The 55,135-nt window shown below is 69.6% G+C and carries 60 protein-coding genes, 1 tRNA gene and 2 pseudogenes (1 of these 63 cut by a window edge); 34 read left to right on the top strand and 29 right to left on the bottom strand.

The annotated features are described in order from the left end of the window. The 3 genes and pseudogenes from ACWD35_RS32525 to ACWD35_RS32535 all read right to left on the bottom strand — a co-directional run. Positions 1 to 492 (bottom strand): annotated as a pseudogene (locus ACWD35_RS32525) (hypothetical protein); the annotation flags it as partial. A gap of 289 nt (positions 493 to 781) precedes the next feature. Further along, positions 782 to 1,030: a DUF397 domain-containing protein gene (locus ACWD35_RS32530; RefSeq protein WP_451354922.1), complete on the bottom strand. Its 249-nt coding sequence runs from the start codon at positions 1,028 to 1,030 to the stop codon at positions 782 to 784. Further along, complete coding sequence (locus ACWD35_RS32535; RefSeq protein ID WP_451354923.1) at positions 1,027 to 1,845, bottom strand: helix-turn-helix domain-containing protein; 819 nt, start codon at positions 1,843 to 1,845, stop codon at positions 1,027 to 1,029. The genes ACWD35_RS32530 and ACWD35_RS32535 overlap by 4 nt, the downstream gene beginning before the upstream one ends. A 136-nt stretch (positions 1,846 to 1,981) precedes the next feature. On the opposite strand from ACWD35_RS32535, the gene ACWD35_RS32540 reads away from it, so the two are divergent. Together ACWD35_RS32540 and ACWD35_RS32545 are read left to right on the top strand one after the other, a co-directional pair. Further along, on the top strand, positions 1,982 to 2,608 hold the full coding sequence (locus ACWD35_RS32540; RefSeq protein ID WP_451354924.1) for an ATP-binding protein: 627 nt from the start codon (positions 1,982 to 1,984) through the stop codon (positions 2,606 to 2,608). Continuing rightward, positions 2,496 to 3,341, top strand: coding sequence for an MOSC domain-containing protein (locus tag ACWD35_RS32545; protein WP_451355035.1), 846 nt, complete (start codon positions 2,496 to 2,498; stop codon positions 3,339 to 3,341). The genes ACWD35_RS32540 and ACWD35_RS32545 overlap by 113 nt, the downstream gene beginning before the upstream one ends. A gap of 25 nt (positions 3,342 to 3,366) precedes the next feature. On the opposite strand, the gene ACWD35_RS32550 is transcribed toward ACWD35_RS32545, so the two are convergent. Further along, complete coding sequence (locus tag ACWD35_RS32550) at positions 3,367 to 4,581, bottom strand: esterase/lipase family protein (RefSeq protein WP_451354925.1); 1,215 nt, start codon at positions 4,579 to 4,581, stop codon at positions 3,367 to 3,369. Positions 4,582 to 4,803: 222 nt separating this feature from the next. Here ACWD35_RS32550 and ACWD35_RS32555 point away from each other — a divergent pair, with 222 nt between their 5' ends. After that, positions 4,804 to 5,262, top strand: coding sequence for a hypothetical protein (locus ACWD35_RS32555; protein WP_451354926.1), 459 nt, complete (start codon positions 4,804 to 4,806; stop codon positions 5,260 to 5,262). 132 nt (positions 5,263 to 5,394) lie between these two features. Beyond that, positions 5,395 to 5,583, top strand: coding sequence for a hypothetical protein (locus ACWD35_RS32560; protein ID WP_451354927.1), 189 nt, complete (start codon positions 5,395 to 5,397; stop codon positions 5,581 to 5,583). 25 nt (positions 5,584 to 5,608) lie between these two features. On the opposite strand, the gene ACWD35_RS32565 is transcribed toward ACWD35_RS32560, so the two are convergent. After that, on the bottom strand, positions 5,609 to 6,931 hold the full coding sequence (locus tag ACWD35_RS32565; RefSeq protein WP_451354928.1) for a hypothetical protein: 1,323 nt from the start codon (positions 6,929 to 6,931) through the stop codon (positions 5,609 to 5,611). 195 nt (positions 6,932 to 7,126) lie between these two features. Between ACWD35_RS32565 and ACWD35_RS32570 the strand changes: the two are divergent. Both ACWD35_RS32570 and ACWD35_RS32575 read left to right on the top strand, forming a co-directional pair. Next, positions 7,127 to 7,735, top strand: a pseudogene (locus ACWD35_RS32570) (PP2C family protein-serine/threonine phosphatase); the annotation flags it as partial. 158 nt (positions 7,736 to 7,893) lie between these two features. Beyond that, a complete protein-coding gene (locus tag ACWD35_RS32575; RefSeq protein ID WP_451354929.1) occupies positions 7,894 to 8,727 on the top strand; it encodes a tyrosinase family protein in 834 nt (277 codons plus the stop codon). Between the two features lie 63 nt (positions 8,728 to 8,790). Here the strand turns inward: ACWD35_RS32575 and ACWD35_RS32580 are convergent, their stop codons facing one another. Then, complete coding sequence (locus ACWD35_RS32580) at positions 8,791 to 9,612, bottom strand: hypothetical protein (RefSeq protein ID WP_451354930.1); 822 nt, start codon at positions 9,610 to 9,612, stop codon at positions 8,791 to 8,793. 96 nt (positions 9,613 to 9,708) lie between these two features. Continuing rightward, positions 9,709 to 10,338 (bottom strand): RNA polymerase sigma factor, encoded by a 630-nt coding sequence (locus tag ACWD35_RS32585; protein ID WP_451354931.1) that lies wholly within the window; start codon positions 10,336 to 10,338, stop codon positions 9,709 to 9,711. A gap of 475 nt (positions 10,339 to 10,813) precedes the next feature. Here ACWD35_RS32585 and ACWD35_RS32590 point away from each other — a divergent pair, with 475 nt between their 5' ends. The 6 genes from ACWD35_RS32590 (at position 10,814) to ACWD35_RS32615 (ending at position 16,862) form a co-directional block, all read left to right on the top strand. Then, the gene (locus tag ACWD35_RS32590) at positions 10,814 to 11,542 is read left to right on the top strand and encodes a hypothetical protein (protein WP_451354932.1); all 729 of its coding nucleotides are present in this window, start codon (positions 10,814 to 10,816) and stop codon (positions 11,540 to 11,542) included. A gap of 14 nt (positions 11,543 to 11,556) precedes the next feature. Then, entirely contained in the window at positions 11,557 to 13,743 is a 2,187-nt protein-coding gene (locus ACWD35_RS32595; RefSeq protein WP_451354933.1) for a bifunctional polysaccharide deacetylase/glycosyltransferase family 2 protein, read from the top strand. Positions 13,744 to 13,849: 106 nt separating this feature from the next. Beyond that, entirely contained in the window at positions 13,850 to 14,587 is a 738-nt protein-coding gene (locus tag ACWD35_RS32600; RefSeq protein ID WP_451354934.1) for a flavodoxin family protein, read from the top strand. Between the two features lie 61 nt (positions 14,588 to 14,648). After that, a complete protein-coding gene (locus ACWD35_RS32605; protein WP_451354935.1) occupies positions 14,649 to 15,296 on the top strand; it encodes an RNA polymerase sigma factor in 648 nt (215 codons plus the stop codon). Further along, complete coding sequence (locus ACWD35_RS32610; RefSeq protein WP_451354936.1) at positions 15,293 to 16,387, top strand: CU044_5270 family protein; 1,095 nt, start codon at positions 15,293 to 15,295, stop codon at positions 16,385 to 16,387. Before ACWD35_RS32605 ends, ACWD35_RS32610 begins: the two co-directional genes overlap by 4 nt. A 148-nt stretch (positions 16,388 to 16,535) precedes the next feature. After that, the gene (locus tag ACWD35_RS32615) at positions 16,536 to 16,862 is read left to right on the top strand and encodes a hypothetical protein (protein WP_451354937.1); all 327 of its coding nucleotides are present in this window, start codon (positions 16,536 to 16,538) and stop codon (positions 16,860 to 16,862) included. Between the two features lie 580 nt (positions 16,863 to 17,442). Here the strand turns inward: ACWD35_RS32615 and ACWD35_RS32620 are convergent. From ACWD35_RS32620 to ACWD35_RS32665, 10 genes are all read right to left on the bottom strand, one after another. After that, positions 17,443 to 17,730 carry an SCO5918 family protein gene (locus ACWD35_RS32620; RefSeq protein ID WP_451354938.1) on the bottom strand — a complete coding sequence of 96 codons (288 nt, stop codon included), beginning with the start codon at positions 17,728 to 17,730 and terminating at the stop codon, positions 17,443 to 17,445. Positions 17,731 to 17,797: 67 nt separating this feature from the next. Continuing rightward, entirely contained in the window at positions 17,798 to 18,205 is a 408-nt protein-coding gene (locus ACWD35_RS32625; RefSeq protein WP_451354939.1) for a CBS domain-containing protein, read from the bottom strand. 81 nt (positions 18,206 to 18,286) lie between these two features. Further along, complete coding sequence (locus tag ACWD35_RS32630) at positions 18,287 to 18,583, bottom strand: hypothetical protein (protein ID WP_451354940.1); 297 nt, start codon at positions 18,581 to 18,583, stop codon at positions 18,287 to 18,289. Positions 18,584 to 18,801: 218 nt separating this feature from the next. Further along, positions 18,802 to 19,005, bottom strand: coding sequence for a cold-shock protein (locus ACWD35_RS32635; protein ID WP_007383480.1), 204 nt, complete (start codon positions 19,003 to 19,005; stop codon positions 18,802 to 18,804). 230 nt (positions 19,006 to 19,235) lie between these two features. Continuing rightward, on the bottom strand, positions 19,236 to 19,574 hold the full coding sequence (locus ACWD35_RS32640; protein ID WP_451354941.1) for a helix-turn-helix domain-containing protein: 339 nt from the start codon (positions 19,572 to 19,574) through the stop codon (positions 19,236 to 19,238). A 117-nt stretch (positions 19,575 to 19,691) separates the two neighbouring features. Then, on the bottom strand, positions 19,692 to 20,108 hold the full coding sequence (locus tag ACWD35_RS32645) for a DUF5994 family protein (RefSeq protein WP_451354942.1): 417 nt from the start codon (positions 20,106 to 20,108) through the stop codon (positions 19,692 to 19,694). Further along, on the bottom strand, positions 20,105 to 20,656 hold the full coding sequence (locus ACWD35_RS32650) for an STAS domain-containing protein (RefSeq protein WP_451354943.1): 552 nt from the start codon (positions 20,654 to 20,656) through the stop codon (positions 20,105 to 20,107). The genes ACWD35_RS32645 and ACWD35_RS32650 overlap by 4 nt, the downstream gene beginning before the upstream one ends. A gap of 71 nt (positions 20,657 to 20,727) precedes the next feature. Continuing rightward, the gene (locus ACWD35_RS32655; protein WP_451354944.1) at positions 20,728 to 21,222 is read right to left on the bottom strand and encodes a DUF5994 family protein; all 495 of its coding nucleotides are present in this window, start codon (positions 21,220 to 21,222) and stop codon (positions 20,728 to 20,730) included. A gap of 182 nt (positions 21,223 to 21,404) precedes the next feature. Further along, complete coding sequence (locus ACWD35_RS32660) at positions 21,405 to 23,108, bottom strand: transglycosylase domain-containing protein (RefSeq protein WP_451354945.1); 1,704 nt, start codon at positions 23,106 to 23,108, stop codon at positions 21,405 to 21,407. A gap of 89 nt (positions 23,109 to 23,197) precedes the next feature. After that, positions 23,198 to 24,262 (bottom strand): sigma factor-like helix-turn-helix DNA-binding protein, encoded by a 1,065-nt coding sequence (locus ACWD35_RS32665; protein ID WP_451354946.1) that lies wholly within the window; start codon positions 24,260 to 24,262, stop codon positions 23,198 to 23,200. A 261-nt stretch (positions 24,263 to 24,523) separates the two neighbouring features. Here ACWD35_RS32665 and ACWD35_RS32670 point away from each other — a divergent pair, with 261 nt between their 5' ends. Together ACWD35_RS32670 and ACWD35_RS32675 are read left to right on the top strand one after the other, a co-directional pair. Beyond that, positions 24,524 to 25,039, top strand: a complete 516-nt coding sequence (locus ACWD35_RS32670; protein WP_451354947.1) for a SigE family RNA polymerase sigma factor — start codon at positions 24,524 to 24,526, stop codon at positions 25,037 to 25,039. Beyond that, positions 25,029 to 25,793, top strand: a complete 765-nt coding sequence (locus ACWD35_RS32675) for a L,D-transpeptidase (protein WP_451354948.1) — start codon at positions 25,029 to 25,031, stop codon at positions 25,791 to 25,793. The genes ACWD35_RS32670 and ACWD35_RS32675 overlap by 11 nt, the downstream gene beginning before the upstream one ends. 94 nt (positions 25,794 to 25,887) lie before the next feature. On the opposite strand, the gene ACWD35_RS32680 is transcribed toward ACWD35_RS32675, so the two are convergent. The 3 genes from ACWD35_RS32680 to ACWD35_RS32690 are packed head-to-tail and all read right to left on the bottom strand — an operon-like array spanning position 25,888 to position 29,926. Continuing rightward, positions 25,888 to 26,526: a response regulator gene (locus tag ACWD35_RS32680; RefSeq protein WP_451354949.1), complete on the bottom strand. Its 639-nt coding sequence runs from the start codon at positions 26,524 to 26,526 to the stop codon at positions 25,888 to 25,890. Next, the gene (locus ACWD35_RS32685; protein ID WP_451354950.1) at positions 26,523 to 27,722 is read right to left on the bottom strand and encodes a sensor histidine kinase; all 1,200 of its coding nucleotides are present in this window, start codon (positions 27,720 to 27,722) and stop codon (positions 26,523 to 26,525) included. Before ACWD35_RS32685 ends, ACWD35_RS32680 begins: the two co-directional genes overlap by 4 nt. A 5-nt stretch (positions 27,723 to 27,727) precedes the next feature. Then, positions 27,728 to 29,926, bottom strand: coding sequence for an MMPL family transporter (locus ACWD35_RS32690; RefSeq protein ID WP_451354951.1), 2,199 nt, complete (start codon positions 29,924 to 29,926; stop codon positions 27,728 to 27,730). Positions 29,927 to 30,306: 380 nt separating this feature from the next. Between ACWD35_RS32690 and ACWD35_RS32695 the strand changes: the two genes are divergently transcribed. Continuing rightward, complete coding sequence (locus tag ACWD35_RS32695; RefSeq protein WP_451354952.1) at positions 30,307 to 32,037, top strand: FG-GAP-like repeat-containing protein; 1,731 nt, start codon at positions 30,307 to 30,309, stop codon at positions 32,035 to 32,037. Positions 32,038 to 32,067: 30 nt separating this feature from the next. Further along, on the top strand, positions 32,068 to 32,610 hold the full coding sequence (locus ACWD35_RS32700; protein ID WP_451354953.1) for a hypothetical protein: 543 nt from the start codon (positions 32,068 to 32,070) through the stop codon (positions 32,608 to 32,610). 134 nt (positions 32,611 to 32,744) lie between these two features. Here ACWD35_RS32700 and ACWD35_RS32705 read toward each other — a convergent pair whose 3' ends face one another. Continuing rightward, positions 32,745 to 33,401, bottom strand: coding sequence for a TetR/AcrR family transcriptional regulator (locus ACWD35_RS32705; RefSeq protein ID WP_451354954.1), 657 nt, complete (start codon positions 33,399 to 33,401; stop codon positions 32,745 to 32,747). A 154-nt stretch (positions 33,402 to 33,555) separates the two neighbouring features. Between ACWD35_RS32705 and ACWD35_RS32710 the strand changes: the two genes are divergently transcribed. The 3 genes from ACWD35_RS32710 to ACWD35_RS32720 all read left to right on the top strand — a co-directional run bounded on the left by ACWD35_RS32710 (position 33,556) and on the right by ACWD35_RS32720 (position 35,599). Continuing rightward, positions 33,556 to 34,587: a medium chain dehydrogenase/reductase family protein gene (locus ACWD35_RS32710; RefSeq protein WP_451354955.1), complete on the top strand. Its 1,032-nt coding sequence runs from the start codon at positions 33,556 to 33,558 to the stop codon at positions 34,585 to 34,587. Positions 34,588 to 34,898: 311 nt separating this feature from the next. Further along, a complete protein-coding gene (locus ACWD35_RS32715) occupies positions 34,899 to 35,159 on the top strand; it encodes a ribbon-helix-helix domain-containing protein (RefSeq protein WP_351360230.1) in 261 nt (86 codons plus the stop codon). Continuing rightward, positions 35,156 to 35,599 carry a PIN domain-containing protein gene (locus ACWD35_RS32720; protein ID WP_451354956.1) on the top strand — a complete coding sequence of 148 codons (444 nt, stop codon included), beginning with the start codon at positions 35,156 to 35,158 and terminating at the stop codon, positions 35,597 to 35,599. The genes ACWD35_RS32715 and ACWD35_RS32720 overlap by 4 nt, the downstream gene beginning before the upstream one ends. 265 nt (positions 35,600 to 35,864) lie before the next feature. On the opposite strand, the gene ACWD35_RS32725 is transcribed toward ACWD35_RS32720, so the two are convergent. Together ACWD35_RS32725 and ACWD35_RS32730 are read right to left on the bottom strand one after the other, a co-directional pair. Beyond that, positions 35,865 to 36,287: a PIN domain-containing protein gene (locus ACWD35_RS32725; RefSeq protein WP_451354957.1), complete on the bottom strand. Its 423-nt coding sequence runs from the start codon at positions 36,285 to 36,287 to the stop codon at positions 35,865 to 35,867. Continuing rightward, positions 36,284 to 36,499: a type II toxin-antitoxin system VapB family antitoxin gene (locus ACWD35_RS32730; RefSeq protein ID WP_351239434.1), complete on the bottom strand. Its 216-nt coding sequence runs from the start codon at positions 36,497 to 36,499 to the stop codon at positions 36,284 to 36,286. Before ACWD35_RS32730 ends, ACWD35_RS32725 begins: the two co-directional genes overlap by 4 nt. 130 nt (positions 36,500 to 36,629) lie before the next feature. Between ACWD35_RS32730 and ACWD35_RS32735 the strand changes: the two genes are divergently transcribed. Then, positions 36,630 to 36,836: a hypothetical protein gene (locus tag ACWD35_RS32735; RefSeq protein ID WP_451354958.1), complete on the top strand. Its 207-nt coding sequence runs from the start codon at positions 36,630 to 36,632 to the stop codon at positions 36,834 to 36,836. Positions 36,837 to 36,927: 91 nt separating this feature from the next. Here ACWD35_RS32735 and ACWD35_RS32740 read toward each other — a convergent pair whose 3' ends face one another. From ACWD35_RS32740 to ACWD35_RS32750, 3 genes are all read right to left on the bottom strand, one after another. Further along, entirely contained in the window at positions 36,928 to 37,623 is a 696-nt protein-coding gene (locus tag ACWD35_RS32740) for a hypothetical protein (RefSeq protein WP_451354959.1), read from the bottom strand. A 136-nt stretch (positions 37,624 to 37,759) separates the two neighbouring features. Further along, positions 37,760 to 38,506: a hypothetical protein gene (locus ACWD35_RS32745; protein WP_451354960.1), complete on the bottom strand. Its 747-nt coding sequence runs from the start codon at positions 38,504 to 38,506 to the stop codon at positions 37,760 to 37,762. Positions 38,507 to 38,567: 61 nt separating this feature from the next. Continuing rightward, positions 38,568 to 39,113, bottom strand: a complete 546-nt coding sequence (locus ACWD35_RS32750; protein ID WP_451354961.1) for an RNA polymerase sigma factor — start codon at positions 39,111 to 39,113, stop codon at positions 38,568 to 38,570. Positions 39,114 to 39,221: 108 nt separating this feature from the next. Between ACWD35_RS32750 and ACWD35_RS32755 the strand changes: the two genes are divergently transcribed. Together ACWD35_RS32755 and ACWD35_RS32760 are read left to right on the top strand one after the other, a co-directional pair. Then, the gene (locus ACWD35_RS32755) at positions 39,222 to 40,130 is read left to right on the top strand and encodes a serine/threonine-protein kinase (RefSeq protein WP_451355036.1); all 909 of its coding nucleotides are present in this window, start codon (positions 39,222 to 39,224) and stop codon (positions 40,128 to 40,130) included. Between the two features lie 248 nt (positions 40,131 to 40,378). Beyond that, positions 40,379 to 40,618 carry a hypothetical protein gene (locus ACWD35_RS32760; RefSeq protein WP_451354962.1) on the top strand — a complete coding sequence of 80 codons (240 nt, stop codon included), beginning with the start codon at positions 40,379 to 40,381 and terminating at the stop codon, positions 40,616 to 40,618. Here ACWD35_RS32760 and ACWD35_RS32765 read toward each other — a convergent pair. Continuing rightward, a tRNA-Gly gene (locus ACWD35_RS32765) sits at positions 40,607 to 40,680 on the bottom strand. The genes ACWD35_RS32760 and ACWD35_RS32765 overlap by 12 nt on opposite strands. Before the next feature lie 581 nt (positions 40,681 to 41,261). On the opposite strand from ACWD35_RS32765, the gene dcd reads away from it, so the two are divergent. From dcd to ACWD35_RS32780, 3 genes are all read left to right on the top strand, one after another. Continuing rightward, positions 41,262 to 41,837, top strand: a complete 576-nt coding sequence (gene dcd, locus ACWD35_RS32770) for a dCTP deaminase (protein WP_451354963.1) — start codon at positions 41,262 to 41,264, stop codon at positions 41,835 to 41,837. A gap of 13 nt (positions 41,838 to 41,850) precedes the next feature. Next, entirely contained in the window at positions 41,851 to 42,348 is a 498-nt protein-coding gene (locus tag ACWD35_RS32775; protein WP_451354964.1) for a phosphoribosyltransferase, read from the top strand. 186 nt (positions 42,349 to 42,534) lie between these two features. Continuing rightward, positions 42,535 to 43,995 (top strand): protein kinase domain-containing protein, encoded by a 1,461-nt coding sequence (locus ACWD35_RS32780; RefSeq protein WP_451354965.1) that lies wholly within the window; start codon positions 42,535 to 42,537, stop codon positions 43,993 to 43,995. A gap of 108 nt (positions 43,996 to 44,103) precedes the next feature. Here the strand turns inward: ACWD35_RS32780 and ACWD35_RS32785 are convergent, their stop codons facing one another. After that, positions 44,104 to 45,138, bottom strand: a complete 1,035-nt coding sequence (locus ACWD35_RS32785) for a Yip1 family protein (RefSeq protein ID WP_451354966.1) — start codon at positions 45,136 to 45,138, stop codon at positions 44,104 to 44,106. Between the two features lie 185 nt (positions 45,139 to 45,323). Here ACWD35_RS32785 and ACWD35_RS32790 point away from each other — a divergent pair, with 185 nt between their 5' ends. The 4 genes from ACWD35_RS32790 to ACWD35_RS32805 all read left to right on the top strand — a co-directional run bounded on the left by ACWD35_RS32790 (position 45,324) and on the right by ACWD35_RS32805 (position 49,243). Then, on the top strand, positions 45,324 to 46,802 hold the full coding sequence (locus ACWD35_RS32790) for a polysaccharide biosynthesis tyrosine autokinase (RefSeq protein WP_451355037.1): 1,479 nt from the start codon (positions 45,324 to 45,326) through the stop codon (positions 46,800 to 46,802). A gap of 50 nt (positions 46,803 to 46,852) precedes the next feature. Continuing rightward, positions 46,853 to 47,413, top strand: a complete 561-nt coding sequence (locus ACWD35_RS32795; RefSeq protein WP_451354967.1) for an arsenate reductase/protein-tyrosine-phosphatase family protein — start codon at positions 46,853 to 46,855, stop codon at positions 47,411 to 47,413. Positions 47,414 to 47,523: 110 nt separating this feature from the next. Then, on the top strand, positions 47,524 to 48,306 hold the full coding sequence (locus ACWD35_RS32800; RefSeq protein ID WP_451354968.1) for an FkbM family methyltransferase: 783 nt from the start codon (positions 47,524 to 47,526) through the stop codon (positions 48,304 to 48,306). 52 nt (positions 48,307 to 48,358) lie between these two features. Continuing rightward, complete coding sequence (locus ACWD35_RS32805; protein WP_451354969.1) at positions 48,359 to 49,243, top strand: class I SAM-dependent methyltransferase; 885 nt, start codon at positions 48,359 to 48,361, stop codon at positions 49,241 to 49,243. Here ACWD35_RS32805 and ACWD35_RS32810 read toward each other — a convergent pair. Continuing rightward, the gene (locus tag ACWD35_RS32810) at positions 49,233 to 50,363 is read right to left on the bottom strand and encodes a glycosyltransferase family 4 protein (RefSeq protein WP_451354970.1); all 1,131 of its coding nucleotides are present in this window, start codon (positions 50,361 to 50,363) and stop codon (positions 49,233 to 49,235) included. The two genes, ACWD35_RS32805 and ACWD35_RS32810, sit on opposite strands and share 11 nt — an antisense overlap. A gap of 156 nt (positions 50,364 to 50,519) precedes the next feature. On the opposite strand from ACWD35_RS32810, the gene ACWD35_RS32815 reads away from it, so the two are divergent. The 5 genes from ACWD35_RS32815 to ACWD35_RS32835 form a co-directional block, all read left to right on the top strand. Continuing rightward, complete coding sequence (locus tag ACWD35_RS32815; RefSeq protein WP_451354971.1) at positions 50,520 to 51,530, top strand: polysaccharide deacetylase family protein; 1,011 nt, start codon at positions 50,520 to 50,522, stop codon at positions 51,528 to 51,530. A gap of 132 nt (positions 51,531 to 51,662) precedes the next feature. Continuing rightward, positions 51,663 to 52,529 (top strand): glycosyltransferase family 2 protein, encoded by an 867-nt coding sequence (locus ACWD35_RS32820; protein ID WP_451354972.1) that lies wholly within the window; start codon positions 51,663 to 51,665, stop codon positions 52,527 to 52,529. A 5-nt stretch (positions 52,530 to 52,534) separates the two neighbouring features. After that, on the top strand, positions 52,535 to 53,869 hold the full coding sequence (locus ACWD35_RS32825; protein WP_451354973.1) for an O-antigen ligase family protein: 1,335 nt from the start codon (positions 52,535 to 52,537) through the stop codon (positions 53,867 to 53,869). 52 nt (positions 53,870 to 53,921) lie between these two features. After that, positions 53,922 to 54,947, top strand: coding sequence for a GDP-mannose 4,6-dehydratase (gene gmd, locus ACWD35_RS32830; protein ID WP_451354974.1), 1,026 nt, complete (start codon positions 53,922 to 53,924; stop codon positions 54,945 to 54,947). A 17-nt stretch (positions 54,948 to 54,964) separates the two neighbouring features. Beyond that, positions 54,965 to 55,135: the beginning of a glycosyltransferase family protein gene (locus ACWD35_RS32835; RefSeq protein WP_451354975.1), read on the top strand. Its footprint extends 927 nt past the window's final position; only the first 171 of its 1,098 coding nucleotides appear in the window; the start codon lies at positions 54,965 to 54,967; the stop codon falls past the right edge of the window.

The raw sequence follows: 55,135 nt of genomic DNA on the forward strand, positions 1-55,135 counted from the left end.
GAGGGCGGTGTACGCGGTGGAGGGGCGGGTGTTCTCGTGCGGTTGTGCCGACGAGTCGGGCTGCGGTGTTACGTCACCGGGGGCAGCGTCGGATGTGGATGCCTGGGCAGGCGTTGCGCTCTGCGCGGCGCTCGCGTCACCGTCGAGGAACCGGGCCCACCATTCGTTGTCACGTGCGGTGCGGGACCAGTAAGTCTGGAAGACCCAGCGGGTACCGGTGGCGGTGCCGCCTTCACCACGGGGTTCGACGCGTCGGCGTACGCGGCGCAGATGCCCAGCCCCGGCGAGCTCGTTGAGCACGGTACGGACGGCCTGCTGCCCGTAGAGGGGCTGCGCCTTGGCGATGGTCTTGGCGTCCATCGCCGCGTTCTCGCCAAGCTGATCGAGAAGGCCGGCGATGTACGCCTCGCGGGCCGGGAGGTGAGCGAAGTCGCCGGGCCGGGGCGGCAGCTGATCGGGGGCGTTGCGTTTGCCGTAGCCGGGTTTGGCCATGGGATGCGATGCGGGAGCGGGCGGGGCAGCGCTAGAGTTTTCGTAAGCCACGAGATCGTCCTTTCCGATCTTGCGGTGAGACCCCGGCGGGTGCTGCTAACACCCGACCGGGGTTGTTTGTTGCTGCGAACGCTAGAGGCTCGCGACGGCGCGTTGCAAGCCGATCACGAAAAGTCATGTCGGCTGGTATACGCGGCCGTTGGACACGGGGAGGGCGGGAGGGCGGGTTGTTTCTTTCCACCCGTTCCTTGAAAAGAGGGCTCGGGTCTCGGAGCCCGAAGCTCGGGGCTCAGACCTCGCGGGCTGCGTAGGTGACGAAGTCGGCCCAGGAGTCTGCGGGCACCCCGAAGCGGGGGCTTCGAGCGCCGAGCTTCGAGTCGCGGACGTGGATGGCGTGGGGGCAGGCGGCGACCTCGACACAGGCGCCGCCCTGGGAGTCGCTGTAGCTGGACTTACGCCATGTGTAGGCGACTTCGAGGCAGGCGCTGCCTTCGGAGTCGCTATAGCTCGACTTGAACCACGACAGCTCGGCGCTCACAGCTCCTCCGCAACCTTCCCGATGAACCGGGCAGACTCCTCAACGCTAAGCGCCTGCATGCGGATCATGCCATAGCGCTGAGTCAACGTACTGAGCTTGTTTCCCTCGGAGTAGAGGGCACCTGTCGACTGACCGTCCACAAAGGCGTAGCGCTCGTGATCACGGGTCTCCACAAGCACCATCGGGCCACTGAGCGCCGCCGTGGGTGCAGTGGCGAATGGGAGCACCTGGATCGACAAGTGTCGCTGCCTCCCAGCCTCCAGCAAGCGGTCGCACTGCCTACGCATGACGTCCTTGTCGCCAACCACCGAACGCAAGGCGGCCTCATGGATCACAAAGCTGAAGTGCGTGAGTGGTTTGCTCGTCAGCTTCCCCTGCCGCTTCAGTCGCGCCGAGACTCGCTCGTCCACCGTCTCCTCGTCCAAGGGGGGACAGTTACTGCTGATCAGCGCCCGCGCATACTCCGGAGCCTGAAGCAGACCGGGAATCAGCATCGGCTCATACCACTGCACCGTGATCGCCTCGGCCTCCACCAGCACGTACTGCTGCGTACGCTGCGGAAACGGCTCCGGCTTCAGAAACTCGTGCGCAGCCACCAACTTTCCCCTCGCCCCGCACAGCTGATCCGCGACCTGCAACAGCCGGAGCGTCGGCCGCCGCCTCCCGCACTCCATCGACTTCACGTACTCGTAGTCGTACCCGGCCTCGTCGGCCAGAGCCTGCCGACTGACCCCGGCCTCCTCCCGCCACAACTTGACCTGGCCGCCGCAGTATCGCCAGTTCTGCTGCGCCTGCTGGGACTCGGTCGAAGCCACGCGCCCACCCGCCTCCCGCTGACACACCGTGTACAAGCACGCTGTGTACCCGTTCCGCTACTCCCGAGGCTACGCGCGAACCACCAGCCTGGGCTGGCCGAATGACGGAGAACCACACGCAAGGAACGAACCGCGTATGCCGACGCCGCCCACAACCTCCGGGCTCCCCAAGGACATCGAGTGGCGCCTCCCTCGCCACGCCCGCAGCGTGAGCCGGGCCCGGACCCTCCTCCGCGAACAGGCCACCTCCTGGAAACTCCCGGACGAGGTGACGGAGACGGCGGTCCTGCTGCTCAGCGAGTTGATGACGAACGCATACCGCCACGCGAAGGTCTTTCCGGGCCGCGAGATCTGGGCCCGGGCCATCCTGGAGACAGACCGCCTGCGCGTGTCGGTGGCAGACGCGAACAACACTCTGCCGAAGCCCCGGGAAGCGTCAGCGGACGACGAGACCGGCCGGGGCCTGCACATGGTGGCAGCGCTGGCCGACCACTGGGGCGCGGAGCCTCGCACCTGCGGCATCGGCAAGACGGTCTGGTTCGAAATTTCACACAAGCCCGGTGACGCCCACGGGCAAGTAGCACCCTGGCAAGATCTTGGGGCCGTCGGACAGGCGGCTTCGGACTACGGGGAGTTGATCCATGGGAACGGTGACGGCGCTGCGCCGGTACCCGGTGAAGTCCATGCTCGGCGAGGATCTGGACTCGGTGCGGGTCACGGACGGCGGGCTGTACGGAGACCGGGCTTACGCGGTGCTCGATGAGACGGGCGCGGTGGGCAGTGCGAAGCACCCGCGCAAGTGGGGGCCGTTGCTGCGGTGCCGGAGTCGGCTGACGGAAACCGGCGTGCCTCGCGTCGAGCTGCCGGACGGCACCTCCCTCGCGGCCGACGATCCCGAACTCGACGTACGGCTCTCGGAGTTGCTGGACCGTAAGGTGTCCCTCGCGACCGCTACGCCGGGGGAGCGGGGCCGGCTGGAGCGCGCGGTGCCCGAGTACGAGGGCGGTGTGCCGGACGCGCTGCGGGAGACGGCGGTCGTGGACGGCTCCGGTGAGCTGATCACCGTGGGCGGGGTCGCGGCGGGCACGTTCTTCGACTTCGGGCGGGTCCACCTCGTCACGACGTCGGCGCTGGCGCAACTGCGCGAGGCGTACCCCGCCGGAGACTTCGACCCGCGCCGGTTCCGGCCGAACCTGGTCGTGGAGACCGGCCAGGGTCCTGGTTTCCCCGAGGACACCTGGCCGGGAGCGAGGCTGCGCGTGGGCGAGGTCCTCTTCCGCGCCGTGGTCCCCACGCCCCGCTGTGTGATCCCCACCCTCGGCCACGACGAGCTGCCGCCCGACCCCGGCATCATGCGCACGGTGGCCCGCGAACACCGCGTGCCCGTGCTCGCCCTGGGACGGTTGTCGTGTGTCGGCGTCTACCTCGACGTCCTCGAACCGGGCACGCTGCGCGTGGGCGACCCCGTCGCCGTGCAGTGGCAGCCCGGTTCGTGACCGCGGGTGGAGAAGGACGGGTCCGTCAGTCGGGCAGCCGGTCCAGGAGCCAGTAGCCCAGTTCCTCCGTGATGGCGGTGTGTGCCGTCGTCGTGGAGGAGCAGACGAAGTCGTCGACGTCGCTCTCGTCCGGGCTGAGGTTGTCGATGTTCGCGTACAGGTCCTTCTGCTGGTCGATGTCGCGGATCGAGACCGCGCTGACCGAGGGGACGAAGCAGACGTCCTCGTGCTTCAGGTCGACCGAGGCGCCGAACTTCTTCAGCGTGTCCGCGAGGATCCCGTACGAGCGGAGGGTGCCGCCGGGGGCGCCGTCCAGCTCCGGGAAGCCCGACGTCTTGATGGTCTTCTCGGCCTTGGGGAACCGTCGCTTCAGCTCGGCGACGATGACGTCCCTGCCCTGGGCCTGCGTGTAGAAGGTGGTGCCGGGGTAGATCCGGTCGACCTTCAGCGCGGTCTCGCCGGGCGGGATGGCGGGGCCCGTACCGTCGCCGCGGCCGTTGGCGAGGGCGAGGAGGCGGGGGATACGCGGCCAGTAGCCGATCTGCTCCAGCTGCGCGAGGAACCGCGTGCGTTCCGGTGCGATCCCGATCTCGCCGGTCTTGGGGTCGTAGTGCCGCCAGAGCATCTGCCGGGCGGCGGGGCTGTTCATCTGCCGGGCGAAGGGGTTGGAGACCGGGATGAAGTGCGAGAACGCCTGGAGACCGACCGGGATGACGGCACCGCGGTGCGGGGTGTCGTAGGAGAAGTACACCCCGGTGCGGTGGTCCATGCGCTGCGCCTCCATCCTGGCGAGCGCGTACCGCGTGATCATGCCGCCCATGCTGAAGCCGCCCACCATCAGCCTCGTGTCGCTCAGTTGCTCGGCGATGGTGCGCATGATGGCGGCGGTCGCGGTTTCGGCGTTGTCCAGGATGGAGGCGGCGCGCTCCTCGAAGCCCAGCAGGATCACGTCGCGGCCCCGGCGACGCAGCTCGCTGATGAGGGGGTAGTCGCGGTCGAGGCCGGCGTAGAGCCACTGCAGGTCGCTCCGGCCGAGGTTGAAGCCGTCCGCCATGATCACCGGCCGGACGATCCCCTGGTTCCGCTCGCCGTAGAAGACGTGCGCGAAGCCGTTCGGCAGCTGCCACCTCTCGTCCGGCGCCGGTACCGGGTAGGGAAGTTCGGTCGGGGGCGTGCTGAGCGGACCGGCGAGCGTGAGCTCTCCGACACTCTGCTCCGCCTTCTCATCCTGCTCGGACAAGGCCGTCTCCTTCCGAATCCGCGCATGGCACAGCAGCCCGACGGAAGCGGGCTGGAGGACTGTGGACGACGCGAAGACCTGACCATGATCAGCACACCGCCCGTCGCCGCGGCTGGTGCATCGCCCGACCGGTCACCCGTACGCAGGCAATGCAGGCGGCCGGAATTCAGGCCGGATACGTCACTCGTCCGGAGGTTGGCGGGCGCCCCGGTGGAGCAACGTATGGGGATGGAATGGATCGGTCTCGCAAGTACGGCACTGGGCGCCCTCGTCGGTCTGACCGCGACCTTCATCCTGGACCGGTCGCGTTGGCGGCGGGAGAACGAGCAGCGCAGGAGAGAGGACCGGAGAGCCGTGTACACGTCCTTTCTCGCCGCCACCGCGGAGGCGAGCGAGATACTTTTCAACATCGCCCGCGGCCACGACAGCGACGAGTCGGCGGCGAGCCGCGCGCAGACCGTCATCCGCGACAGCAGAGTGCTCTCGCGGCGTCTGGAACTCTCCCTCATCGCGGAACCGGCCGTCATGCGCGAGGCGAACTGCCTCGTGGACCGCCTGCGTGACTACCGCGCGGTCGTCGGGCAGGGGCTGGCCGACGACGCGGAAGCGGTCGATGAGGCACGCGTCGCGTACAACGAACAGCGGGACCAGCTCGTCGAGACGATGCGCAAATCACTGTGAGTCGTCTCGACGTCTCAGGCGTTGATGAACTGCCGGGAGGCCGACGCGAGTTGAACCCGTAGCAGTCCGGCGGAGCGATCCGGTGGCGCAGTAGGCGTCCAGGGTCTCCAAGTCCTCGGGGTTGCCGGCGACTTGGGTGAGCGCGGCCACGTCGGCGTTGTCCCGTACCGCGTCCGGAGGTACCTGCTGGAGGCAGGCGTCTCGGTGGAACTGCACCAGTGGCCCGGCACCTTCCACGGGTCGCAGGCGATCCTGTCCGCCGCGGTGTCCCAACGACAGCCGGCCGGACTCGCCGCGGCCCTGCGCCGGGCCCTGACCTGACCTGACCCTTCCGGTCTCTGGTCGGCTACGCCTTGTGCGGGTAGACGATCAGGTAGGGCTCGTTGCCCTCGTCGTGCTGGAAGACGCCGACCCCGGCGAAGTCGCCGACCGGCACGTCGGAGTCGTCGGGGAGTGCCTTCGGGGTGCCCGTGGCGAGCGGGAGCTGCACGGGGGCCTTGGTGCCGGCCAGGCTGTCCTTCGTGAGGGAGGTGCCGTAGGCGATGCCGTCGTCGGTGACGGAGGTGAAGGAGAGCGGCTTGTTGTTGTCGTCCTCCTCGAAGCAGTAGCCCTTCTTCGCCCGGAGGTCGAAGGCCAGGTGTTCCGAGACGAGGTAACGGCCGTTCGGGGAGAGGACGGATTCGGGGGCCTCCGCCGACCCGACGAACGGCTTGGCGCACAGGACGGACGCCTGGACCTGACCGGTGTGGCTGTCGAGAACGGCCCAGACGTTGTGGTCGCCCTCGTTCTTCTCGTCCCAGCGGGCGATGAGATACCCGCCGGTGCCCGGCCACACCGCGCCGGTGGCGGGGTCGGCCTGTGCCGGGGCGACACGGGCGCTGCTCCAGGAACCGGGGACGCCGAAGACGCCGTGGCCCTCGTTCGACACCACTGGGTCGTGGTCCGTGAGGGCGGCGATCTCGTTGCCGTAGCCACACGACGAGCAGCCGTCGGGTGCCTTGACGGAGTCCTTGCCGTAGGTCGTGAGTTCGCCCGTGATCACGTCGAGGGCGGCTGTGCCCTTGTCCGTGTCGGGTATCAGCAGGCGCGCTCCGCCGTCGACGACCCGGCCGTTGCTGTACTGGCGCGCCGGGACCTCGACGTGGTGGGCGGGGGCGACGGAGCCGCCCGAGCCGTCGGCGGTGTAGATGTCGACGGCGTACTCCTGCTTGCCCTTGGACAGGGCGTCCTCACCCGTCTCGCCCTCCGACCAGGTGACCAGGTAGTCCTTGCCCCCGACGGTGGTCGCGAACACGCCCGGCGCCCCGCCCTCGGCCAGGTCCTTGAACGGCTTGCCGGTCCAGCGGACCTGGCCCGTCACCGCGTCCCGCACGGTCACCCGGTAGGTGGAGCCCGTGCCGGTCATGACGGCAACGGAGCCTGCCTTCGGCAGCAGGGCGTACTGTCCGAACTGCTTCCCCGAGAGTTCCCAGCCGCGTGAAGTGTCGTAGCCGGCAGGGACCTTGAGCTTGAGCGAGGGCGCCGACGCCGGGGCGGAGGAGGCCTGCCCGGACCCCTTCTTGCCGCTGCCGAAGGGCTTCGGCGCCCCTCCCGACCCTCCGCCGCCGCACGCCGCGAGCGATCCGGCGGCGATGACGGCGACCGCCGCCCTGGAAAGTCCCTGTCTCATGCACTGTCCCTTCTGGCACGGGAGGACAGCGCAAGACGTCGAACCGCCTCCCCCGATGGCGTGATCCCGGCTGCATGTTAGCGGTCGGGAACAGTGACGACGGCGCGGGAGGCGGCGTCCTGCGCCCACCGGCCCGGACAACCTGGGGGTGCGTCGGCTTTTTGGGCCCGTACATTGAGAGGTGGGACACCAGGCGTCAATGACGCGTACCTGCGGGCGACCGGCCGTACCTGGGGGGACCTGGTCGGGACGTACGTCTTCGACGCCTTCCCCGACAACCCGGCGGACCCCGACGCGGACGGGGTGCGCAACCTCAGGGCCTCCCTGCACCGGGTCCTGACCACCCGGGAAAGCGACACGATGGCGTTGCAGAAGTACGACGTCCCCGTCGTGGACCGGCCGGGAGTGTTCGAGGAGCGCGAGGTCGTCGTCACCCTGCAGGAGGCGATGCTCACCTCCCCGGACCTGGTCCGCCACCCCGACATCGCGGTGCGCTATCTGCCCGCCGTGGGTTCCCTCAACGTGTGCGGCGACTGGTACGACGTGATCGACCTGCCCGACGGCTCCTTCGCGGTGTCGGTCGGCGACGTGGTCGGCCACGGCCTTCCGGCCGCGCCGGCCACCCGCCCCCGGTCCTGCTGCACGCCGACGGCACCTGTGACCTCCTCGACCAGGCCACCGATCCGCCGCTCGGCGCACACCCCGAACGAGATCCCCGAGCGCCTCACCGACGCACTGCTGGCCCGCTTCGGGGTCAGCGGGGGCGCGCGCGACGACATCGCACTGATCGCCGTCCGCCTCTAGGAGCGCCCTCTGTACCACCAGGAGCGCCCTCGGTAATCGGACACCGTCGGCCTATCCCGGCGTGCCTACCCCCCGGAGCGGCGCCGATCCTGCTGAAGGGGCGTGCGGTGTCCGAACCCGTACGAGCCGACAACAACCCGAGGTGCGCCTTGACCCAGATGACCGAGCAAGCCCTCGCCACCCTCCCTCACCCCGACCTCCTCGCCCATTCCACCGCCCTGCACGACGGACTCGGACCCAGGACGTTCGCCGACCTGGTGGCCATGCGCCGTGCGACGCCGGTGGAGAAGGTCCGCAAGAGCGAGAAGGACCTCACCGATGCCGAGCGGTCCCGGCTGATCGACGCGTTCAACGCGATCAACCAGTCCGGTGAGCTGGGGAAGTTCGTCGCCATCCACGCCGACATGCACCACCACCAGCACTCCATGCCGGGCATGGGCATGCCGGGCATGCCCGATCTCGGAGCCCAGCGCTTCCTGCCCTGGCACCGTGTCTTCCTGGACCGGGTGGAGTCGTCACTGCGCCGGATCCACGGCGACGTCACCATCCCCTACTGGGACTGGACCGCCGACCAGCAGGTCCCGCAGTGGATGACCGACGTACTGCCCACCGTGGTGGTGCCCGGTCCGATGGGCCGGATCATCCGGGTCAAGCGCTCGCCCGGTGACCAGCAGGCGCTGCAGCACATCACGTCCCGCATCGACCATGTGATGCAGGCCGGCACCTTCAACACGTTCGTGGAGGGACTGGAGTCCGTCCACGACGACATCCACGTGTGGGTGGGCGCCACCATGGGGGACATCGCGACCGCCGCGGCGGACCCCCTCTTCTACATGCACCACGCGAACGTCGACCGTCTCTGGTGGGCCTGGCACCCGACGCACCAGAACGAGAACCCGATGCTCTCCGGCGACGACGCGGTGATGGACCCCTGGCGGGTCACCGAGCCGACCACCCGCAACATCGCCAACTTCCACTACTCCTACCGCTGACGGGCACAGGAGCGATCGATCGGGGCAACCCCGCACAAGGGGTTGCCCCGATCGACTGTCTGATCACCGACTGCGCTTCCCGCTGCCATGGCCGCCGCCTGCCTGGCCGGTCCCGGCCGTGTGGTCCTGGTCCGTGCCGCCCGGCGTGCTGCCGGACGTGCCGTTGCCGGAGGCGCCGGTGTTGCCCGTTGTGCCGCTGCCGGCGTCTGCATCGCGCCCGCCGGGTCTGCCCGTGCCGGCGGCCCTGCTCGGCGTGGCCTTCGCCCGCGCCAACTGCTCGGAGCAGTACGCGGCGACCTCGGACTTGCCTCCGGCAGCCGCGACGAGGCGCTGCCAGACCTTCGAGTCGAGCGCCTTGCCACGGCCCTGGACCTGTTCGTAGGCACGGCAGTGGGCTTCGGTGTCCCGGGCGGTGGCCGGCCGGTCCGTCGGGCGGGGGCCGCCGGAGGACGCCGACGGGGCCGCACCGCCCGGCTCGTGCGGGGCGACTGCCGACGGGTGCGCGGTGCCCCGGCCGGCGCCCGCACCCTCGGTGGAGGAGCCGGCGGAACCGATGGCCGCGACCGCGACACCACCCAGGGTGAGGCTGGCGAACACCACGCCGAGCGTCATCCTCGCCGGGCGCCGGGCACGCCGCTCCGCCCGGGGCCGCCAGTCGTCCCGGCGCCGGGTACGTGCCCGGTGCGGCCCCGCGGCGCGGGCGGCCCGGAAGGCGGCCACGGCCCGCTGCTCGGCCTCGGGGTCGAGAGCGGCGGGGCGCAGGACGGCGGCCAGGACCGCTTCCAGTGCGGCGGCGTCATGTACGTCCCGAGAGTCGGACAGGGTGCCGCCGGGCCGCACACGCCGACGGCCCCGAACTCCGCCGCCGCTCACCCGTTCACCCATGTCCGCTTCCGTTCCTGTCCCGACTGTTCTGACTGTTGTGACTGTTGTGACTGTTCCGACTGGTTTGATTCGCCCGATTCGCGCGATTCATCGGGTTCATTTCGCCCCCAGCGTGCGGGAAGTCCCGTCCGGCACGCCCTTCTCCGCCTCGCCGCCGATGCCCAGCTGGCGTGCGAGGCGTTTCAGGCCCCGGTGGGAGGCCGTGCGCACCGCCCCCGGGCGCTTGCCGAGGACGCGTGCGGCGGCGGGACCGTCCAGGCCGACGACGACCCGCAGGAGCACGGCCTCGGCCTGGTCCTGGGGCAGCGCGCGGACCAGCTCCAGGGCCCGCTCGGTGGAGAGGGACTCCAGGGCCTGTTCATGGGTGCTGTGCGGACTGGGCAGGTCGATGATGTCCTGCTCGGTCCCGCCGGCCCGGGGCCGTACGCGCTGGCGACGCAGATGGTCCAGCGCCCGGTGCCGGGCGATGGCCGCGGTCCAGCCGCGGAAGCCGGCGCCGTCGCCCTGGAAGCGTCCGAGGTCGCGGGCTATCTCCAGCCAGGCTTCGGACGCGACGTCCTCCGCGTCCTCGCCGACCAGGCGGTGCAGGTAGCCGAGCAGGCCCGGCTGCACGATCCGGTAGGCGACCGCGAAGGCGGTTTCGTCGCCGTCCTGGGCCCGCGCGACCGCCGCGCCCAGTTCCCCGTCGTACGCCTGTACGCGCCGGGGTTGCCGTACCTGGCCCAAGATTGCCCTCGTTTGCACCGGTTCATGGCGAGTCCGTGCCGACCGCCGCGCTCCGGTCGCATCGACGGCCCGTATCGACGGCCCATGGTGATCAGCGTCTGTCGTCACGGAAATGTCACAAGCAACAGGCGTCCCTCACATCCCCGCAGGTCCGAAACGGGTGTCGGGGCGGCCGGAACCCCGTGCAGTGGTCGGGGCCGGCCGCCCCTCTCCCTCCGTGCCGCTCACGGGGGGAGACAAGAACGGCACGGAGAGGCCCGGGGTGGGTTGCGGCCCCGGCGCCGAGGGGTGGTCGCCCTCGGTCTGCGCGGTTCCGAACCCGGCACTCATCCAGCGCACGGCCTGCGTGAAACGTCACCCGGCGGGGACGGCCGGGAGTGCGTCGACGCCGGGCCGAGGTGTAACAGATCTGGCCGGTTGTGCTCTTTCCATTCGGAGGACCATGCCGGTCGGCCAGGACAGAGGGGCACAACTCGTGCAGTGGACGGACGGAAGCGGCACAGCGTACGGCGCGGATCCGTACGGCGCGGATCCGTACCGCGGGGATCCGTACGGCGGGGATCCGTACGGCGCGGATCCGTACGGCGCGGATCCGTACGGCGCGGATCCGTACGGCGCGGATCAGTACGGCGCGGATCAGTACGGCGGTTTCGGGTACGCGCATGCCTACGGCCACGCTCCCCACGCTGACGTCCTCACCGTGCCGCCGCCCCCGCTGGCGCCCCTGGAGTTCGACACATCCCGCCATCCCGCACCAGATCCGGCTACTCCGGAGAAGGAGTCGGTGCGGCCGGTCTTCGTGGACACCTCGGGGCGCCGTCGGCGCCGCGTGCACCGCGCCGCCCGGCTGCTGCTGATCCCCGCCGGCGGCTACGTCGCCCTGCTGATCGGCACGGTGCTGGGCGGCCCCGGCGTCAGTTCCCCGTTCGTCCCGCAGTCGGACACCACGCAACCGCCCACGCCCCGCGTGTCCGCCCCCGATTCCCCGTCCGGTACCGGCCACTCCGCGGGGAGCACGGCTTCCGCCGCGGCGCACGAGAACTCCCGTTCCACGGCACGGCCGACCTCCGGCCCGCCTGGCTCGTCGGCTGCGTCGTCCGCCCCCGCGGCCACGGCGCCCGCCAGGACCACCTCCCCGACCCCCGTCGGCAACCCCAACCGCAAGGGGCACGCCAACGGCTCCTCCCACAACCCCGTGAAGTGATCCCAGGCCCTGACGTGACCGATCGCCGCCGCAACGCTCCCTCCCACCGCCGCAGCCGTACCCGCCAGATCACCCCCCGCACCCACTGGCTGCTGCTGTGCGTGTTCGTGGTGACCCTGTCGATGACTCTTCTGGTGCAGGGTTACACCCACCACATGTTCGGGATCACCTCGGACGACGTGACCCGTGCCCGTGGCCGGACCGACGCGGTGCCCAGCCAGGTCACCCACGGCGGCCCCGTGATCGCGGACGCCGCCGGCTCCGCGCACACCGCCCGGGTGAAGGCCCGCACCGTCGCACTCACCTTCGACGACGGCCCCGACCCCGTCTGGACCCCGCGCATCCTGGACGTGCTGCGCCGCAACCACGTGCACGCGACCTTCTTCGTCGTCGGAACCGAGGTCGTGGCCCACCCGGAGCTGGTCCGCCGGATGGTCGCCGACGGCCACCAGATCGGCATCCACACCTTCACCCATCCCGACCTGTCCCGCCTCGCCCCCTGGCAGCGTTCCCTGGAACTGCGCGAGACGCAGCTCGCAGTGGCCGGCGCGGCCGGGGTCACCACCGCGCTGCTGAGGCCGCCGTACTCCTCGCGGAACGACGCGCTGGACGACGCCGACTGGTCCGTCCTGAAGCAGGCCGGCACGGCCGGCTATGTCACGGCGCTCTCCACCCAGGACGCCGAGGACTGGCAGCGTCCCGGCAGGGACCGCATCCTCGCCCGTGCCACACCGCACGGCCACACCGGGCAGATCGTGCTGATGCACGACGGCGGCGGTGACCGGTCCCAGACCGTCGCCGCGCTGAGCGTCCTGATCCCCCGGCTCAAGGCCCAGGGTTTCCGGTTCGCGACGGTCGGCGCCGCGGTCGGGATGGCCGGGCCCGTCCGGCATGCCGGACTGGGCGACTACCTGTTGGGTCTGGCCCTCATCAAGCTGCTGCAGGCCGGTGACTGGGCCGTATGGCTGCTGGGCGTGCTGATGTACGCGGCCGGAGCGATCAGCGTGCTGCGCGCGGCGGTCGTGCTGGTCGCGGCCCGCCGGCACCGGCGGCTGCGGACGGGGCGCCGGGACAGGCTCTGGGGGCCTGCGGTCACCGAACCGGTCAGCGTCATCGTCCCCGCGTACAACGAGAGCGCCGGAATCGAGGCGGCCGTACGCTCCCTGCTCGCCTCGGACCATCCGGTGGAGATCATCGTGGTGGACGACGGTTCCACCGACGGCACCGCCGACCTGGTGGAGTCGCTGCGCCTGCCGGTGCGGGTGATCCGGCAGCCGAACGCGGGCAAGCCCGCCGCGCTCAACACCGGGCTCGCCGCCGCCTCCTGCGAGCTGGTGGTCATGGTCGACGGCGACACGGTCTTCGAACCCGACGCCGTCCGCACGCTCGTGCAGCCCTTCGCCGACCCCCGCGTGGGCGCCGTCTCGGGCAACGCCAAGGTCGTCAACCGCGGCGGCCTGCTGGGCCGCTGGCAGCACATCGAGTACGTGGTCGGCTTCAACCTCGACCGCCGCCTGTTCGACCTCGCCGAGTGCATGCCGACCGTGCCGGGGGCGGTGGGCGCGTTCCGCCGCCGTGCGCTGCTCGCCCTCGGCGGCGTCAGCGACGTCACCCTCGCCGAGGACACCGACCTCACCATGGCGCTGTGCCGCGGCGGCTGGCGCGTGGTGTACGAGGAGGGCGCGGTGGCCTGGACCGAGGCGCCCGCGTCCCTGAACGCCCTGTGGCGGCAGCGGTACCGCTGGTGCTACGGCACCCTGCAGGCGATGTGGAAGCACCGCGGCGCACTGGTCCAGCGCGGCGCCGCCGGGAAGCTGGGCCGCCGGGGCCTGGTCTACCTCCTCCTCTTCCAGGTCCTGCTGCCCCTGCTCGCCCCGGTCGTGGACGTCTTCGCCCTGTACGGCCTGGTCTTCCTCGACCCGGTCCGGATCATCGCCCTGTGGCTCGCCTTCCTCCTCCTGCAACTGATGATGGGCCTGTACGCGTTCCGCCTGGACGGGGAGCGCCCCGGCCCGCTGTGGACCCTGCCGCTGCAGCAGTTCGTCTACCGCCAGTTGATGTACCTGGTGGTGATCCAGTCCCTCTTCACGGCACTCTCGGGCACCCGGCTGCGCTGGCAGCGCATGGAGAGATACGGCAGCCTGCAGCAGCCGCCGACCGCCGGACAGCCGGGACCGTACGAGACACCGCAGTGGTACTGAGGGGCCATTCGGCTGCGCCGTGATGGCGCCTGCCGCGGCCGGCCCGCAAGCTGGGCAGGGACGCGCTGCCGCACACCGGGTGCCGGCAAGGCCCTGGGAGGACCGCGTGACCGCTCCGTCGCCCGCCACCGACGCACCGCCGGCCCGCTACGACGACCTGCGCGCCGTGGTCATCAACTGCACCCTCAAACGCTCGCCGGGGACCAGCAACACCCAGGGACTGATCGACCGCAGCACCGCCATCATGGCCGCGCAGGGAGTGCACGTCGACGTCCTGCGAGCCGTGGACCACGACATCGCTACGGGCGTGTGGCCCGACATGAGAGAACACGGCTGGGAGACGGACGCCTGGCCGGACCTGTACCGGCAGGTCATGGCTGCCGACATCCTCGTACTGGCGGGCCCCATCTGGCTGGGCGACAACAGCTCGGTGATGAAGCGGGTGATCGAACGCCTCTACGCCTGCTCCAGCCTGCTCAACGACTCCGGCCAGTACGCCTATTACGGCCGCGTCGGCGGCTGCCTGATCACCGGCAACGAGGACGGCGTCAAGCACTGCGCCATGAACGTGCTCTACAGCCTCCAGCACCTCGGGTACACCATCCCTCCCCAGGCGGACGCCGGCTGGATCGGCGAGGCGGGCCCCGGCCCCTCCTACCTCGACCCCGGTTCGGGCGGCCCCGAGAACGACTTCACCAACCGCAACACCACCTTCATGACCTGGAACCTCCTGCACCTGGCCCGCGCACTGAAGGACCTCGGCGGCATCCCGGCCTACGGCAACCAACGCACCGCCTGGGACGCCGGCTGCCGCCACGACTACGAGAACCCCGAACACCGCTAGACGTAGGGCGAGTGTGGCGGGCGCCACAGGAACTCGCCGGGGCGTGCGGGGAGTAACGAGTGTGAGCCATACAGAACCAGCAGAGTCGTTGCGTGCGCGCATCCGGGCAGGGGACCGTGCCGCCTTCGCCGACCTGTACGACCAGTACGCACGGGCGGTCTACAACCATGCTCTGCGGTTGACCGGCAACTGGTCGGAGGCCGAGGAAGCCATGTCCGAGACCTTCCTCGCCGCCTGGCGTACCCGGGAGACGGTGGAGCCGGAGGGCGGCTCGCTCAGACCGTGGCTGCTCGGCATCGCCACGCACAAGGCGCACAACGCCAACCGTGGTCTGCGCCGGCGGCTCTCCTTCCTGTCCCGGTACCCGGCCCCGGCGCCGGTCGAGGACTTCGCCGACGAGACGGCGGGCCGGATCGACGACGCCCGTCGCCTCGCGCTGGTCCACGACGCGCTGCGCCGACTGCGGCGCCAGGACCGCGAGGTGCTCGCCCTGTGCGTGGGGGCCGGACTGGACTACCGGCAGGCCGCCGAGGCCCTCGGCATCCCGGTGGGCACCGTGCGCTCGCGGCTGTCGCGCGCCCGTGCACGACTGGCCCGGCTCAGCTCCGGCCACCCCGGCCAGGGAAAGACGGAACCACCAGGCTCTCGCGGAGAGATGGAGAGTGAGGCCGCATTCGCGGCCCTGTTTCTGCAGGAGGAAACCCGATGAACGCCGACAACCTGCCCCACGCCGGAACGCCCCGGAGTCAGGCCGAGGAGTTGCTGGCGTCCTGCGAATGGGACCTCTCGCCGATCCGTCATCTCCAGCACAAGGAAGTTCTGATGCAGCAGATCGACCGCGACCGCGACCGTGCCCGTGACCGTTCACGCGACCGCGAGCACGCCCTCGACACCCCGCCGTCCCCCGCATCCCCCCGCCGCCGACTGCCGCGCCCGGCCCTGGTGCTGCCCCTCGCGTCGATGGCAGTGGCCGGAGCCCTCGTCGTCACGCTCTCCGGCGGTGGCCACAGCCCCGCCCCCGCGACCGCGGCCCCCAGCGCGAACACCGGGCGGACCGATGCGTCCGTCACCCTCGACCGGATCGCCGCAGCGGCCATGGCAACCGACCAGGTACCGGTGAAGGACGGCCAGTTCGTGTACGTGCGAAGCCTGATCCGCGAGAACAAGGGCACGTTCGGCGGCCCCGTACAGCTGGGTGCCCTGCACAGCGACGAGTTCTGGATGTCACAGAACCCCGCCCCCATCGCCCGGACGGGGTGGATGCGCGAGACCGGCAAGGACGCCGTCACGCCCGGTGAGATCATCCCCGTCGAATCCACCACCCCGGTCCCGGTGGGCATCGACCGCCCGACGTACAAGTGGCTGGCCTCGCTGCCGACCGACCCCGACGCCCTGCTCAAGCTGCTCTACTCGCACACCAGGGTGGAGAAGGGCGACTCGAAGGACCAGGCCGTCTTCGAGAGGGTCGGCGACCTGCTGAACACGACGATCATGCCGCCCGCGAACGCCTCCGCGCTCTACAAGGCGGTCGAGAGGATTCCCGGTGTGACCGGCATCCCCGACGCCGTCGACGCCGCGGGCCGGCACGGCATCGGCATCACGCGCGAGGACGCCGGCTCCGCGACACGCAGTGAGTGGATCTTCGACAAGCACACGCTCACCTACCTCGGCTCGCGCTCGTACATGACCAAGAACAAGGTCGAGGGAGCCAAGATCGACACGCTGTACGGCACGGACGCCGTCATGGAGCGCGCGGTCGTCGACCAGCACGGCAAGCGGCCCGCCAGGACCCGCGGCTGACGGACGAGGGGCTGTCCGGGGGAGAGGGGGGGCCGGACGAGGGGCACGGTGGACGCCGAGAGCCGACTCGACGCGGAGGTCCCCCTCCTTCAGGTCTTCGTCTTTTACACTTTCGCCGTCGCACAGAGTGAGGGTCAATGTGAGAAGCGTGATCGAAGCGCTGCGTAGCCCGCGGCGCCCCCTTGTGCTCGGCGCGGTGTTGACCGCCGCGCTCGTCGTGCAGTCAGCTGTGCTCGTCGCCCAGGAAATGCAGATCGACGATCTGCAGATGTCGCCCATCGACCAAAAGGAACACCTCGAGTCCGGTCCCCCCGGTCCGTCCGGTCCCCCTGGTCCTCGCGGCCCGGCCGGTCCTCTCGGCCCGCAAGGCAAGGACGGTACTGACGGGCAGGACGGGACGAACGGGAAGGACGGGAAGGACGGGAAGGACGGGCAGCCCGGGAAGGACGCTGTCGCCCCGCCGGCGTCGAGCTAGACCCTCGGTCGCGGCCATGGCGATCCCTCTCCCTCAAGTCCTCGTCTTCCACACTTTCTCCGTCACGCACCGTGAGGAACCAAGTGAGTAGCGTAAACGAGGCGTTGCGTAGCCCGCGGCGCCGCCTTGTGCTCGGCGCAGTGCTGACTGTCGCGCTCGTCGCGCAGTCGGCTCTGCTCGTCGCCCACCAGCAGCAGATCGACGAACTCCAACTACGGCGCATCGAACTCCAGGGGAAGGGCAACGAGGGACTCCCGTCCGGCCCGCCCGGCCCCTCGGGTCCCTCTGGTGAGCCCGGCCCTACCGGCCCGACAGGTAAACCGGGGCGGCACGGGAAAGAGGGCCGTCACGGCAGGAACGGGCATCGCGGAAGGAAGGGGAGGCGCGGCAGGAACGGGCGGGTCATCTACTTCGATCCACCGGCGGTCAAGTCGAATACGTCAAAAAGCCCGGATGCGTCAAATAGCCCGGACGAGCCGGACGATGCCGAGTAGAAGAGAACGTGCCACCAGCTGACGGGAGTTGACGGTCGCCGCCTACCGCAGCAACTCCATCCAGCACCTCACCGCCGTCCAGCCCGTCACCAACCGAGCGCATCCCCGTCGGCTCGCGCGTCTCGGGCCGGCATGACCGGGCGCGCGTCGTGGCAGGTGAAGCCGAGGCGGTTCAGTGCCCGGCGCATCTCACCCGTCGTGAAGTCCCGGCGGTTCAGCCTGGTGATCACTTCCCCGACCTGCATCACGGGGTAGACGCGGCGGCCGATGGTCACGGACACGCCGGTGACGGGTTCGGGCGTGACGCCACTCATCGACTGCTCGACCTCACTCTTGATCAGGTCGAAGGGGAATCTGGCGATGACACAGCGCATGGATGCCTCCACAGGGGCGGGGACGAACACCGCAGGAGCCGACCGCGTGACGGCGGCCGGACGGCGGTCAGGGGGTGAGCGCGAGGACGCCCAGGGCGTAGCCGTGCTCGTCGATCACGGGGGAGACGTCCAGGGTCCGGACCCGCATGGCGGCTTCCGCCTCGCTGAGTACGGCCATGGACGAGGTGAACGGTCCGCGGTCGAGCGGGATGTCCCGCAGCCGCGTCCGGTCGCTGTACCACGAGCCTCCGCGGTGCGCGGCGAGCTGGGCCCGGGTGACCAGCCCCGCGCACCGCCCGTCCTCGTCCCGGAGCAGCAGGTGCGGGACGCGGGCGCCGATGAGCACGGACAGGGCCACGTCGACCGCCATGTGGTCGTCGACCTGCGGCCCCGGAGCGTGCATGGCGTCACGGGCGGTCAGACCGGTGCCGTCGGCGTCGTCGGTCTGCCGTGCGCGGGGCGGAATCGGCGTCAAGGGGTTCTCCTCGTCGTCGGGGCGTGCAGGGACGGGCGACGTCTCGGCATGACTGCTGGGAGCGCATTCCCTGTGCCTGGCCTATGTGTTGGTCCTCGGGACGGAGAGACGTGCCCGGCCGGCGGATCCCTTGCCCTCGCGTCGTTCGGCGACCGGTGCGGTGAGGGTGACGGGCACGCCGGAAGGGGGCCGGGCGCCGGTTATGCGATGCAGTTCGGCCTCGTCCAGGACGGTGACGGCGACCTGGTCCAGCCGTGGCGCGTTCGGCAGCGTGGCGTTCTTTCGTCCGGTGCCCGGGCGAGGACCTTGTCGGCCCGAGGAGCCTCTGTCCGCGCGGAAATGGCCGGAACTGGCGCCGGTGCTACGGGTGCGGTTCATGGACGAACCTCCTCGACGCGGCGTATCGAGGAATTCTGTTCAGCGGCCGGGGCCGCACGAGGATTCGCAAGAATGAGCCGAAGATAATGCGAAAAGCCGGGCCCCTCGGTGCTGAAGCCGGGGTGTAAATAATCCGGGAAATCCGGGATCGGGGAAAGCAATGAGCTGGGGCCCGCACCCCAAGAGCGCGGGCCCCAGCCACATGGTTCGCGTCAGTGTCAGGCGGGAACGATGTTCTCGGCCTGCGGGCCCTTCTGGCCCTGCGTGACGTCGAAGGTAACCTTCTGGCCTTCCTGAAGCTCGCGGAAGCCGCTGGTGGCGATGTTCGAGTAGTGGGCGAACACGTCAGCGCCGCCGCCGTCCTGCTCGATGAAGCCGAAGCCCTTTTCCGCGTTGAACCACTTCACGGTGCCAGATGCCATATTGAATCTCCCTCGGGGGGCAGTACCGGACTCCGCACTTTACGGAGCCGAGTCGCCGCGATGATCACCCCTCCGGAAAGATCCGGAAAGCTCTGCAAAGAAAAAATCTCTGGCAATCAAAACTGCAACTGCTATCACGTTAACACAGGTCGGGTCGAAGCGGCCCTGTTTTTTCGGAAGCGTCCGGCAATCCTCATCCGGCTGGAGCCTGGATTTCTGTGTCGGCGGGACTAGATATTCGTACCCTGCCCGTCCAGCTGCCGGCGCATGTCCCGGTTCAGGCGAAGGGCGTCGTCGAGCTGGTTCTCCAGAGAGATGATGCGGCACGCGGCCTCGACGGGGGTGCCCTGGTCGACCAGCTCACGGGCGCGGGCGGCGATGCGCAACTGGCGGCGGGAGTACCGGCGGTGGCCGCCTTCCGACCGTAGGGGAGTGATCAGCTCGGCTTCACCGACGGCCCGGAGGAAGGCAGGGGTGGTACCGAGAACGTCGGCGGCGCGCCCCATGGTGTAGGCGGGATAGTCGTCGTCGTCGAGGTTGCCGGCGACAGGGGCTTTCTCGGCGGGCATAGCGACAAGCCTAACTCCGGCAGGCATGGACATGTGGTCTCGCCGTGACAGATATGCCTCCGGACAACGCCCGGCGAGCCGCCGCACGTTGTCGCCGGACGGGGCGAATCCGCGCACTCAGCCTGCGAAGTGTCCCTGCTTCGGTGTCAGTCCGACCGCGGACATGAGCGATGCGGCGGCCCCCTCGGACGCCTCCGGTGGCACGACCAGCAGATCCCGGCGTCCATGGCCGGGGGCCATCAGAACGATGGTGCCCGCCGCGTGCGCCGTGGTGGTCCTGCGCAGCCGGACGACCTCGTTGCGGACGAGCAGGCGGCTCGGTGCCCCGGTCCACGCCGTGCCGTTCACCAGGACACTGACGATCTGGCCCCAGGCACGGGGCAGACCGCAGAGCAGTGGCGGGAGTTCCGCCGGGAAGTCAGAGGTGCGCGGCCACCAGGCCCCGTCGATACGGCGTGGCACGGTGCTCTCGGGCGCGAGGTACAGACGGGGGAGGGGGCGGGCCGGCGGTGGTGGCCGTAGTCGCTCGCTCATGAGGTGTCCTGTCGAGTGCTTCGGCGCGGGACGTTGTCCTCGGCCGGACGGTGGGCCTCGGCGGCGAGGAGTGCGCTCGCGGTGAGACGCAGGGCGGCGTCGGCGGCTGCGACGTCCGGGTGGCTCCGGTCGGCATCGGGAGGGGGCCGGCAAAGCCCTCGGACGAGTGCCGACCCGGGCTCGGGTCCGTCGACGTCGGCCGTGCGTCCCTCCCAGGCGTCCTGTGCGTTCGCGTATGCGGGGAAGCGGTCGAGCAGGCCGGTGTGGCGGAAGACCAGGTCGGTCGTGTGGTTGTCGTAGACGATGCGCATCCAGCCGCCCCGGGCGCGGCAGTCGGACCACGCCTCGCACAGTGGCGTCAGGATGCTGCAGTCGGCGAAGGTCACCTCGCTCAGGTCCACGATCAGGAGGAGCCGTCCGGGCCGGGCCGCGCGGGCCTCGGCCAGGGCGCGGACCAGTGGCGCCAGGGTCTGCGCGTCCAGTTCGCCGCATGCGCGGACGATGCGGCACTCCTCGAAGAGCGTGGGCGCTTTGTGCTGAGCGGTCAACGGCTCGCGCGCGGACGGTGGTCGAGGCCGGCCGGTCGTTCCTGCCGCGGGTTCCCGAGGTGCCGCGTTCCTCATTCCCCCTCCCCGGTCGCGGCCACCGGGCGACCCGTTTCGGCGAGTGCCAGCATCCGTGCGGCGGTCAGCGGGTTCTCGGGGTCGGCGGCGGCGGCCAGCAGCCGGGCTGCTGTTCCGGCCGGCTCCCCGGGCGGGACGACCAGGAGCACCCAGCGTCCCACGGTGCCGCAGTCCAGGGTGATGACGTGCGCCTCGCTTCCGGGTCCGGCCGGCTCCACGGCGATCACCCGGCCGGGCGCCATGACCGTGTGCGGGGCGTCGGGCCATTCGGCGGGGTCCACGGTGACCCGTATCGTGGCGTCCGAGTCCGGCTCCAACGAGCCGATGAGCGAAGGAAGTTCGAGTTCCAGCGAGTCGCAGCGAGGCCACCAGGCTCCGTCCAGCGGCCCGTGGCTGACGTCCGGGGTGAGGGTCAGGCGGGGCAGGGGCATGCGGTACGTGTGCGCGTCGGCACCGGACACACTCTCGGCCGGCGTTCTGCTGGGTTCCATCGTGCGGTCCCGTCCCGGGAGCCGTGGGACGACTGCCCGTCTGGTCACTCGCCGGGAACGGCACCGCCGATCGCGCTGCGCGAAAAGCCCTCGGTACGGTCAGGCTACTCCTGGTCGACGAGGAGCGGGTGGATCCGTCGTCCCGCTGTGCCGCCTCTGTCCTGTGCGCACCGGCCCGCCGCTCACCCCGGTCGACGTGCGGAAGGGGAAGGCCGGGCCGCTTCCTCGACGCCGCTCCCCGCGCCACCTTTCGACTCGCCCTTGGTGGCAGCCCCCCAGATCCCCGCCGCCACTGTCCGCGCGAACTCGGTCGGCGACGGCTCGTTCGGCAGCTGCGCGGGCACCGTCGTGCCTTTTCTGCTGCCTGCCCGGTCGGCGAACAACGCGACCGTCAGGGCGAGTCGGCTGTCGTACCCGGTGGTCCACACGGTCCGGCGGGTGGTTCCGCCCCCCGCCCCGTGGGTGGCGAACGCCTTCGACTCCGCCGGGCCGACGGCGACGGCCGCGGGCCCGGCCCCCGTTCGTACGCCCGCCAGGATCGCCTCCTTCTCGTCCAGCACGCGCCGCACGTCGGGCCGCGCCCGGTAGACGGTGCGGCCCTCCCGGGTGATGCGCGCGACGGTGTACGGGGTGGCGTACCTGCCGTTCGCCGCCACCGTCGCGTACGCCGAGGCTAGGTTCAGCGGGGTCGGCGCCGCCGTCTTCAGCAGGCCGCGCAGCGGCTCGCCCATCCGCTTCACCTCGCTGAACGGCTTGAGGGCCGTCCCTGCCTCCACCGCCCCGCTCACTGCGTCGTTGAACGGCTGCCGCGCGTAGTCCGAGCCCCCGTACAGCACCCGCACCGCTCCGTCGCCGGGCACCATCCCCACGACGGCGGTGTGCACCCGGACGCCCTTGCCCCCGGGATGGTCCTGGACCAGTTGGGTGGCGCTGTCCTGCAGCGCCAGGTCGAAGGTGGTCGTCACGCTGTAGCCGCCGCTCGCGAGCTGGTCCTCGGTGATGCCGAGCCGGCCGGCGGCCTCCTTCGCGGCGATGTCGATCAGATACTGCCGCTGCCCCTCGGTCTCGCCCGGCGGATAGAACCGGAACGCCGGGAAGCGCGCGGCGGCCCGCTGCTTCGCCGTGATGCTCCCGCTCGCCGCCATCGCGTCGAGCACCCACTCCCAGCGGTTCTCCAGCTTCGCGGTCACCTTCGGATCCGAGCCCGCCTTCTCGTAGTACGAGGGGATGTTGATGATGGACGCCAGTGCCGCGCCCTGCGCGACCGTCAGGCTCTTCGCGTCCACGCCGAAGTAGTTGCGCGCGGCCGACTGGATCCCGGCGGCGCCCCGGCCGAAGTACACGGTGTTCAGATAGCCCTCAAGGATCTCGTCCTTGGAGCGGGTGCGGTCCAGCTTGATCGCGATGAGCGCCTCGCGCACCTTGCGGGACAGCGAATGCTCCGGGCTCAGCAGCGCGTTCTTCACGTACTGCTGGGTGATGGTGGAGCCGCCCTGCGGGTCGCCGCCCGTCAGCGTCGCCAGCATGGCCCGCGCGATGGCCCGCGGCGAGATCCCGTTGTCCGTACGGAAGGAGCGGTTCTCCGCGGCGATCACCGCGTCCTGCACATACCGGGGGACCGCGGACAGCGGGACGTCCTGCCGGTCGACCGGTCCGCGCCGGCCCAGGTAGGCGCCGTCCGAGTCGAGGAACACGGTGCTCTGGGTGACGGTCTCGGGGTGCGGCTTCGGAATGGGCGTCAGGTGGTACGCCACGACGGCCGCCGCGCACAGCATCGCGATCAGCGTGAGGAAGGCGTAGAACAGGCGGCGAATTCGCCGGCCCCGATTGCGCCGGAACCGGATCCGCAGCGGCGCGCGCTCACGGCGCCGGGGCGTCGACAGCATCCCCTTCCTCAGCAACCGTGTCGTGCGCGCCGGTCGCGGCCCGTCCGCCCCGTTCCCGTTCACGTTCTTGTTCCCGTTGCCGTTCTCGTTCATATCCGCCACCACTCGCTGCCCGATCGTGCGGCGACCTTGCCCGAGGCGTCGTACACCGTGACGATTCGCTCGTCCCCGCCCGCGGTGAGGAGCATCCTCATGTCCTTCCCGGTCAACGGCGCGCTCGCGTACCAGACGCCCCAGCCCGGGCTGCCCGCCAGGACGAGGACCTTCGCGGTGACCTTGCCGGCGCCGGTTCTCACCTCGACGCGGCCCGGCTCGCCGCTCACGCCGTGGAAGAGGCCTGACAGGAAGAACCCGCCTTTCACGGCGTCCATCCGCAGGGAGACGCCCGGTCCGTCGTGCGGCAGGTGGTTGTCGTCCCCTGGGACGGCCACGGGCACCGACCAGTGCCCGCCGTCGGCCGTCAGCCACACCCGTACCCCCGGCCCGGCGGCCACCCGCTCGCCCGGCGCCACGACCCGGATCGGGCTCGCCGCCGGGCGGGTGCCGCCCTCTGCCCGGGCCCCGGAGGTCCCGTTCTGGGCACCGCCGCTCCCGAAACGGTCGGCGGCGAGAAGGGCGACGGGCAGGAGCAGCGCCGCGCAGGCGGCCGAGGCCACGGCGAGGCGTCGTCGGCGCCGGATGCGGCCCTGTGCCTGGAGGCCGGCCAGCGGCACCCCGGGCGGGACGATGTCCTCGACGGCACGGGCGTACACCTCACGCAGCCGTCCGGGGTCGGCGCCCGCCGCTTTCAGACCGTGTCTGGCATGGGCACGCACCGCGCCCACCGAGCAGCCCAGCAACTGGGCGATCTCCGAGTCCGCCAGCCCCTCCCAGACCCGCAGCACCAGAACGGCCCGCCGCCGCGCCGCCCGCCGTCCGTGCAGCCGGCGCACATGGCCCTGCACCAGACAGCGCCGCACGTGGAAATCCACGTCGTTGCGGGGAACACGCCGCCACCGCGCGCACATCCGCACCAGCGTTCTCCGTACCAGTTCCTCCGCCGCACCGGGGTCGTCGGTGAGCAGCCGCGCGGTCGCGAACAGCCGGGACCAGTGCGTCCGGGCGTACGTGGCGAAGTCGTGGTCGGCGGGGAACGCGTCGGGGGTCGGTGGCACGTGGGCGGTCCTTCGGCTCGGGAACTCGGTCGTGGCCGAACGCGCGGGCGTCCGTCCTGGTCGGGCAACTGTTCGGCCGTGCGGGTAGATTGAGCGGCCGACGAGCCAACGCCGCCGAGGGAAAGGGAGCCTGGAGTCCGTGTGCGCCGTCTTCACGGTGGGGTTGCGCTTCGCTGGATACGACCTACGCGATCTACGGGACCTGTACGCACGGCGGAGGCGGTCGGGTTGCAAGGAAAGGGCACGGATTCCGGTAGGGGCATGACCGAGGACGAGTTCGACGCTTTCTACGCGACCGCGTTCCCCCGGCTGACCGGACAGCTCTACGCCTTCACCGGAGACCATGGCGAGGCCCAGGACGTCGTTCAGGAAGCGTTCGTACGGGCCTGGGACCGGCGGCAGCAGTTCCTGGCGGACGGTGCTCCCGAGGCGTGGATCCGCACGGTGGCCATGCGGCTGGCGGTGAGCCGCTGGCGGCGGGCGAGGCGCTGGCTGGAACTGGTGCGGCGCACTCCGCCGCCCGACTCCACCCCGGGGCCGGGCCCTGAGTACACCGTCCTTGTGGCCGCCCTGCGCGAACTGCCCGAGGCTCAACGGATGGCGGTCGTACTGCACCATCTGTGCGACCTGAGTGTGGAGCAGGTAGCCTCCGAGACCGGTGCGCCCGTGGGGACGGTCAAGGCGAGGCTGTCCCGAGGACGGGCGGCGCTGGCGAAGCGTCTTGCGGGGGACGAGGCCGACGGTCTGGTCCGGAAGGAGAGCGGCAGTGTCCGATGAACTCTCTGCCGCACTGCGCGAGTTGGCCGCCACCAACGAGGCTCCGCCGGCCGTCGGCGGCGCCGAGATACGTGACCGGGCGATGCGCCGCAGGCGCCGCCGCCGTGCCGTCGCCACCCTCGGCGCGGGCGCCGCGGCCCTCGCGCTCCTGGGCTTCGCTCTCACCCTGCACCTGGGCGGGAACCCGGACCACCCGGCAGGCCGCCGGGCCCCGGCCGCGACCCGTCCCGATTCCGCCTCGCCGTCCGCGGCCACCCCGGCGCCCGTCTCCGGCACGCTCGACCTGCCACGACGCACCCTCACGTTCGACGGCCGCGTGATGCCGATCCTCTCGAAACTCGACGTCCCGCTCGGGTCCACGAACCCGATGACGGTGGTCGCGAAGCCGGTCCGGGCAGAGCTGACGGTCGACGAGTTCTCCAACGGCCGCACCATGGTGAACGGCCCGTATGCGGTCGAGCTGCGCGCCGGGGCGGACCAGCCGATCTATGTCGGCCCCTTCAGCCCGCAGCTCAAGGCCCTGAGCGACGGCTGGATCGGCCTCGCCTCCGAGGACGCCTCATGGCTCTTCGCCCGGGTTAGCATCGGCGACACCATCTCGGTGAGGACCGGTGCGACACCGACCATCGTGCCCCCGGGCGCCGTCGCAGCGCCCGGTACCGCAACACCCGGCGCCACACCATCCGCGTCCGACGAGGCGCACGTCGCACCCTCCGCCAGTGCCTCGCCGCCCGTCAGGGAAGGAGCGGGTTAGGGCCCGTCCGGCGGATCCTGCCGGAGACGCGGGAGTCCGGCCCGCCCTCCCGCACGCTCGGCTTCGCTCCCCGTCGCCGGAGGTCGAGACGCCGCTAAGGCCGCCGCAGGATCCCCCGCTCCATGGCCACCACCACTGCCCTCGTCCGGTCGTTCACGTCGAGCTTGGCGAACAGGCGCAGCAGATGTGTCTTCACCGTGGCCTCGGCGATCACGAGGCGTCTGCCGATCTCGGCGTTGGTGAGGCCGTCGGCCACCGCGTTGAGGACGTCGGTCTCGCGGTCGGTCAGCGGGTCCTGAACAGGGCGTCGCATCCGCGCGACCAGCTTCTCGGCGACTCGGGGAGCGAGCACGGTCTCGCCGCGCGCCGCGGCGTGAATGGCGTCGACGAGCTGCTCGCGCGTGGTGTCCTTGAGCAGATAGCCGATGGCACCGGCCTCCACCCCGCGCTCGATCTCCGTATCGGTGTCGTACGTCGTCAGGATCAGCACCCGGGTGCGCGGATAGCGGGCGACGATCTCGGTCGTCGTCGCCACCCCGTCCATGACGGGCATCCGCAGATCGACCAGGGCCACGTCGGGGTCGTGCCGCTCGACGAGTGCGAGTGCCGCACGTCCGTCGCCCGCCTCGCCGACGATCTCGATGCTGTCCTCGGCGGTGAGCAGGGCGACCACTCCGGCCCGCATCACGGTGTGATCGTCCACCACGATGATGCGCAGCCCTCCCTCGCTCATGCTTCCACCTCATTCGCCAAGGGGATCATCGTCAGAACGCGCGTCCCGTCGCCCACCGAACTTGTCACCGTGAGCCTCCCGCCCAGCTCCGCCAGTCGCTTGCGCATGCCGTCGAGCCCGAAGCCCGTCGACTCCTCAACCACAAACCCGGTTCCGTCGTCGGTGATCTCCAGCTCCACTCCGTAAGGCTGCCGGACCAGCACCACGCCGACCGTGGACGCGCGCGCGTGTTTGCGCACGTTGGCCAGGGACTCCTGGGTGCAGCGCAGCAGCGCGATCCGTGTCTGCTGGTCGCACTCGAGGTCTGCCAGGTCGGCGTCCACCGCGAGCCCGGTGTCCTCCGCGAAGCGGTCCAGCGTACGGCGCAGAGTCTGCGCCACCGAACCGCCCGTCACTCTGCCCGGACCCGGCTGTCGAGCCGAGCCGACCAACTCCCGGGCCTCGGCGAGGTTTTCCCGAGCGGTGGACTCGATCGACCGCAACTGCTGGGCACTGCGTGCCGGATCGCCGAAGATCCCCGCCCGTGCCGCCTCCGCGAGCACGATGATCGAGGCGAAGCCCTGCGCGAGCGTGTCGTGGATGTCCCGTGCCATGCGTTCCCGCTCGTCCGCCGCGCCCTGACGTTGGTGCGCCTCGGACAACTGCGCCTGCGTCTGCTCCAACTCCTCGATCAGCCGCGCCCGTTCGCTGCTCTGCGTGACGACCGAGTGTGCCCACAGGCCGATCAGCACGCCCACCGCGACCACGATCAAGGTGGACACCAGTGTCTCGCCGAAGAAATCCGCCGACCAGCCCTGCCGGAGCAGGCTCCCGGTCAGCGTGGCACCGGTGGCCAGCCCGAGGAACCCCATCGAGGCCCTCGGCGTGCGCCCGAACATCCAGTAGTGCGGCAGCGTCACCATGAACAGCGCCGCATAACTGCTGCCCAGATACGCCAGCCCGCCGAGTGCCAGCACCAGCACCGACAGGTAGACCAGCGGACGTACGACAGGATTCCCCGGGAAGCGGTCGAGAACCGCGTAGCACAGCACCACGCAGCTGAGCAGCGCGAGCGCCTTGTACTTGCTCCCGCCGGGCGGAGCCGTCGTCACGAGCCCGACGGCCATCGCACCGAACAGCACCCAGCAGACCGTGTTCCACCGGCGGAGCGTCGTGGCCCAGAAGGCGTCGGCCGAGGGATCGGCGAGAGCGGTCATACCGATCAACGTACGTCGACCACCCGTCGCCCGTCGGCGGTTTCGGCCGAGGCCGCCGCCTTTCGCACCGCTGCCCGCGAAGGCCACCAGCTCGCCTCACCGAGCAGCAGCAGCGCCGACGGCAGCACCATGATGCGGACGACGAACGCGTCGAGCAGCACGGCCGCCGCGAGGACGAAACCGATCTGCTTCATCTCGATGATGTGCAGGAAGACGAAGCTCACGAAGACCGTCGTCATCACCACCGCCGCGCTCGTCACCACGCTCGCCGACCTTCGGATTCCGTCGAGCACGGCCTGCCTCGTGGATACGCCCGCGAGCACGGCCTCCCTGATCCGGCTCACCACGAACACCTGGTAGTCCATCGAGAGCCCGAAGAGGATCACGAAGAGGAACAGCGGTACGCGCGATCCGATCGAACCGGTGGAGTGAAAGTCCAGCAGCCCCTCGGCCCAGGTTCCCTGGAAGACCAGGGTGAGTAGTCCGAGCGCCGACGCCGCGGACAGCAGGTCCAGTACGACACCGATCAGGCCCAGCACCACCGAGCGGAACACGTACGTGGTCATCGCGAAGGTCACGAGCAACAACGCCCCGAGGACCAGCGGAAGTTTGCCGTTCTGGTGAGCGGGATAGTCGGTGTACCGGGCAACGTCCCCGCTCACTCCGAACTCGGCCCCGTCGATTCGGCCGACGGTCGCGGGCAGGTAGTCCTTCCGCAGATGGTCGAGGGAGTCGTACGCCTGCTCGGAGTTGCCCAGATACGGCACCTTCAGCTCGACCACGTTGATCCGGTGGTCGGCAGACGTCCGGATGCGTGAGGCGCCGGCGAACAGCGGATCCGCGGCGGCGCGTCGGACCAGCTCGCGCAGAGCCCCGATGACCTCGTCGGAGCGCGCGGCGTCGGCGCGTACGACGACCTGGTGCGTGACCCGTTGCTCCGGGAACGCCTCGTTGAGCCGGTCGTACACCCGCATGGCGGGGATGTCGCGGGAGTGCGTGTCCCGGCTCATCTCCGTGATCTTCAAGCCGGCCAACGGGGTCACGAGCGCGAGCAGGGCGAGCACCGAGACGCACAGGGTGGCCAGGGGGTGCCGGCTCGCGGGACGCAGCATCGCGGCCCACACACGGCCGCCGCTGTCGCCCCGCGTCCGGCGCGCCGGCTTTCCGCGCTCGGCACGCCGCCGCGCCCTGTGCTCCTCCCGCCGGCCGAGCTTGACCAGCAGCGCCGGCAGTGCCGTCAGGGAACTGGCCACCGCGACCAGCACGACCACGATCGTGCCGGTGGCCAGCGAGGAGAAGATGACGTCGGACGCGAGATACAGCGTCGCGGTGGAGGCCACGACGGCGAGTCCGGAGACCACGACCGCCCGGCCCGAGGTCGCCGCCGCCAGCTCCACCAGTGCCTCGGAGCTCACTCGGCCGCCCGAGCGGGCGCGCTCCTCGCGCTCGCGCTTGAGGTAGAAGAGCGTGTAGTCGACGCCGACCGCGAGGCCGATCATCAGGATGACGTTCGTGCCGACCCCGGCGTCGGGAGAGATGTGCGAGGCCACCATCGAAAGCCCGACGGCCGCCGCGATCGACGACAGCGCGAGCAGCAGCGGCACCCCCGCCATGGTCACGGACCCGAAGGCGACCAGCAGGGTGACCAGGGTGAGGGGGAGGGTGATCTTCTCCGACAGCGCCAGGTCGTCGCTGCGCTGCTGGTCGACTCCCTTGCTGATGGAGGGGCTCCCCGTCTCCTCCAGCAGCAGCCCCGGATACGCCTTCCCCACGGCCTCGGTCTGCGCGAGCAACGCGTCGACCTTGTCCTTCGCGTCCCGTTCCTCGCCCTTCAGGGCCACCTCGACCATGAGGATCCGGCGATCCTCGGACAGCAACGGGTCGGCCACGCCCGCGATCTCGGGCAGCCGCTCCACCCGGGCGGTCAGCTCCTTCGCGGCGGCTTCGGCCGCGGGCAGGTCGAGGGCGCCCGACCGGGCGGAGAACAGCACCTGCTCGGTGGACCTGCGCTCCAGATGCCCCTCGGCGGCCATCGCCTCCGCCCGGCCGGCCTCGCCGACCCGGTAGTCGGCCGTCGTGGCGCTGTGTGTGCCGACAGCACCACCGATCCCCAGGCACAGCGCCACGAACACGAGCCAGCCGACGATGGCCCGCCAGGGGTGCCGAGCGCTCCAGCGCGCCATGCGCACAGTGAATGAGTCCATACCCAAGAGCCTTGTCGGCCACCGCAGTTGGCCGACAGAGGTGCCCGGTTGAATTTCGAGTCCACCGATCGGTGGACTCTTCGGGGTGCCGCCGACCGAGGGCTTGCCTACGCACATCCGAGGTAGGTTTGGATCAAGGTCGGCAGTGATCTGCCGAGGACATGCATGCCGGGCTGGAGCACGGGGGAGTCTGACCAACTCGCTCGTCCGGCCACGGCTCGCGGAACGGGGGACTCATGACGGGAAACGTGCGCATAACTCGCATACATAAGCTACTGATGTCAGCCGGTGCGCTCGTCCTGGCGACTGCCACGCCCGCCGTCGCAGACACCCCTCCCCCGATTGCACCCTCCACCGCACCCTCTACCACTGCACCCTCTATGCCCGCAGCCTCCGCCGACGATGACGATGCGGTCGAAGACGACCGGTGGACGAGCGAAGCGGCCGAGGACTTCTGGACACCCCGGCGGATGGCCGCGGCCACACCGGACTCCCCCCGCCCCGAGACGCCCGCCGGCCGGAAGCCCGCCGCACGCCTGTCGGCTGCGGCAGCCGCCAAGGACGGCTACTACTTCGGAGGCGTCCCCACCGTCGGTACGTTCTTCCACTACGTACGGAACCCCGCCACCGACAAACTGGAAGGGCGTTTCTGCTCGGCCAGTGTCATCGACAGCCCGCAGGGCAACGTCATCCTGACCGCCGCACACTGCTCGGGCGGCAGCAAGGGCATGTTCGTGCCCCGCTACGACGGCGCGGCGACGAACCCCGCCCCCTACGGCCGGTTCCCGGTGCAGAAGTGGATCCGCGACTCCCGCTGGTACACGGTGGGCAACGAGCCCACCCGTGACGCCTACTCCGACCTGGACTACGCCTTCGCCCGGGTAGGCACCAACAGCAGCAACCACAGCCTGCAGAAGGCGGTCGGCGCCGCTCTCAAGCTCGGCCAGGTGAACGGCGACTACAGCCAGACCGTGACCGTGGTCGGCTACCCGGGAAGCCACAACCCGAAGAACCGGCCGATCATCTGCCCCGGCGTCACAACCCGGCAGCTTCCCGGCTACCGGCAGCTGCGCATGGAGTGCGGCGGCTTCTACGGAGGCACCTCCGGAAGCCCCTGGATCACCGGCCTGAACACCACGACCGGCAGCGGAACCGTGATCGGCAACCTCGGCGGCTACTACGGCGGCGGCCTGGAGAACAACAGCGACCGCATCTCCTTCGCCGTCACCTACGACAAGCGTGCCCTGGAGATCTACGCCGCCGCGAAGAACAACACCGAACCGCAGCAATACCCGCGTGGCTACAGCATGTACCCCACCGGCGGCGGCCTGTGGACCAACGCCAAGAAGATGGCCTCCGGTGACTACAACGGCGACGGCAAGACCGACATGATCGTGGTCTGGGCGGACGGCGAAGTCACCCTCTACGCCGGTGACGGCAAGGGCGGCTTCTCCGGCGAGAAGAGGATCACGAAGTCCGACACCTGGAAGAACGCCAAGGTCATCGCCGGAGGCGACTTCACGGGCAGCGACTCCTCCGACCTCGTCGTGGTCTGGGTGGATGGCGAAGTCACCCTCTACACCGGCGACGGCAGGGGCGGATTCGCCAAGGAGACGCAGCTCCAGAAGCCCGACGACACCTGGCGGAACGCCATCCAGATCACGGCCGGACGCTTCAGCGACAACAAGTGGACCGACGACCTCATGGTCCGCTGGGCGGACGGGAAACTCTCCCTCTACACCGACGTCGACGGCCGGGGCCTCCTCCACGAGCACAAGCTCAAGGCCCCCAACGACACCTGGGAGCACGCCACGATCCTCACCGCCGGCAACTTCACCGGCGGCTCCGACTGGGACGTGATAGTGCGCTGGTCGGACGGGGAGCTCTCGCTCTACCGCGACGCGGGCCCCTCCGGTGTGGGAACGGAAGTCCGGATGTTGTCCTCTAACGGGCTGTGGACCCACGCCTCCGTCATGACCGCGGGCGCCTACACACAGGGCGAGCCCGACGACCTGCTCGTGCGTTGGTCGGACGGTGAGACCACCCTCTACACCGACACCTCTACCACCCTCGGCCGTGAACACATGCTCGTGCCGCCCAAGGCCGGCTGACCCCCCTCTCAGGAAGGCGAGGTACGCGCGATGTACCTGCGCACTGCAGCAACCGCTCTCACCGCGGCCATCATCGGCTTCACGGGCTCTCACACAGCCTCGGCGGCGGACGGTCCGGGCCTGAGCGTCAGCATCCGCGGAAACGACAGCGACAGCACCGCAGCCGGCCCCCTTCGGCAGGGTGCGCCGGTCGTGGTCACGTCCGACGTCGACCTGACCTCCCTGGCCGCGGACGGCAACGGCCGCTTCACCGTGAAGTCTCCGGCGTTCACCAAGGACGTGACCGTGGAGATGCGGAAGAACAGCTTCGGGTCGGGCAACGGCACCATCGGCTGCGACATCGAGCCCGGAAGCTACCCGGTCGACATCGCCGGGCAGCACGGGAAGTCCGCAGCGATCGGCGACCGGGGCCACCTGACCATCACGGTCAAGGACGACAACGGCCAGTACTGCGAGCAGTCGGCCGGTTCCTCCAGCCACACCGGCACCGTTGCCGCAGTCGGCGGCGGCGCGCTACTCCTCACCGCCGTCGGCTACACCGCCGTGCGCCGCCGGAGGACCAGGAACACCTGACCGCAAATTGGACTGGACAACAGCAAACCCCAGGTCGCTGACCTGGGGTTTCTCATGGAGCGGGTGACGAGAGCCGTGGTTGTCCGCTCTGAAGGGCACGCCGGGGCCACGCACCAAGGCGGGGCGTGACGTGGTCAGTTCGCCGGTGCACCCGTCAGGTCGTCCAGCTCGGCGGCGAAGAGCTGCGCGGGGTCGATTCCCATACCGGTGAAGTGGCCGGCGAGTTCCAGGGACAGGACGCCGTGCAGCCGCGTCCAGAAGGTCAGGCCTCGGTGGAGGGCCGCGGGCGGGGCGGAATGGCCGTCCGCCCAGTCCCGGTGGTCTTCGAGGTGCGCGTCGAACGGTGTCGCCGGTCCGTCCAAGGGCAGCGCGGCACAGGCGTCCAACAGGGTCGCCATGATCTCGGACGAGATCGCGGTGGTGTCGTCGGGCGCTTGGTAGCCGGGGATGGGGGTGCCGTAGATGAGGAAGTAACGCTGGGGGTCCTGCAGGGCCCATCCCCGCAGGGCTTGCGCCAGCGCAGTCACATCGGCACCGGCCTCCGAGGCCGCGCGGAAGGTGTCGGCGAGGCTACGGTACGCGTCCCTTACGAGCTCAGTGATCAGCTCGTCGCGGCCGCCGAAGTACCGGTACAGCGCGGGTCCGCTCATACCCATCTGCTTGGCGATCGCGTTGAGGGAGAGTGCGGACGCGCCCGCCGTGGCGATCTGTTCCCACGCGCGTTGTTTGATCTCTGTACGCACCTGGGCGCGGTAGCGCTCACGCGGGGTCTTCGCCACCTGTTCCGTCACTGGCCTGCCCACCTTTCCGCACCGCTGCGGCACCACCCGCACGATCTAGTTAGAGGTTATCACGAAAGCTATTGACTATCCGCCGAGCGCTGAGTTACAACATCTAACGAACGCGAAGCCAAGTAACTCGATCTGGAACGCAGTGGAGGTCGCCATGAACACCGAAGGACTCGTCGAGGTCGTTCTGCCGGGCAAGGTCGAGCCCGAAGGACTTCAGATCCGGCATGGAGTCGTACCCGCCGCGGGCCCGGGCCAGGTCGTGATCCGGATGGAGGCGACCGGCGTCTCCTTCGCCGAGCAGCAGATGCGGCGTGGCCGCTACTACGACCAGCCGCCGTTCCCGTTCGTGCCCGGCTACGACCTCGTAGGTACGGTGCTGGCGACCGGCGAGGGCGTCGAGCCAGGGCTGGCCGGCACTCGGGTCGCCGCGCTGCTCAAGGTCGGCGGCTGGGCCAGCCACGCGCTCGTCGACGCGTCGGACGTGGTGCCGGTGCCCGACGGGATCGGTGCGGCGGAGGCGGAGACCCTCGTCGTCAACGGCATCACCGCCTGGCAGATGCTGCACCGCAAGGCGCGCGTCCGTGCGGGGCACACCGTCGTGGTGCACGGTGCGAATGGTGGCGTCGGCTCGGTCCTGGTCCAGCTCGCCCAGGCCGCAGGCGCGCAGGTGATCGGCACGGCGTCCGCGCGCCACCACGACGCCCTGCGGGAACGGGGAGTCGTCCCCGTCGACTACCGCACCGACGACGTCGCCGCACGGATCCGCGAACTCGCCCCCCATGGGGTGGACGCCGTCTTCGACCATGTCGGCGGTCGCGGCATCGTCGACTCCTGGCGCCTCCTCGCCCCCGGCGGCACGCTCGTCTCGTACGGCAGCGCCTCGACCCGGGACGACGAGGGCTCCAAGCAGTGGCCCGTCCTCAAGCTGCTCGGCCGGGTGTGGCTGTGGAACGCCCTGCCCAACCGCCGCCGCGCGTACTTCTTCAACGTCTGGGCCGGCCGGGCCCTGGCCAAGAACCGCTTCCGCGCCCGCCTCCGCGCCGACCTCACCCAGGTCTTCGCCGCCCTCCAGCGCGGCGAGGTCACAGCCCAGATCGCCGCGCAACTGCCGCTCACCCGCGTCGCCGACGCCCTGCGACTGGCCGAGTCGGGCACCGTCGCCGGAAAGGTCGTCCTGAACCCGTAGCAAGCACCCGGGTGGCCCGGTCCGATCACCCCAACGGAACGAGAGGAACACCATGTCCAGCACCGGCCGGTCGAACTCACACGGTCAGCAGCCCCGGCCCCTGCGCCCGCACACGCCCGCCCTCCGGCGCCGGCCCCGCGCGGGTGAGGCCGCGGGGTCACGGTCGACCACGCTGGCCGCGCGGACGACCTCCGTGCCCGACGCAGACGGGCCTGAGCAACGGCGAGCGCCGTGAGGGCGGCTGTCGGCACAGCGAGACGAGGAAGAGCACCTGCTATACATCAATCTGGGACATGGACTACTCTTGGTACATGTCCATGAAGCGCACGAACGTCTACGCCGACCCCGAGGACCTGGCGATCATCAAGGAGGCGGCCAAGCGTCGGGGCATAAGCGAGGCGGAGATCATTCGGCAGGGGATCCACCTTGCGGCGATGGCGAACCGCGTCTGGGACGAGCCGCTGTTCTCGCGCACCTTCGAGGGGCCGGGACGTACGCCGTCGAAGGCCGAGGTCCGTGACGTGGTTGGCGACGCGGTCCGCCGCAAGACGGACTCCGGGACTGCTGCGTGATCATCGTCATCGCCGACACGTCCGGCCTCCTGGCCGCCCTCGACTCGACGCACCCGGAGCACAGGGCGGCGAACGAGGCGATCATGGCGGCTGGCCTGCTGGTCATGTCGCCGCTCCTGCTGGCGGAACTCGATCACGTCGCCACGCGAGAGCTCGGGCGGGAGGCCGCCGTCAGCGCGGTTGACGACCTCCGCCGCTGGATGAGCCGGGGCCGGGTCGTCATGCCGGAGATCACAGAGGATCACCTGGGCGCAGCCCAGTCCGTTCGCGTCCGTTACCACGCACTGGATCTCGACCTCGCCGACGCGGTGAACGTGGCGCTGGCCGCAGACTACGACACCGACGCGATCCTCACCCTCGACCGGCGTGACTTCCGTGCCGTACGGCCTTTGGGCCGTCACAAGACATTCCGGGTCCTGCCCGACGATCTGCCGCTGTGACGAGCTTCCGGCACTAAGAAACCGCAGGTCAAGCCTAGCTTCCGAGCCTGGAAGCGTTGCGCGTACGGCTGCCGCGCGGAACCCGTGCCCTCCGCGTGCCCGATCTTCGTGCGCCTGGCGGGCCGGAAACTCAGGATCGCACCGCTGTCGACCGCGGTTGTCTCCTCCTACGGGCACGCCATGGGCACGCGGCGCGAAGAGCCCGTTCGATGCCGCAAGGCCGACGGTCGTGGCTTCCTCGGAGCGGCCGACGCGTGCCCCTGGTTCATTTGCCGGTTTCGGGGCCGTACCACTGGAGAGCCTGGCCGGTGACGGCGGCGATGCACTCGAAGTCCCGGTCGCGATGCAGCAGAGTGAGACCCTGCAACTCGGCGGTGGCGGCTACCACGAGGTCGACGGCTCCGGCGCTGCGGTGCTGTCCGCGCTGGGTGAGGATCCCCTGGACCCGCCAGGCACGGTCGTAGGCGCGGTCGTCGACCGGCACCCAGCCGAAGAGCAGGCGCATGTCTTCGATGCCTTGTGCGCGGTCGGCAGCGGAACGTGCGCTGTAGAAGAACTCCAGCTCGGTGATGGGGCAGGTGGCGATGAGTCCGGCAGCTGCTGCCTGGTCCCATCCGTACTGCTCGGCGTCGCCGCGGAGCATGCGGGCGAGTGCGCTGGTGTCGATCAGGTACTGCGCGGCGTTCACCGGCGGTAGTTCCCCTTGTCCTCGAAGAGGTCGAGGTCGAAGGCGCCCTCTTCTGCCGAAGCCCGCAGGCGGGTGAGTGCCAGGGCCCGCCGCCGGTTCTCCAGCACCTCGCGCAGCGCGGTGTTCACCGTCTCCTTCTTGGTGCTGGTGCCGAGGGCCTTGGCTACGTCTGCCAACAGCTGATCGTCGAGGTCGATCACTGTCCGACTCATAGTGCACCTCCTGGGATATACGCGATGGTGTTCATTATATCTTCGCAGGTGTATGGCGGGTCGAGAGGCAGGCCGGCGGGTCTCGGAACGGTGCACACGTGACCACATTTCGATCTGGCTGCTCCGGTACATGGTCCGGACGGCGCGAGAGCTCACCGAGGACACGGCGGCCACTTCCGAGGCCCTGGTGGCGGCCGGCACTGCAAAACCGGCTGAATGCTTCACCGACCGCCCCTTCGCCGAGTACCGGGCCATGGACCCGGCAGGCAACTGGTCAGATCTCTCGGAACACGGCTTCGACGGCCCGCGACCGCCGTCCGACGCCACCGGTTCCTGAACCCCGACCGGACGTTCACCGGCCGGCCCGGACGGTCCCAGGACCGGTGGCAGCACCCCCGCGAACAGCTCCCGGAACCGCCCGGACCAGATCAGTCGGCGAGCCGGTTGATGGCACCGGCGGTGATGCCCTCCATGTATCCGGGGTCGTTGCTGGGCTGACCGGTCAGTTCGACGATGCCGAACCTGTGGCCGCTGCGGATCACCGCGACGCCGCCGGCAACCTTGCTGTCGCCGTTGAAGGCGGGGTACCACCTGCCCTCGCCGGCCTTGACGGTGATCGCGTGCCCCTTGCCGTAGTACCAGTGGCCATGCGGCTCGTCCTGGCAGCCGCGCACCAGCTTGTCGAGCTGCTTCTCGTACGAGGCCGCCGATGTGTCGGTGGTACCGTCCGCGACGGATTCGGTCAGCGAGGTGCCTTTGGTGTCGAAGGTCCAGGTCACGTCGGCATAGGCGGCGGCCTTCCCCTTGGTCAGCTCTCGCATCGTCTCCTCGCCGGAGCATGCCGAGAGAGCTTGCTTCCCGGTCAGGTCCACCGTCGCTCGGACCGGGGTCAGGCCCTGCTGGAAGAAGTCGTCACTCTGCAACAGGCCGGCGGAGCCGAGGCCGGGTTCGGCATGAGCGGCGGCAAGGGCGGTTGCCGACCGGCTCGCAGAACTCGTGTCCGCGCCGGCGGCGGGAAGTGCGCCGATGCCGACCGCTATCAGGGCGGCACCGACGGAGGCGGCTATTCCTGCGGCACGACCGCGACGCGCGAACTTCCTGCGGGCTGCCTGGTTGTCGGACATCTCTTCTCCTGTCTGGTCGCGACGCGGTTGGCGTCGTCGTACATCTGGGAGATGCCGGAGGTAGGGGAGATGTTGGATGGCGATCCGCCACGATCGACGTGATCCATGTCACGTTCCTGGTGGTGCGGGGGTGGTCTCAGAGCCGTGTCACGGCCGCACGGACGATCCGCGTCATCCCAGCCGTGTCCAGGCAGGCATCGATCTCCAGGACCCCGTAGTGCGAGCCGTTGCGGAGTATGGCGACGCCTCCACACGGCTCCTTGCCTCGCGGTGCGGTCCCTGCGGTGTTCAGGTCGCCGTCGTACACACCCATCCAACTCGCGGTGATGCCCGCAGCGACGTCAATTGTGTGCGTCGGCCCGTAGATCCAGTGAGTGGCGGGTTCGCTCTGGCATGGCACCTCCTCCAACAGCAGGCGCTCCGCGTAGTTCTGAGCCAGGGCGCGGCTTCCGGCGTCGTCGGCGACTTCGCGTGCGACCTGATCGTCGATGTCCGCCGCCTCGGTAGGGTCGCCGTGGCCTGTGTCCTTGCTCGTCACCAGCCCGCGGAAGTGCGCGCCGTACGATCCCAGCGTCTCGCCGAGGGTCTTCTCGCCGGCGCAGGTCGCGTTGGCGTAGTTGCCGTCTCCGACGCGATCCCGCACGTAGATGCGCTTGGAGAGACCAACCTTCCTGAACTCGGCCGCTGTCAACAAGTGCCGGTTCGTCATGGGTCCGCTCGCGGGCCTCGGCGTCGGAGAGCCGTTGCCCGGCGAGGACGCCGCAGCGCCTGGCGTCACCGTCGGGGTGGCCGGAGCAGATGGCGCGGGCAGGACGAACCGGCCGGTCAACAGGCCGAGTCCGATGGCTACCGCCAGGATGACGACGATCGTCCGAGCACGCACGGCAGCACCTCCCGGCCCGCGGTCGAGCTGATGCCAGGTGGGAGCGGGAAGCCGGGGCGTCTCAGAGGCCACCGCCGAGGCGGTCCCGCATGAAGCGACGGGCCTGATGGATGCGGTCCTTGACCGTGCCCAAAGGAGCGTCGGTGATCTCGGCGACCTGAAGATAGGTCAGGTCTCCGAGGTCGCGGAGCACGAAGGACTCCACCAGGGCCGGGTGCCGCTCCTCCAGTGCGGCCAGCGACTCCATCAGGTCCAGGCGGGTCCCCGCGATGACGCTCGTCGTCCGTGGGTCGACACCGTCGGGAACGACGGCATGACTGTCCTCCGCCCGTCGGCGCATCGAGCGATACGTGGACCTGGCGGCGTTCGAGGCGATCACTGTCACCCAGCCGAGGAACGAGCCTCGCCCGGTGTACTCGTGCAGATGTGTGCTGATGGACAACAGGGCGTCCTGCGCGGCCTCTTCGGCGTCGGCGTGGTGCGGAAGGAACCGGGAGCAGCGGCGCATCACGGTGGGCCGAAGCCTGACGAGGAGGCGGTCCAGGGACGCCCGGTCACCTGCCTGGGCAGACGCCACGAGGTGCGTCAGCTCATCCTCCTCGAGCACCCTGCTGTCCCCCCGCTATCGTCCGACCTGGACCCCACTGGGTCGCACGGATGTGCCCGACCACAGCCGGCCACATCCGCCACATCGCCCCAAGAAAAATGTTGCCACATGCAGAAGCTAGGTCGTTATCTCCTTGAGGACAGGCTGGGAGCCGGTTCCTTCGCCACCGTCTGGAAGGCATACGACCCCGAGCTCGACACCGATGTCGCGGTCAAGGTGCTGGCCGACAACTGGGCGTCGAACGCCGATGTACGACAGCGCTTCCTGGCGGAGGCGAGGCTGCTCCGCAGGATCTCCAGCCCACGTGTCGTGCGCGTTCACGACGTCGGCGTCCAGGACGACCGGCCGTACTTCGTCATGGACTACGTCCGAGGCGGCACGCTGGCCGAGAAGGCGGGGCACTGCCGGCCTGCGGAGGCGCTCCGGCTCGCGGCCGAGGCCGGGTACGCAGTTCAGGTGCTCCATGACGCGGGCGTCATCCACCGCGACATCAAGCCGTCGAACCTCCTGCTCGACGCCGGCCGCACGCCTGCCGCCGTACTTGTCGCGGACCTCGGCAGCGCGAAGCAACTGGCCGACGCGTCGGGGCTGACAGTCACCACCGGCACTCCCGCGTACATGGCGCCCGAACAGGCCTTCCAGACAGGCGGGTTCGACGGTCGAGCCGATGTGTACGCCCTCGGTGTCGTCGCGTTCGAGTTGTTGACCGGACGCAAGCCGTTCGGGTCGGGCGGTCGCACAGTTCTTGTGACGCAGCAGGCGTCGACGACGTCGTTGCCGTCCCTTCCCAGAGAGCTGGGGGTTCCGGACGGCATCGAAACTCTGCTTCGCGCTGCGCTGTCCGTTGAACCTGACGAACGACCGCAGACCGCGCAGGTGTTCGCGGATGCGCTGCTGTCACGGGAGGAAGAGGAGTGGGCGTCGGTCAGGTCTTCGGGGCCGACGCGCCTGACGGTCTGGCTTGCGGCGGTCGTCGTGTTCCTGATGACAACGGTGCTGACCTGGTCGTTCCGCTGAACTTGCGGGTACCGCGTCCCATACAGAAGGTGCCGCCTGTTCGCGAGCGCCGCAGCAGGTTCCGGCACGACGCTCGCGGCGGCTCATGGTCCGCCTCGGTGCCTTCGGCCCGCTGCGGAGACATTGCTGTCCGCGGTGCACTGCTGGGCGAGTGGCTCGCCCGCCGACCTGTACTCGTACCCGACACGGGAGCGCCGGCCGCTCATGGCCGAGCCGTCGGAGCCGGGCGCTTCGGTCAGCGCCCCTGCATGACCGAGCGGGCCGCGCTGCACGAGATCGCCCGCACTCTCGGAGCGGGCACCAGTCCGCGCTGGGCCTCCCTGATCACCGGAGGCACCCGGCAGGGCGCGCAGGCCACGGCCCTCGTCAAGCAGTTCGACGCGGCCTCGCTGGGGCAGGACCCTCGGCGGGGTGGCGCGACTCGGCCCGCCGAGACTGGACAACAAAACCCCAGGCCGCTGACCTGGGGTTTCTCATGGAGCGGGTGACGAGAATCGAACTCGCGCTCTCAGCTTGGGAAGCTGATGTTCTACCATTAAACTACACCCGCGTAAGTTCGGAGGGTCGGCCGCGTGGGTCGATCTCCGGACGCTCGCTCACTGTACATCATCGCAGACCCCTGGTGCCTGGGCCCGGGGGTCTGAGTCTGTTTCAGGGGTGGGATCCGGCTGCGGGGGGCCGGAGTTGGGGCGTACGGTGGGGGTGTGGGAGAGGGTCCGGGCAGGGCCGGAGTGCCGCCTGGAGAGTCGTCTCTTTGATCCCGTAATGTGGCTTTTGGCGTCAGGCAAGCAGCAGCCCGACGCGGCTCTTGGGGAAGGGACTTCAGGACTTGATGGAACGCACCGTCGTCCGTTGTGCCGATGGGCACGTGTTCAGTACCGCTTCGTTCCCGATGCAGCAGGCCGAGCGGCTCGGCCCCGGCCGGCTCGTCCGGTGTCCACGGTGTGCCCGGCTCCGCAGTGTGGTGCCGGTCGCACTCGAGAAGCACTAGCCGGGCGGCAGGCAGCAGGCAGCAGGCAGCAGGCAGCAGGCAGCAGGCAGGCGGCAGGCAAGCGGTAAGCAGGCGGTCACACAGGCGCGCGGAGTCGTCACGATTGTCACGGCTCCGCGCGCCTTGCGTATCCTCGGGGCGTGCTTCTCTCAGACAAGGACATCCGGGCCGAGATCGACGCCGGGCGGGTACGGATCGATCCCTATGACGATTCCATGGTGCAGCCGTCGAGCATCGACGTGCGGCTGGACCGGTACTTCCGGGTGTTCGAGAACCACCGGTACCCCCACATCGACCCCTCCGTCGAGCAGGCCGACCTGACGCGGCTGGTCGAGCCCGAGGGCGACGAGCCGTTCATCCTGCACCCCGGGGAGTTCGTGCTGGCCAGCACGTACGAGGTCATCACGCTTCCCGACGATCTTGCCTCGCGGCTTGAGGGCAAGAGCTCGCTCGGGCGGCTCGGGCTCGTCACGCACTCCACCGCCGGGTTCATCGACCCCGGGTTCAGCGGGCATGTCACGCTTGAGCTGTCGAATCTCGCCACCCTGCCGATCAAGCTCTGGCCGGGGATGAAGATCGGCCAGCTGTGCATGTTCCGGCTCAGCTCGCCCTCCGAGTTCCCCTACGGCAGTGAGCGCTACGGCTCCCGGTACCAGGGGCAGCGCGGGCCGACCGCCTCGCGGTCCTTCGTCAATTTCCATCGGACCCAGGTGTGAGGGCGGCCACGACATGAGTGACGTACGGGAGAATCTGACCTACGAGCGCTTCGGCGCCGCCATTCGTGAGCTGGCGCAGACCATCGCCGACGACGGGTACGAGCCCGACATCGTGCTCAGCATCGCCCGGGGTGGAGTGTTTGTGGCAGGTGGGCTTGCTTACGCCCTCGACTGCAAGAACATCCATCTCGTCAACGTCGAGTTCTACACCGGCGTCGGGACCACGCTCGAGATGCCCGTCATGCTCGCGCCCGTCCCGAACGCGATCGACTTCTCCGACAAGAAGGTGCTGATCACCGACGACGTCGCCGACACCGGCAAGACGCTGAAGCTCGTCCGCGACTTCTGCCTCGACACCGTCGCCGAGGTCCGCTCCGCCGTGATCTACGAGAAGTCCCACTCCCTCGTGAAGTGCGAGTACGTGTGGAAGCGCACCGATGAGTGGATCAACTTCCCGTGGAGCGTCGAGCCGCCCGTGGTGAAGCGGGCCGGACAGGTGCTCGACGCCTAGGCCCTGTCGACCTGGTCCCAGGCGCGTGCGAATGAGGCTCTGATCACGTCACCCGACGGGAACGGCGCCCGGCGTCTAGGGTCTCCTTCCGTGTGCCGAACGCGGTCTGCGAACCGTGGCCCGCGAACCGCGGACTGCCGGCGGTCGGCACGTACGAGGACGTGGACGGCCGTTGGGGGGAACGCGATGGAGCAGAGGGCGCTGGGGCAGCGGTACGAGCTGGTGGAGCAGCTCGGCCACGGTGGGATGGGCACGGTGTACCGGGCCGTCGACCACCGCCTGCGCCGTACCGTCGCGGTCAAGACGCTCTCCGCCGAGCTGGTGCAGCAGCCGCAGTTCCTCGCCCGGTTCCAGCGCGAGGCACACGCGGCAGCCGCGCTCAACCACCCCGGTGTGGCGGCCGTGTACGACGTGGGCGAGGACGCCGCGGACGGCTTCGCCGTGCCGTACCTGGTCATGGAGTATGTCGAGGGGCGGACCCTCGCCCAGGCGCTGGGGGACGGACCGCTGCCCGCCGAGCAGGTGGTGGACGCGGTGGGGCAGGTGCTGGAGGCCCTGCAACACAGCCACGGCCACGGCATAGTGCACCGTGACATCAAGCCGGCGAACGTCATGCTCACCCGGGCCGGGACGGCCAAGGTCCTCGACTTCGGCATCGCGAAGGCGCTCAGCGAGGTGGCGACCCGGCTGACCGGGACGGGCGTGGCGGTCGGTACGCCCGCCTACCTGGCGCCGGAGCAGATCGAAGGCCGCGACACGGACCACCGGACGGACCTGTACGCGGTGGGCTGCCTGCTGTACGAGCTGCTGACCGGGCGCCCTCCGTACACCGGGGACTCGCCCTTCTCGGTGATGCACCAGCACTTGGTGCAGGAGCCTGTGCCGCCGTCACGGCTGCGCCCGGGGCTGCCGCCAGGCATGGACGCGGTCGTGCTGCGGGCGCTGCGCAAGCGCCGGGAGGACCGGTTCGCCGACGCGGCGGAGATGAAGGCCGAACTGGATCGGGCCGCGCGGATACCCGCGGCGCCCCTGATACCGACCCCGACCGCCGTGGATCCCCGTGCGCAGGCCGTCCAGCCCGAGCCGGCGGAGGCTCCGCGACACGACCGGGCGGCGAAGGCATCGGGCCGGGTCGGGTCCCTGGGCCGGGTGGTGTTCCGGCCCACGCCGGAGGGGATGGTCGCGCTCCTCGGCAGCACCCTCGCGGTGGCGGTGTCGCGGTCCGAGATGATCACTGAGGAGCACTTCCCTCTGGTCGCGCTGCTGAGTGGCCTCGCGGGGTGCGTACTGCTGCTGTGGTCGGCGCGCCTGGCGTGCGCTGTGGCCTGGGCTCCGGTGGCGGAGGCCGTGGCGGTGTGGTCGGAGTTCTCCCGCGGCAACGTGGGCTGGGAGACGCGGTACGTCGTCATCGCCCTGCTGCTGGGGCTCGTCGCCGGGTCGTGCCTGACCGCCGGCTACCGGGACGAGCGCTCGGGCGGGTTCGCGCTGGTGGCGTTCTGGTTCACGGGGCTGACGTCGGAGTGGTTCTTCCTCGACGACCTGCGCAAGATCGGCGTGTTCTACGTCCTGCTGCTCGGGGTCTGCCTCGCCCTCGGCGCCCAGACCCTCAAGACCCGTCTCGCCGAGTCCCACCGCCCCGCCGTCTAGGCCCCGGGGCAGGCAGCCTGGCGGGCAGCCGGGCGTGCAGCTCCCGGCGGAAGCATGTGAAAGGCCCCCGGCCGGTGTGCCGGGGGCCTTCGCTGAGCCGGTGTGTGCCTAGAACGTGCCCAGCTTCACGATCGACAGCAGGGCGATCAGCTGGATCGCCGACGCCGCCAGTGCCTTCGGCCAGGGCAGGTCGTGCGAGCGGGAGACCATCAGGGTCAGCAGGGCGCCCGCCCCGACCCAGGTGGCCCAGCCGAGCAGCTGGACGAAGCCGGCGTCGCCGCCGAAGAACATGGCGAAGACCAGGCGGGGGGCGTCCGTGAGGGACATGATCAGCATCGACAGGCCGACCGTGGGCTGCCAGGCGCCGTCACCGCCGAGCTGGCGGGCCAGGGTGTGGGTGACCACGCCCAGGACGAGGGCACTGATCACCATCGCGACCGCCGTCACAAGGACGATCGGCACCGCGTTGGAGAGCGTGGCGTCGATCACGTCCTTGCGGGCGCCGTCGAAGCCGAAGACGGCGAGCAGGCCGTAGAGGAAGGTGACGATGAGGGCGGGGCCCCACATCGTGTAGTCCCGCATGTGCAGGAAGGTCTGGGCGGGGGAGAAGACGATCCCCCTCAGCAGCTCCTTCCAGTGCAGGGGCGGGCCCAGCGGGGCGGCGGGTGCGGCGGCCGAGCCCGCGTGGTAGGTCGCGCCCTGGGTGTAGCCGGCGGCCTCGTCGATGGAGAACGCCTGGGTGTGGCCCGGGTTGTTGGCCGCGTACGGGTCGTGTCCGCCGCCGTGGCCATGACCGTGGCCCGCGTAGCCGCCGTCGCCGAAGTACTCCGGTCCGTCGTCCGGCTGCCACTGCCCGCCGCCGGGGCCGTACGCGGGCCGCTGCTGCGGGTACGGCTGCGGCGCCGACGGGTAGCCGTGCGACGGCCCGCCGGGCTGCCGTCCGCCGGGCTGCTGTCCGTACGGCCCCGGTCCCCGTCGGCCGTACGACGGCCCCTGCGGCCCCTGCTGTCCCTGCGGGGGGCGGTTGTCCCGGCCCCCGCGTCCGTTCCTGAATCCAGCCACGTCATCGAACGTACCTGGTCCCGCGGAGTGACGTGCCGGGCCCGGGTGTTCGGGCCCGGCTTTGCTGCCGACCTGTGACATCCCCTAAGAGCCGACCTGTGACATCCCCTAAGGGGAGCGACGGGATGACCGGTCGGTGTGCGTCACCAGGGTCGTTTGCCCTGCCGCCCTGGGGTGCCTCCGCCGATTCAAGTGTGCGAGTCCCTATCTTCGGCTGCACACACAGGGAACAGAACACGCATTTCGGGTGGTTCCCTCGATCAATGATGGGGTGCAGTTTGGATCTCCGTGGATTCTTGAAGGCTGTTTCCAGACGCTGGCCGACCGTCGTGGTCTGTCTGGTGCTCGCGATCGGGGCAGCGCTCGCCGTGACGGGCATGAGCACCCCGGTCTACGCGGCCAGGACCGAGCTCTTCGTCGCCACCCGCACCGGTGACGACACGGCCCAGCTGAACCAGGGGCAGAGCTTCTCGCAGGCGCGCGTGCAGTCGTACGCCGAGATCGTGACCACCCGTCAAGTGACCGCGCCCGTGGTGAAACAGCTGGGGCTGCGCACCACGCCGGAGCGGCTGGCGTCCCAGATCACTGCCGTTGCCCCGCTCAACACCGTGCTCATCGACATCAGCGTCAGGGACACCGAGCCGGAGCGGGCGGCACGCATCGCCAATGCCGTGGCGCAGCGGTTCAGCGCGGTCGTCGAGCGTCTGGAGACACCCAGACGAGACTTGGGACCGCAGCGGCCGGGAAAGGGCCCCAAGGGCGACACCACCTCGCCCGTCTCCCTCGGCATCATCCAGGATGCCGTGGCCCCCACCGGTCCGGTCTCGCCCCGCCCCCTGTTGAACCTGGCCGCGGGAGCGATCGGCGGCCTGCTGCTGGGTGCCGGACTCGTCGCCCTGCGCGAGACCCTCGACACCACGTTCAAGGCGACCCAGGCGCTGGGCGAGTTCATCGGGCTGCCGGGTCTTGGCGCCATCCCGTACGACAGGAACGCCCCCAAGCAGCCGCTCGTCACCGCCGAGGGTCATTCCAAGCGCGCCGAGGCCTTCCGCAAGCTACGCACCAACCTGCAGTTCTCCCAGGTCGACGACCCGCCCCGGATCATCGTGGTGACGAGTTCGGTGCCGGGCGAGGGCAAGACCAACACCGCGGCGAACCTCGCCCTCTCGCTTGCCGAGGCCGGCGTCTCCACCTGCCTGGTGGACGCCGACCTGCGCCGCCCGTGCGTGGCCCCGACCTTCGGTCTCGTCCAGGACGCCGGTCTGACCACGGTGCTCATCGGGCAGGCCCGCATCGAGGACGTGATGCAGCAGGTCGGCGGCGGGCTCTCGGTGCTCGCCAGCGGTGCCGTACCGCCGAACCCCACGGAGCTGCTCGCCTCGGCGCGCATGAATGAGGTGCTGCGCGAACTGGCGGACACCTACGAGGTCGTGATCGTCGACACCGCGCCGCTGCTGCCGGTCGCCGACACCGTCGGACTCGCCTCGCTCGCCCAGGGCGCGCTGCTCGTCGTCCGCGCCGCCAAGACCCGCAGGGAGCAGGTCCGCACCGCAGCGGAATCGCTCGAGCGCGTGGGCGTCCGCGTTCTTGGCACCGTCTTCAGCATGACTCCGGTCCCCAAGGGCAGCCGCTACGGCCAGTACGGCTACTACGGGCGGTACGGCGAGTTGCCCACTCCGCGTACGTCAGCGGCCGTTGAGGAGACCGCCGAACCCGCGGTGACGCGTCCATCGGGCGGGAAATGAACCACATGTCACGCGGTCGGGCCATGGCCCATGCGTCCTCCGGACGGTCCATGACCCGGGTCCTCTTCGTCTGCACCGGCAACGTGCACCGTTCGGTGCTCGCTGAGCGGCTGCTGGCCGCCAGGCTTCCGCTCGGCTCGGCAGTACGGCCGGAGAGCGCCGGTACGGAGGCGTGGCACCGCTCGGGCATGGACGGCTCCACCAGGGCGGTGCTGGAGCAGCTGGGCGGTGACGGCTGCGGCTTCACGGCCCGCCCGCTCACCGAGGGGCTCGTCGCGGAAGCGGCGCTGGTCCTCGGGCTCGCGCGCGAGCACCGGGAGGCGGCCGTGCGCCTCGCGCCGTCGGCGATGCGGCGCTGTTTCACCCTGAAGGAGTTCGTACGGCTCGCCGCCGGGGTACCGGGCGGGGAAGGTCTGGGGGCCGAGGGCGGTTTCGACGCCATGGTGGCGGCTGTGGCCGCCCGTCGGGGTGTCGTAACTCCGCTCCCGGCGGACGAGGACGACATCGCGGACCCGGTGGGCATGCCCCGCGACATCCTGGATGCGTGCGCCCGCGAGATCGACGGGGCAGTGCGCAGGCTCGCCCGGTTGCTGGGCGGCGGCGTGGGCTGATGAGCGGACGCAGCCGTCGGCCGCCGTGCGTGTTCCGCCTGCCCCCAAGGCCGACACGCTACTTGAAGCGCATTACCGTGAATCGAGGAGCCCAGATGCAGAATGATTAAGTGACTATTCTGCACCGAGCCCGCACGGCAGCCCAGTACTTCGGCATCGACGTAAGGCGGTTCCCCGGGTGTTTTCTCGAGTACCGACTCGCACAGTTGCTGTCCTTCTTCCATGTCGATGTGGTTGTCGATGTCGGGGCGAACCGTGGACAGTACGGTGCGATGTTGCGGAAATTCGGATACCGCGGACGGATCATTTCCTTCGAGCCGTTGAGCGGACCTCTTGAGATCCTGCGCCGTCGGGCAGCCACGGATGCCCTGTGGACGGCGTTTCCGTACGCGCTCGGCGATGAGGATGTCACCGTCACCATCAACGTGTCCGGGAACGACGGGGCGAGCAGTTCAATTCTTCCGATGCTGCCGAGGCATCTTGATGCGTGTCCGGAATCCGGTTATGTCGACCGGCAGGAGGTCGCACAGCTTCGACTCGAAACACTGTGGCCTCAACTGACGTGCCCGAAAGACCGGGTCTTCCTCAAACTCGATGTCCAGGGATACGAGGGAGCCGTCCTGCGTGGGGCCGGGGATCGTATCCAGGACTGCGTGGGACTCCAGATGGAGGTCTCATGTGTATCGCTGTACGAGGGAGGCCTGCACTGGGATAAGGCACTTGACCTCGCCCAGAGCCGATATGGTCTCACGCTGATGGGCGTGTTGCCCGGTTTCACCGATCAAAGAACGGGCCAGATGCTCCAGTGTGACGCGGTGTTCTTCCGTGACGGGGTTCATCCGCCTCCTGAGGTGGAACACGTCCCGGAGGCCATGACCGGAAAAAGATTCTAGAAGTCGCCTCCCCGCATCCCGATTTGCCCGTTTGTCCACGTATTCTGGCGCTATGGCACCAACGTCAACTTCTCTCTCGCGGAAGATCGCCGCCAGTCCGCTCGCCCTCCTGGCCGCCTTTCCCCTGCGCGCGATCACCGTCGCCCGTCATGACACCCACGTGCTCAAGCAGTCCGCCTCATGGCTGCTGCACTCCCGTGAGCTGTCGTCCTTCACCTACGATCTCGAACCACTCAACTTGGAACACCTCGCCTGGTTCATCGCAACAGTGACCGGGATTCCAGTGAAAGAGGCTCGCGGCTATCTGCGCGAGGTCGAAGAGGACACCGACCTGCGCCGCACCCTGCGGGAAGGCATGGTCCAAAGTCCCCGGCGCCGGACGTGCGACCACGAGGTGCGCTACGGCCGCCGGGTCCTCCACTACGCGCTCGTGCGGGCCCTCTCACCCCGGCACGTGGTCGAGACCGGACCGTACCGCGGCCTTTCCAGCTGTCTGATCGCCGCGGCGCTGCTGCGCAACGGCCACGGTCGGCTCACCACCATCGACATCGATCCCACGGCCGGGGAACTGATCCGCGGGCCGTACGCCGACGTGGTCGACCTGGTGATCGGCGACTCGGCGCGGGCGCTGGCCGCTCCGGAGGTCCAGGAGCGCGGAATCGACCTTCTCGCCATGGAGACTCATTTCACACCGGAGCACGAACGCGCCGAACTCGCGGCAGCCGCCCCGGCCCTGACGGACCGCGCCGTCATCGTGTCCACCAGGAGCCACACCTCACCGGTACTGGCCAGCTGGTCCGAGGAACGACACCGCGGCTTCCTGCACTTCCGCGATATGCCACACCATCACTGGTACGTGAGCGGAGGCCTTGGCGTCTCCTTCCCCGCCAACCCGGTCGCCCGGGAACCGCACCTGGTGGACGTGGTCAACCCCTGATCTCACCCACCAGCCTCACCAGGCCCTCGGTGAACCGTCGGCTCATCTCTTCGACGGTGTAGCGGCATGCGTCCGCGCCACAGTGTCGCTGCAGGGCGGCCAGCCTCTCCTGATCAGTCAGCAGAGCGACCACCGTACGGGCGTAGGCCGATGGGTCGTTCGGAGCCACGACGGCATTGCGGCCATCTCCCAGATACTCGAATTCCGGACCGTGGAACGGCCAGTGCGTGGTGACGATCGGTGTCTGCAGAGCGAAGGAGTCCACCGCGCACAGCCCTACAGGCCCTGGCATGAGCATCAGCTCGGAGGCAGCGCCGAGCAGCGCCTTGCGGGCGCCGTACGCCTGCCCGACCGGAATGATTGCCGTCGAATGCTCGGCCGCTGCCGTCACTCGCTCCAGCTCTTCGCCCAGCCCGGCGATCAGCAGACGGAAGTCCGGCAGTAGCCGGGCGGCGTACTCCGCCGCCTCCAGGAGAAACGGGATCCGCTTGGTGGTGCTCAACGCCCCTACATACAGCACTGTGCGGCCCGGAGTCAGGCCGAATTCAGCTCTGAACCGGGACAGCTGATCCGGCGGCACCGACCGATAGTTCTCGCGAAGGGCGACGGTGTCGGTGGAATTCTGGACCACAGTGACCCGGTCCCGGGGGAATCCGTGCTGTACCACGCTTCGCGCCCCGCCTTCGGTGTAGGCGAAGAACCACCGGGCCTGCCGGGTGAGGGCGTACTTGACCGATTCCTCGATCCGTGATTGGCGAATGGCGTAGGTCCTGCCGTGGTCCCACATGGATACGGCCGGCCCACGGCTCCTCCGCTGCCGGGCCAGTTGTGGATACAACTCCAGATTGTGCAGCGCCTGGTCGAGCACCAGCACATCGGACGACTGGAGCAGTGGCCCGAGCCGCTTGTAGACCAACGGACGGCCCATGACCCATGTGCTGTATTGCGGGAGTCGCATGGCGCCGTCGATGGCGATCGCGTCGGAGCGTGCGCTTATCCCCCTGCTGTAGGGGGCCCCGTGGGCAATCGTGAGCCCGATTCCGTGCGAGCGCAGATCATCACTCAACCGACGGAAGAACGACTGGCGATATTCCGTCAAGAATGGCTGAACAATGGTCACATGAGAATTCTTACGATGTCTGACGTGTTTGCGCGGCTTGATTCCCATGCTGTGCTAGCTTGCCAGAGAATTGAGTGAATCCATGGATACGCGCAAAGGGCTTCTCAGAGAAGACGCAGAGGAACCAGCCATGCAGCAGATCCACAGGGGGTCGACGTGAATGTCGAGGTCCGCGCCCGGTTGACCAAGTGGTATATGCGCTACGAGCGGTGGGAGGGGCGGGATCCCGTGCTCCGCCGATCGCCCGCCCAGACCTGGTTCCGGCGGCGCGCGGTGAACCGGCTGGCCGTGCTGGGCTATCACGCAATCGAGGATTCCGAGGCCTTCGCGGCGCAGCTGGACCGACTGCTGGAGACTTCGGTCCCGGTCTCGCTGCAACAGGTCGAGGAGGCGGTGTACGGCGGCCGACCGCTTCCGCCGTACAGCGTGCTGGTCACGTTCGACGACGGCGACCTCAGCGTGCATACCCACGCTCGGCCGCTGATGGCTGCCCGCAACATCCCGGGGGTGTGCTTCGTGATCGCCGGGTTGGTGGACACCGACACCGCCTTCTGGTGGGACGAGATCGAACACCTGGTCCGTCACGGGGGCACGACCGGGCGGGTGCCTGCCGCACCGCCCGAGATCACTGCGCACACCGTCAAGACACTGCCCGAGCACGAGCGGCGGCAGGCGCTGGAGGAGTTGCGGGAGACCGCGTCTGTGCCCGCCCCTCGCCGGCGTCAGCTCACCGGTGAAGAACTGCGCGAGCTGGAGGCGGACCAGATCGTCGTCGGCAGTCACACTCTCACCCATCCGTGCCTCGACCAGTGCGATGACGGGCAGGTGCGGACAGAGGTGCTGCAGGCCCACGAGCAGCTGACCGGACTGCTGGGGCATCCGCCGACGACGTTCGCCTATCCCAACGGGAACTTCGACTCGCGGGCCCACCGGTTCCTCATGGGGGCCGGGTACCGCAGCGGTTTCCTCTATGACCACCGACTGGCCGCGCCGGGCGCGCAGCACCCGCTGCGGATCAGCCGGCTACGCGTTTCCACCCGCACCGGTCCGGACCGGTTCGACACGATCCTGTCCGGACTGCACTCCGCCCTCTACCGGGCCGAGCGCGGCACAGGGCGAGGCTTGGCACACGCCGCTCAGCTGGTCCGGGCGACGCCCGGCCGGTGACGGTCGGTTCGTCCAATTTAGCCAAATGTGTTCCGTTTTCAGGGCTATGGTCTGATAGGTTCAAATCTGTGAGGCTGAATACTCGTCAGCTTTTTGTGGCCGCCCCAAGTTGGCTTTGAGTCGGGAGTCCGTATGGCTGCACCGCGCATCGCCGTGCTGATGGCCTGTCACAATCGACAGCGCAAGACCCTTGCGGCGTTGGAGTCATTGGAGCGGCAGCGCAATCTGCCACCCGGCACGTCCGTTCGTGCGCACGTCGTGGACGCGGCCAGCACCGACGGCACCCCCCAACGAATCGCTGAGCGATTCCCGGACGTCGAGGTCACCGCGGTAGGCCCGGACGTCTTCTGGGGCGAGGCCATGCGCATCGCCGGCCATCGCAGTCTCCACTCCAGCCTGCCACGGTGGACCCACCAGTTGTGGCTCAACGACGACGTGGAACTGGCGGACGACGCACTCACGCTGCTGCTCGGCACCGCCCACGAGGTCGGCCCGGAAGCCGTGGTGGTCGGCGCGGTGCGCTCCGTCGACGGCAGTCACACGACGTACGGCGGGCTACGGCGCGGCGGCCTGCCGTGGTGGCACCCGAGCGGACGTGGCCTGCTGCTCGTCGAGCCGACGGGCCGACCCGAGCCCTGTGACACGTACCACGGCAACGTCGTCCTCGTACCGCGGTCGGTGTGGGAGCGTATCGGCGGCATCGACCGGCGGTTCGGGCACGGCATGGGCGACTACGACCACGGACTCCGGGCCCGGAGGGCCGGCATCGGCTCCTTCTTGACGCCTTGTCACGTCGGAACCTGTGACAGGAACCCTCTGCTGACCGGCTCCAGGGAACCCGGCATCGGAGTGCGCGAAGCGCTGCGCAGGGCCACCTCTCAACGTGAGCTGCCGTTCGACTCCTGGCGGGTCTATTGCACCCGGCATCTGTGGCCCTGGGCGCCGTTGCTGATGTGCTCTCCGTATCTGAAGACCGCTGCACGTGCGTGGCGGCGGTGACCGGCGTGCCCATCCCATTCCAACCGTCGTCCCTGCTGCTGGCGTGCACCGTGCTGGTGGCCCTCGGCATGTTGGTGGCCGTGTTCGTCCGCTGTCCGGGGATCGGTATCGGGCTGCTCTCGGCCGCAGAGGCATGGGAAGTCGTCAGCCGTGAACCTCTGCCGGTTCTGTCCTTGAGCATCAACGTCAGCCCGCTGGACGTTCTGGTGGTGTGCGCCGTACTCGCCGCCGGCATCACTTTGCTGAAGGGCGGCTCCACGCGCCTCCACCTCGCCCGGCTCGCACTCGGGGCACTGTTCCTGCTGGTTCTGGGATCGCTTGTGTCCGGGGTGGAGCTGTACGGAATCCGATCCGCCGGCAACGACGCACGGGCGTACTTCCTGTACGTGCTCGGCGCAGCCTGCTATGTCGCCGTCGTGTGCCCCGGCCGGGACCTGATGGCCCCCGTCATGCGAGTGTGGATCACGCTTGCCGGTGTCTACTCCCTGTGTTCGCTCCTGGGGTGGTCCCGGTTCGGTGTCCGTGCAGCCTCCTCCGCGGTGGTGCTGGACGGCAAAGTGTTCGACGGACGCCCCGTGCCCCCGGCCGCGGCTCTCGTCATTGCCCAAGCCGCAGTGATGCTGCTTTGTCTGCGCCGGCGCCGCGGTCCGGCGCTCGCCATCCCACTGCTGATCGTCGTCGTCCTGCTCCAGCACCGCACCGTGTGGGTCGCAGCCGCCGCGATGTTCGGTGGCTGGCTGCTACTACGCCCTGGCCGGGCGGCGAGCAAGGTGGTCACCATGGGCGCCACGGCACTCGCCGCGACGACCGCAGCACTCCTGATGCTGCTGCTGCCGGACGACCAGCTGACCGGGAGCCTTGCCGAGTCGGCCTCGAACGAGGGCACCCTCGACTGGCGGATCGCAGGGTGGACCCAGCTGCTCGGCCGACTGCGCGGAGCGGGTCACTGGCTGTTCGGTCTGCCCTTCGGTTCTGGCTATGAGCGGTTGTCGTCCGCGGGCATCGTGGAGGTGTCTCCGCACAACTACTACCTCCACCTGCTGCTGCGCGTGGGCCTGGTCGGCCTGGTGACACTGGCGGTGGCCATCGTCACCTCCCTCCGCGCAGCGGGACGCGATACGTCCACCGGAGTGTTGTTCTGGCTGCTGGTCGCCGGCGAGGCGTGCTACTGCATGGCCTACGCTCCAGTGCTCTCGGACGGCCTGCTGCTCGGGCTGCTCGTCAGACAGGCCTCACGGACGCCGCAACCCGAGGAAACCGCAGGGCGCAAGCACAGAGGAGCGCTTCGCCGGACTCGGCAAGACCGAGCGGGCTATCAACTGGCGCACCGTCAAATCTGACGTTCTGACGGAAATCAGCTACTTACTCTTCAAGTCGGATCGGGGTCCGGTCGTGTCATCGAAAACCGCATTGATCACCGGCGTCACCGGCCAGGACGGCTCGTATCTCGCCGAGCTGCTGCTTGCGAAGGGGTACAGCGTCCACGGGCTGATGCGCCGCTCGTCCACCTTCAACACCCAGCGGATCGACCACCTCTATCAAGACCCGCATGATCCGGACGCCCGGCTCTTCCTGCACCATGGAGACCTCTCCGACGGCAGCCGCATCGCCGGCCTGCTGGAGCAGGTACAACCGGACGAGGTCTATCACCTGGCCGCCCAGTCACACGTCCGGGTCTCCTTCGACGAGCCGGAATTCACCAGCTCCACGACGGGTCTCGGGACCGTCCGCCTCTTGGAGGCGATCCGGATGACCGGACTGCCCTGCCGCTTCTACCAGGCATCCAGCTCCGAGATGTTCGGCATGAGCCCGCCGCCTCAGACGGAGAACACGCCGTTCCATCCGCGCTCCCCCTATGCCGTCGCGAAGGTCTACGCATACTGGATCACCCGCAACTACCGTGAGGCGTACGGGATGTTCGCGGTCAACGGGATCCTCTTCAACCACGAGTCACCGCGCCGCGGCGAGACCTTCGTGACCCGCAAGATCGCGCGCGCCGCTGCGCGGATCGCCCGGGGCGAGCAGCAGCACCTCTACCTCGGCAATCTCGAAGCCCGCCGCGACTGGGGCTACGCCCCCGAGTACGTCGACGCCATGTGGCGGATGCTCCAGCGCGACCGGCCCGACGATTACGTCGTCGCCACCGGCACGAGCCACAGCGTCCGCGAGTTCCTCGGCTTCTGTTTCGAGCACGTCGGCCTCGACCCGGAACAGCACATCCGGTTCGACGAGCGCTATCTGCGCCCCTCCGAGGTGCCCGACCTGATCGGCGACGCCTCGAAAGCCGAACGCGAGCTGACCTGGCGGCCGACCGTACACGCCCCCGAGCTCGCCCGGATCATGGTCGACGCCGAGCTGGCCGCTCTGTCCGGGCCGGATGCCCTTAGGCCGACAGGACCTAGCGCCCTCGCCCCTTGACTCGCATGGAGCACACCATGTCGCCACCTGTTGTGTTGCACATCAACAACGAACCGGTCCCCATCTCCACGGGCACCCGCTTCTTCCTGCCGTTCCAACGACTTGCCGGGGAAAGCCTGCTCGTCCACCGGCCCGTCGCACCCAGCGCCGTCCAACGGGAACGCGGCGTGGAGGCTGCCTTCCGGGCC

This window comes from Streptomyces sp. NPDC002671 (assembly GCF_053592475.1).

Bases quoted from the DNA above. Each gene is read 5' to 3' on its own strand.
- ACWD35_RS32540 (WP_451354924.1), top strand. From the start codon at position 1,982: ATGCCGACGCCGCCCACAACCTCCGGGCTCCCCAAGGACATCGAGTGG.
- ACWD35_RS32555 (WP_451354926.1), top strand. From the start codon at position 4,804: ATGGGGATGGAATGGATCGGTCTCGCAAGTACGGCACTGGGCGCCCTC.
- ACWD35_RS32565 (WP_451354928.1), bottom strand. From the start codon at position 6,931: ATGAGACAGGGACTTTCCAGGGCGGCGGTCGCCGTCATCGCCGCCGGA.
- ACWD35_RS32575 (WP_451354929.1), top strand. From the start codon at position 7,894: ATGACCGAGCAAGCCCTCGCCACCCTCCCTCACCCCGACCTCCTCGCC.
- ACWD35_RS32580 (WP_451354930.1), bottom strand. From the start codon at position 9,612: ATGGGTGAACGGGTGAGCGGCGGCGGAGTTCGGGGCCGTCGGCGTGTG.
- ACWD35_RS32610 (WP_451354936.1), top strand. From the start codon at position 15,293: ATGAACGCCGACAACCTGCCCCACGCCGGAACGCCCCGGAGTCAGGCC.
- ACWD35_RS32620 (WP_451354938.1), bottom strand. From the start codon at position 17,730: ATGCGCTGTGTCATCGCCAGATTCCCCTTCGACCTGATCAAGAGTGAG.
- ACWD35_RS32630 (WP_451354940.1), bottom strand. From the start codon at position 18,583: ATGAACCGCACCCGTAGCACCGGCGCCAGTTCCGGCCATTTCCGCGCG.
- ACWD35_RS32635 (WP_007383480.1), bottom strand. From the start codon at position 19,005: ATGGCATCTGGCACCGTGAAGTGGTTCAACGCGGAAAAGGGCTTCGGC.
- ACWD35_RS32640 (WP_451354941.1), bottom strand. From the start codon at position 19,574: ATGCCCGCCGAGAAAGCCCCTGTCGCCGGCAACCTCGACGACGACGAC.
- ACWD35_RS32645 (WP_451354942.1), bottom strand. From the start codon at position 20,108: ATGAGCGAGCGACTACGGCCACCACCGCCGGCCCGCCCCCTCCCCCGT.
- ACWD35_RS32655 (WP_451354944.1), bottom strand. From the start codon at position 21,222: ATGGAACCCAGCAGAACGCCGGCCGAGAGTGTGTCCGGTGCCGACGCG.
- ACWD35_RS32660 (WP_451354945.1), bottom strand. From the start codon at position 23,108: ATGCTGTCGACGCCCCGGCGCCGTGAGCGCGCGCCGCTGCGGATCCGG.
- ACWD35_RS32670 (WP_451354947.1), top strand. From the start codon at position 24,524: ATGACCGAGGACGAGTTCGACGCTTTCTACGCGACCGCGTTCCCCCGG.
- ACWD35_RS32680 (WP_451354949.1), bottom strand. From the start codon at position 26,526: ATGAGCGAGGGAGGGCTGCGCATCATCGTGGTGGACGATCACACCGTG.
- ACWD35_RS32685 (WP_451354950.1), bottom strand. From the start codon at position 27,722: ATGACCGCTCTCGCCGATCCCTCGGCCGACGCCTTCTGGGCCACGACG.
- ACWD35_RS32690 (WP_451354951.1), bottom strand. From the start codon at position 29,926: ATGGACTCATTCACTGTGCGCATGGCGCGCTGGAGCGCTCGGCACCCC.
- ACWD35_RS32695 (WP_451354952.1), top strand. From the start codon at position 30,307: ATGCCCGCAGCCTCCGCCGACGATGACGATGCGGTCGAAGACGACCGG.
- ACWD35_RS32700 (WP_451354953.1), top strand. From the start codon at position 32,068: ATGTACCTGCGCACTGCAGCAACCGCTCTCACCGCGGCCATCATCGGC.
- ACWD35_RS32710 (WP_451354955.1), top strand. From the start codon at position 33,556: ATGAACACCGAAGGACTCGTCGAGGTCGTTCTGCCGGGCAAGGTCGAG.
- ACWD35_RS32715 (WP_351360230.1), top strand. From the start codon at position 34,899: ATGTCCATGAAGCGCACGAACGTCTACGCCGACCCCGAGGACCTGGCG.
- ACWD35_RS32730 (WP_351239434.1), bottom strand. From the start codon at position 36,499: ATGAGTCGGACAGTGATCGACCTCGACGATCAGCTGTTGGCAGACGTA.
- ACWD35_RS32735 (WP_451354958.1), top strand. From the start codon at position 36,630: ATGGTCCGGACGGCGCGAGAGCTCACCGAGGACACGGCGGCCACTTCC.
- ACWD35_RS32740 (WP_451354959.1), bottom strand. From the start codon at position 37,623: ATGTCCGACAACCAGGCAGCCCGCAGGAAGTTCGCGCGTCGCGGTCGT.
- ACWD35_RS32755 (WP_451355036.1), top strand. From the start codon at position 39,222: ATGCAGAAGCTAGGTCGTTATCTCCTTGAGGACAGGCTGGGAGCCGGT.
- ACWD35_RS32760 (WP_451354962.1), top strand. From the start codon at position 40,379: ATGACCGAGCGGGCCGCGCTGCACGAGATCGCCCGCACTCTCGGAGCG.
- ACWD35_RS32775 (WP_451354964.1), top strand. From the start codon at position 41,851: ATGAGTGACGTACGGGAGAATCTGACCTACGAGCGCTTCGGCGCCGCC.
- ACWD35_RS32780 (WP_451354965.1), top strand. From the start codon at position 42,535: ATGGAGCAGAGGGCGCTGGGGCAGCGGTACGAGCTGGTGGAGCAGCTC.
- ACWD35_RS32785 (WP_451354966.1), bottom strand. From the start codon at position 45,138: ATGTCACAGGTCGGCAGCAAAGCCGGGCCCGAACACCCGGGCCCGGCA.
- ACWD35_RS32790 (WP_451355037.1), top strand. From the start codon at position 45,324: ATGGGGTGCAGTTTGGATCTCCGTGGATTCTTGAAGGCTGTTTCCAGA.
- ACWD35_RS32795 (WP_451354967.1), top strand. From the start codon at position 46,853: ATGACCCGGGTCCTCTTCGTCTGCACCGGCAACGTGCACCGTTCGGTG.
- ACWD35_RS32805 (WP_451354969.1), top strand. From the start codon at position 48,359: ATGGCACCAACGTCAACTTCTCTCTCGCGGAAGATCGCCGCCAGTCCG.
- ACWD35_RS32820 (WP_451354972.1), top strand. From the start codon at position 51,663: ATGGCTGCACCGCGCATCGCCGTGCTGATGGCCTGTCACAATCGACAG.